Origin of the sequence: Halocynthiibacter namhaensis (assembly GCF_000812685.1) — a bacterium.
Classification (GTDB): Bacteria; Pseudomonadota; Alphaproteobacteria; order Rhodobacterales; family Rhodobacteraceae; genus Halocynthiibacter; species Halocynthiibacter namhaensis.
In genome coordinates this window covers 345,383-401,846 of record NZ_JWIF01000056.1, presented here as the reverse complement: position 1 = coordinate 401,846, position 56,464 = coordinate 345,383, and the positions used below count along the sequence as shown (strand labels likewise).

Genomic DNA, 56,464 nt, shown 5'->3' with positions numbered 1-56,464 from the left:
GCTTTTTTGCTGCGGCCATTGCAACCACCTTATCCGGCTGGGCCATGCTTTTGATGCTTTGGATCGGGTCGAAACGCTTGGGCGAGGTCGCACGTTTCGACGATCTGTTCCGCAAACGCTTGTGGCGCATCTGCCTTGCCAGCCTTCTGATGGGCGGATGGCTGTTTTTGACCCTAAACCTCGTCGGGCCGATGCTTGGGTATGGCGGATGGCGCTGGTTGGCCTTGCTGATCCTGGTTGTCTCGGGGATGCTGTCTTATGGTGTATTTGGCCAGTTGCTTGGTGCGTTTCGCCTGTCGGACCTCAAAGCTTCCTTCCGTCGCAGCAAAGGTTAACGCTTCCGAAGTCGGCGCAGAAGACTTGCCCAGCCCCCAGGAACCAAAACAATACTTAACGCAAAACCCATGATAAAACCGCCCCATTCGGCAGTCGTGGCCCAATGCCACCCAAAGACGGGCGCAAGAAGAACACGAAATGCCACCAGAAACCCGATCAGCGCAAACGGACTGGTTTCGCCCATCGGATGGCGCAAAACACCTGCCCACATCATCCAAGTGAACGCCCCGATCAGGCCATACGCACCAGGCATCCCCCCATATAATGCACCGTTGTGGCTAACTGCCCCGGCGATCAATGAATAAGCAACGGCCCCAACCACGGCAGGCACAAAGAACAGCACCAAAAAGCGCCAAGTGCCAAAGGCGCGTGCCACGATATTGCCCAAAGCGAGAGTGAAAACCAAGGTGAACACCGTGCCGGTAAAGCTGCCATCAACGAATATATAGGTCACGAAACGCTTTAACAGGGCACCATCAAAGCGGCCATTTTCTAACATCCATGACAATTGCCCCGCCGGCAGAAAAAAATCTTGCAACAGTGCGCTGCGCCCGTCTAACCCCGAAACACCGCCCAACAGCCCAAGTTTCTGAAGATATAAAAACGGCTCAGCGGCGCCCAGCGCGACCGCAAGCAAAATCAACACATGCGGCAAGGGATTCACGGGGGCTGCGTTTTGGTTTTGATACATCTGGGGCGTGCTCCGGTTGACGTGGTTGCCTGCCATGGGTAAGCCAGCAAGCAGAAGAAATCCAGCACCAGATCCGAGGCCACTGATGACCGACGCAGCGCAAACCCACCCGACCCGCATCTTTTCCGGCATTCAGCCATCCGGCAACCTTACACTTGGGAATTACCTTGGTGCACTGAAACGTTTTGTTGAAAAGCAAAACGAGGGCATCGAAAGCATCTATTGCATGGTTGATATGCACGCGATTTCTGTCTGGCAGGACCCGGCGGATCTGCGTCATGCGACACGCGAATTGGCTGCCGGTTTCATTGCTTCGGGCATTGATCCTGAGAAATCTGTTCTGTTCAACCAAAGCCAAGTGTCGGCCCACGCTGAACTGTCTTGGATCTTCAACTGTGTGGCGCGTATGGGCTGGATGCAGCGCATGACACAGTTCAAAGACAAAGCTGGTAAGAACGCCCAAAACGCGTCCCTTGGTCTTTTCGCCTATCCTGCTTTGATGGCCGCTGACATTCTGATTTATCACGCAACCCATGTGCCCGTGGGGGATGATCAGAAACAACACCTTGAACTGACGCGCGATATTGCCGCCAAGTTTAACCATGATTATGGCGTTGATTTCTTCCCCATGACCGAACCCGTGATTGAGGGTGCCGCAACGCGTGTGATGTCTTTGCGCGATGGGTCTAAGAAGATGTCAAAATCTGATCCCTCCGACATGAGCCGGATCAACATGACCGATTCAGCTGACGACATCGCCAAGAAAATCCGCAAAGCCAAATCTGATGCTGATGCCCTGCCCTCAGAAATTGCGGGTTTTGAAGACCGCCCAGAGGCGCGCAATCTGGTGAACATCTACGCGGGCCTTGCGGATATGACTGTGGACCAGGTTCTGGCCGATCACGGCGGATCGCAGTTCGGCACGTTCAAACCAGCACTTGCAGAATTGGCCGTTGCAAAGCTGTCCCCGATTTCGTCCGAGATGTCGCGCCTCATGCAAGACACAGCCGAGATCGACAAGATCCTTGGCCGAGGAGCTGAGCGCGCCGAGGCCATCGCCCGCCCAATCCTTGAGAAAACCTACGAAATTGTCGGATTTGTACGTTCACGCTAAGCTTCCCCGTATCCGCAGCAAATATAAAGTGTACCATCATGATTCAAGTTGACAATTTTCTACCGTTTTACGATGCAATCATGACCCGCAGTAAACATTTCGCCTATTTTACTGATGCTCAAGAACATGAAATGGATGGTCCGTCTTTTCAGTTTCGCGGCGTACGAACAACCAACCTTGTGCCGATGATGAATGTGCTTAGACACCATTTAGAAGTGCAGTTGCGAATCAATCTGGCCAACATGTATTTTCACAAACACACGCCAATGCCCGACGTTATGCCCAGACTGCATCGCGATGGGGGTTTCCAAACAGCCGGTGTCATTTACCTAACGGGCGGGCCTGGTTGTGGTACCTTTGTAGATGAGCAGCTTGTCGAGTTTAAAGAAAACAGGTTGACCTGTTATAGTTCACAAACACTACATCGTCCTGAAGGATTTCCCATGGATCGTATGGTCTTAACGTTTTTCTCTTACGACGAACCGCCCAGCTTAGCGAGTAACGTTTAATCGCCATGACCCCGAGCCTGGCATTGTGCAACAGCGGTGCTAAGCTTATAGATCAATGTCGCTGAGATCGAAAATCTTGGTCGCGTCACATTTGACGGTATTATTTGGCTCAGAATTTCAGCAATTTGAAGGTATTTTAATATGATCGTGGTTGACAATTTCCTGCCGTTCTTTGACCAGATCCTCGAGCGCAGCACTCAATTTCCATATTTCACATGTGATGAGGAAAATAAACGGGACGGGACAACCTATTCCTGGCGAGGACAACGGACACCAGATGTGATCGATGATATGCCGGTTCTGCGGCAATATATGGAAGAAACGCTTTGCATCAAATTAGACGTTTTTTCTTTTCACAAACACGAACCCCTACCCGATTTCATGCCCGTATTGCACCAAGATGGTGACTATAAATCAGCTGGCGTGATCTACCTAAAAGGTGGGCCTGGCTGTGGCACCATTGTTGATAACACAGTGGTAGATTTTAAAGAAAACCGTTTGGTCACATATGACGGGCAATTGCTCCATCGCCCTCAGGGGTTTATGACGGATCGGCTTATCTTAACCTTTTTCTCTCATGAAAGCCTGCCTGACCACCTCAATGGCTGGTTTACCAGAGAAAACCCGGCGCCGCAGGCTTGATGCAACTCTACAGTCTCAGATGCGCATTAGGGTCTGGACCTCTGACCTTTCCCGCCATATCGTTGCGTTAACAACAATATCGACCTTGGGGGATTGATCCGATGGCTGTCAGCAAAAACATCCGCACGTATTTCGACGGCACCTGGCATAAGGGCGATGTTCCCATCATTTCTGGCGCAGATCATGCGGCTTGGCTTGGCTCCACCGTGTTTGATGGAGCGCGTTTGTTTGACGGATTGACGCCAGATCTCGACAAGCATTGTGAACGCGTCAACCGATCTGCCAAGGCTCTCATGTTGACCCCGACTATGTCGACTGACGAGATTGTCGCCCTCACCCATGAAGGGCTCGCGATGTTTGAAAAGGGCGCGGCAGTCTACATCCGGCCTATGTATTGGGGCATTGACGGGGATCATTCTGCGATCGTCCCATCGGCCGACACAACCGGCTTTTCAATCTGCCTTGAGGAAGTCCCCATGGCCCCGACAGAGGCAACAACGACGTTGACGCGCACACGCTTCCGTCGCCCCACTTTGGAATCTGCGGTGGTCAACGCGAAGGCCGGCTGCCTTTACCCCAATAATGCGCGCATGCTGATGGAAGCCAAATCAAAGGGATTTGCCAACGCGCTGGCCTGTGATGTCACGGGAAATGTCGCCGAATCCGCCACATCCAACGCATTCATGGTCAAAGATGGTGAGGTCTTCACCCCCATCGCAAACGGCACTTTCCTATCTGGGATCACCCGGGCACGTCACATTGAGAACCTACGGGCCGATGGTGTGAAAGTGCATGAAGCCGTTTTGACCTATGATGATTTTGAAGGTGCCGATGAGGTTTTCCTCACTGGCAACATGTCGAAAATCACCCCGGTTTCCAAATTTGATGACGTGCATTACCAAACTGGCCCTATCACACGACGTGCACGCGAGCTTTATTGGGATTGGGCCCACTCTGGCAGTTGAGTTGACTGAATGTCAGGCTTGCACCCGTGCCCAACCCCGGTCATCATAGGTACACGCTAGGAGGATTTTAATGCGTAAATTTCTTGTTGTGCTGGATGACAGCCGTGAATGCCTGAATGCCATCCGTTTTGCTGCTATGCGTGCTGCCCATACTGGTGGCGGTGTTGAAATTCTATCCGTCATCCCACCGGATGAGTTCAATCATTGGGTCGGTGTTGGCAATTTGATGCGCGAAGAAGCCCGCGAACGTATCGTTGCGCATTTCGAGGTCTTCGCGAAATGGATGCGCGACAAGCAAGGCGTTGATCCTGAACTGGTGGTGCGTGAGGGTGAACCTGTGGAACAGATCTTGGCGCAAGTCCAAGATGACCCAGAAGTTGGCGTTCTTGTTCTTGGCGCAGGCACTGACAAGAAGGGGCCTGGTCCCTTGGTCACTCAGCTCACCAAGGCCTCTGGTACACTATCGATCCCTATCACAATTGTACCCGGAGAATTGTCCAAAGAACGCCTAGAGGCAATCACCTAAATCCAACTGATGTTCGCCAACATGCTTCAATCCTGTGTTTCGACCACAGGCAACACAGTCCAATAAGAAAAGCCGCCGTCTTCTTCCGCATTTCCGCAGACAACTTTTGCCACGATCGATAAAATGGCACCTTCGTTCGACGCGCTTGGAAGATAGACCGCATCGATTTCGCACGCCGCCTCAAGCGCCCAATCCCCGCTTGCGAGTAGATTGATGTTCGCGGTCAGGTGCCGGTCCCAATCATGCCTGTCAGAAGTCGAATTCAGGATCCGTCGGGTGCGCGTGGTGCTATCCTTAAGTGCTGTGAACATGGGGTCCATGTCTGCTTCGTACACAGTCGATGGAAGAGAGACACGAAACCCTTCTTCTAAAACGATCGCATCCATTTCGAGCCAATTTCTATCTGCCTCAATCTCTCGTGGTAAAACCCGCCATGCTTGTCGCCAAAGTAAGATGTCAAACGGGTTAACCCGTTCGCCAGCCCCAAGGTTCTCAACACGCTGTTCGTGGCCATTTTGGAAGTAATATGCCCCGTGGTCTATGGTTCTCATGACCGGCCAAATGCGTTCATCAATCCCCGTGAATAGGTTTCGTGAAATCAAGTACACATCTGACTTTGTGGTACTGTGATAGCCAAGGTTGTCTTCAATTTTGCGCAACACAAAGAAATGGGTTTCATTTTGCCCAATGATTTGTTCATCCATTGCCACCCAACGATCTGGCGCCCCCACAGCGGGTTGCGTCACCCCGAACCAAATTGCGGCCAATACCAACCAAATCTTCATTCCAACACCTTTCAAAAACTCGAACACTAGTCTGCATCGGTCACACTGCTCTTTCAAGAACCTGTTCTTCACGTACAACACAACAGCTTAGAACCGTTCTAAAACTTGACTATTGCCCTCATCGGGGCCATATCTGAACCAACAACGGAGCTTCCCATGTTTATTCAGACCGAATCCACGCCAAACCCTGCGACTTTGAAATTTCTGCCGGGTCAGACTGTTCTAGACAGCGGCACCGCAGATTTTCCGACAGCCTCATCTGCTGCACCTTCACCTCTGGCACAGCGTATTTATACGGTCCAAGGCGTTGATGGCGTATTCTTTGGGCATGAATTCATCACAGTAACCAAACTTGATAACGTGGACTGGAACCATATCAAGCCTGCAATCCTTGGCGCGATCATGGAACACTTCCAATCAGGTCAACCGGTTATGGCAGGCGACGGTCCATCTGCCACCGGTCATGCAGAACACACTGGGGAAGATTCTGATATCGTTGATCAAATCAAAGATCTGCTTGATACACGTGTGCGCCCAGCCGTTGCACAGGACGGGGGCGACATCACTTTCCATGGGTTTGATCGCGGCGTGGTTTATCTGCATATGCAAGGTGCTTGCGCCGGTTGCCCATCCGCATCTTTGACCTTGAAAATGGGCATCGAAAACCTGTTGCGCCACTATATCCCTGAGGTCACAGAGGTGCGCCCCGTTGCCGCCTAAGACCTTAACACTTGGCTTTGACACCTCGGCCGCGCATGTCGCGGCCGCTTTGCTTTGTGATGGCGAAATCATCGCAGTGCGTGGTGATATGATGTCAAAGGGCCAAGCCGAGCACCTGCTGCCCATGATCGAAGACATGCTGTCTGATCTTGATAAATCTTGGTCTGACATTACCCGTATTGGCGTGGGTGTCGGCCCTGGAAATTTCACCGGCATCCGCATCTCAGTCTCTGCCGCGCGCGGCCTCGCCTTGTCGCTGAACATCCCTGCAATTGGCATCAACGGGTTTGAGATCGCGTCACATGGCATAGACACGCCTTGGCGGGCCTTGGTAAACGCCCCCCGAGATCAAGTATATATGCTGGCAAATGATGGTGATAGCCCATCGTTGTTGCCACGCATTGATCTTCCTGCCAGCGATCTAACTTGCTGTGAATTCAGCGCGCTCTCAGCGACTGAGATCGCCATTCGGATCGCAAAGATCGCACAAAATGCCCCTGACAGTGCGCGCCCTGCGCCGCTTTATATCCGTGCCGCAGATGCCGCGCCGCCCAAAGATCCCCTGCCTCAGATCGTCGAATGAATGATGACACCGCAGGAAATGGCGCAACTGCATGCGCTTTGCTTTGAAACGCCCCGCCCTTGGTCGGCACAGGAATTTGCTGACCTACAAGATATGCCCGGTGTCATCTATGAGGGCACGACAACAGGTTTCATTCTTGGGCGCGTCGCAGGTCCAGAAGCCGAACTTCTGACCATTGCCGTCACTCCCACGACGCGCGGTGTGGGTTTAGGTCGCCAACTGGTACAGTCTTATCATGCCCAAGCCAAAGCCGCAGGTGCCATAGAATCATTCCTAGAAGTCGCCGCCGACAACACCCCAGCCATCTCACTTTACGCTGGGTCAGGATACATCCAAGCGGGGAAACGCCCCCGATATTATCGCGCCCAAGACGGGCAAACCATCGACGCCTTCGTGTTTTCCTGCAACCTGACTACATAAATCCCCACACAGGCCGCTGAATCCTGCCAATCAGGCAAAAAGCAGTTGACCCTCCCCCCTTGAAACGGCCTTAATTGCGGATGATCTTTTTGATCAGCTTAATCAGAACGCTGTTCGCAACAATGACGAACAGCAAGAATAATAAACCGGGAGAGACCTATGACCCTGATGCGGACATTCCTTGGCGCAGCTGCCACCCTTGCAATTTCTACTGCGGCCGCGCTTGCAGACCCCGCCGTTATTTTTGACCTTGGCGGCAAGTTCGACAAATCCTTCAACGAAGCGGCCTTCAACGGTGCGACACGTTGGGCAGAAGAAACTGGCGGCTCCTTCTTGGAAGTTGAGATCCAGTCCGAAGCACAGCGCGAGCAAGCTCTGCGTCGCTTTGCAGAACGCGGTGCGAATCCAATCGTTGTAACCGGTTTTGGTTATGCGGCGGCCTTGGATACTGTGTCTAAAGAATTCCCAGACACCAAATTCGCAATCATCGATGTGAACTGGTTGGAAGGCGAGAACATCCGCCAGATCGCTTTCGCGGAACATGAAGGTTCTTACCTTGTGGGTATGCTGGCTGCGATGGCATCCAAATCTGGCACTGTTGGCTTCATTGGCGGCATGGACATCCCACTGATTTCCAAATTCGCATGTGGTTACGCCCAAGGCGCGAAAGCGGCAAACCCTGACGCAACCGTCATCCAAAACATGACAGGCACAACACCTGCCGCATGGAATGACCCAGTAAAAGGCGGCGAACTCACACGCGCGCAAATCTCTCAAGGCGCTGACGTAATCTTCGCCGCTGCTGGTGGTACAGGTCTGGGCGTATTGCAAACCGCCGCTGACGAAGGCGTGCTTTCCATTGGTGTGGACAGCAACCAAAATCACCTGCACTCAGGTTCTGTTCTGACATCCATGTTGAAGCGCGTAGACAATGCTGTTTACGACGTCTTCTCTGCGGCTGAAGAACTTGAGACCGGTGTGACACTGTCAATGGGTCTTTCGAATGCCGGTGTTGGCTTCTCTCTGGACGAGCACAACGACGCGCTTATCACCGCGGAAATGCGCACTGCTGTAGAAGCAGCCAGCGCGAAAATCATCGCCGGTGAAATCACAGTGCATGACTACATGTCTGACGAATCCTGCCCGGTTAACTAAGGTTAATTCATGCAGAGTTCGGTAAATAAGGAGCGGCAGGCAACTGCCGCTCCAGCCTCACCCGCCACACCGCCCCCCGCAATTGAGCTTAAGGGTATTTCCAAAGCTTTCGGGCCGGTACAGGCGAATAAAGACATCACAATTTCCGTTGCCAAAGGCGCGATCCATGGGATCGTCGGCGAGAATGGCGCAGGGAAATCAACATTGATGTCAATCCTGTACGGTTTTTATAAAGCCGATACCGGAGAAGTCTGGATTGACGGAAAACTCACCGCGATTCCTGACAGCCAAGCCGCAATCCGCGCGGGGATTGGCATGGTGCACCAGCACTTTAAACTGGTCGAAAATTTCACTGTGTTGGAAAACGTTGTGCTGGGGGCCGAAGATGGACCGCGCCTAACGCCTTCCCTGTCCAAGGCGCGCAAAAGCCTGACACAGCTTGCGAAAGAATATGAACTGGATGTTGATCCAGATGCGCTGATCCAAGACCTTTCCGTTGGTCATCAGCAGCGCGTTGAGATCCTGAAAGCGCTTTATCGCAAGGCCGAGATCCTGATCTTGGACGAACCCACCGGCGTTCTGACCCCCGCAGAAGCAGACCACCTGTTTCGAATTCTGCGGAACTTGAAGAACGAAGGCAAAACCATCCTTGTGATCACCCATAAATTGCGGGAAATCATGGATGTCACAGATTCCGTTTCGGTTATGCGTCGGGGCGAGATGAAGGGCACGATCCCTACATCCACCACGTCCCCCGAAGACCTTGCAGAACGCATGGTTGGCCGCAAAGTTCTGTTGAAAGTTGACAAGACACCTGCCAACCCAGCCGATAATGTCCTTGAGATTCAAAACCTTGAAGTCATAGACAGCGCGGGCGTGCGGCGTCTCAAAGGTATTGACCTAAACATTCGCGCAGGCGAAATCCTTGGCATTGCCGGCGTTTCTGGTAACGGCCAATCTGAACTGATGGAAGTGCTTGGCGGATATTCCAACGCCACCGGGTCAGTGAAGCTAAATGGCCAAGAATTGGATCTAACCGGCAAGCATTCAGACGGGCAAAGCCGCCGCCATCGCGGCATTGCCCACGTCCCGGAAGATCGCCATCGTGAAGGCTTGATCCTTGAATTCTCGGCTTGGGAAAACACCGCGTTTGGGTATCACAATGAACCTGAATACAACGGTAAAATCTTGATGGATAACGCCGCAATTCACCAAACATGTGCCGAACATATGGAACAGTTTGATGTACGCCCACCCAATCCATCCCTACACGCGCGGAACTTTTCGGGTGGCAACCAACAGAAGATTGTCCTTGCTCGCGAGATCTCTCGCAACCCAGATCTTCTGCTGATCGGCCAACCAACCCGCGGCGTCGACGTGGGGGCAATTGAATTCATCCACCAGCAAATCATCGCACTACGTGACCAAGGTAAAGCAATCTTGTTGGTCTCTGTTGAGCTGGAAGAAATCCTATCGCTTTCTGACCGAATTGCCGTGATGTTTGACGGCCAAGTCATGGGCGAACGCCTGCCCGAAAGCACCAATGAAAAAGAACTTGGTCTGCTGATGGCCGGTATGGATACATCCGGGAACGGGGGGGCGATCTGATGGAAAAGTTACCAAAGTGGGCGGATGTCATCCTGATTCCACTGATCAATCTGGTGCTCGCCTTTCTTGTGTCTGGTTTGGTCATCTTGGCAATCGGCAAGGACCCGATTGTTGCCATCACAACCATGTTTGACGGTGCATTCGGAAGCACCACAGGCCTTGGCTACACGCTGTATTATGCCACGAACTTTATGTTCACAGGCCTCGCGGTTGCTGTCGCGTTTCATGCACGGATCTTCAACATCGGTGGTGAAGGCCAAGCGCTGTTGGGTGGTCTAGGCGTCGCACTTGTTTGCTTGGCAATCGATTGGCCGCATTGGTTGGTTGCTTTGCCAGCTGCCGCCATTGGGGGTGCCGTTTTCGGGGCCGCATGGGCATTTATTCCGGCATATCTTCAGGCCAAACGCGGCAGCCACATCGTGATTACAACGATCATGTTCAACTTCATCGCAGCCGCGCTTATTGGCTATCTGTTGGTCGAAGTATTGAAAGTGCCTGGCAGCATGGATCCCGCATCTTCCAACTTTCCTGCTGGTGCGCATTTGCCAACATTCAACGAGATCTTCGCCGTTTTCGGCCTGAACATCTTCAAACATGCACCGGCCAACGTTAGTTTTTTCGTGGCTTTGATCTGTGCTTTCTTGTTCTGGGTCTTGATGTGGCACACACGTCTTGGCTTCGCCATGCGGGCCTTTGGACAAGGTGAACGTGGCGCCGAATATGCTGGTATTTCACCGCTGAAAATCACCGTGATTGCCATGATGATCTCTGGCGGTCTTGCTGGGATGATGGCGATCAATAACGTGATGGGCGAAAGCGAACGGCTGATCCTAAATGCAACAGAAGGCGCTGGCTTCATTGGTATTGCGGTAGCTTTGATGGGGCGGTCGCATCCTGTTGGGGTCATCTTGGCCTCTATTCTATTTGGGTTCTTGTACCAAGGTGGCGGGGAACTTTCCCTGTGGGAAGGCATCCCACGCGATTTGGTTATTGTCATTCAAGGCTTGGTGATCCTATTCACAGGCGCACTTGACGGCATGATCCGGCGTCCGCTGGAAAACCTATTTCTAGTCCTGCGCAAGCCCACTCAGAATGGAGCAGTATGATGGAATTTTTCGATACAATCATACAGATTTCAGACAGCGCAGTTCGCTTGGCGATCCCTTTGCTTCTGGCCTGCCTTGCGGGTTTGTTTTCCGAACGCGGCGGGATTTTTGACATCGGGCTTGAAGGTAAAATGCTGGCCGCTGCATTTTTGTCTGCCGCTGTCGCTGCTGCCACTGGCAACGTTTGGCTTGGCCTAGCTTCCGGCATCGGGATTTCCGTCTTCTTGGGATTGATCCATGGCGTTGCCTCGATCACGTTTCGTGGCGACCAATTGATTTCAGGTGTTGCGATCAACTTCCTCGCGGCAGGCCTTACCGTTGTGATTGGCCAAGCTTGGTTTGGCTTAGGCGGCCGCACCCCCCCACTTAGCGGGTCTGGGCGATTTGCCAATTTGGAATGGCCTGTGGCGGACGCTCTGCAAGATGTGCCCGTGGTCGGCCCAATTTATGCCGAGCTGATCTCGGGTCACACCGTCTTAGTCTATGTCGCGCTTCTGATCGTACCCCTGTCTTGGTACGTACTGTTTCGCACGCGCTTTGGTTTGCGCCTGCGTGCTGTAGGTGAAAATCCCGGCGCGGTAGATACTGCTGGTATTTCGGTCGTGCGACTGCGTTATTCCGCCGTGATTATCTGTGGCGTGCTGTGTGGCCTTGCTGGGGCTTACCTGTCAACTGGACTTGCCGCTGGTTTCGTAAAAGACATGTCCGCTGGTCGTGGGTTTATCGCCCTTGCTGCGCTGATTTTTGCGAAATGGCGCCCGGTTCAAGCGCTGATTGCCTGTCTGTTGTTTGGGTTCCTAGAAGCCATCGCAAACCGGTATCAATCCATTGATACTGGCGCCTTTGAAATCCCAGTGCAGTTCATGCAGGCCCTACCGTATATCCTGACCGTGGTGATTCTTGCGGGCTTCATCGGCAAGGCTATTCCACCAAAAGCGGGTGGCGAAGCTTATGTTAAAGAACGTTAAGGCTTAGATTAGACAATTTCTGCAACACAGGAATGTCAAAATAGGACCAGGTACATAAAAATGATAAGGCCAGGGGGGAATTTCCCCCCTGTTTTTGCATCAATTCCCCACCTGAGGCGTTGAGTTTAGAATAACTTCCGGGCTATGGGTGGATATGCAGATTTATCTACCTATAGCCGAAGTTTCCGTTAATGCGTTCCTGCTCCTAGGTTTGGGCGGGCTTGTCGGCATTTTGTCAGGCATGTTTGGCGTTGGTGGCGGATTTTTAATGACACCGCTTCTGTTCTTCATTGGCATTCCGCCGGCTGTGGCCGTTGCGACCGAGGCCAATCAGATCGTGGCATCTTCGTTTTCTGGCGTCCTTGCGCATTTCAAGCGAAAGACCGTCGACTTAAAGATGGGAACGGTGCTGTTAATAGGCGGCTTGGTCGGGGCTGCCTTAGGCGTTCAGCTTTTCAACATGCTGAAAAGTGCGGGCCAGGTCGATCTCCTGGTTAAGCTATGTTACGTCGTGTTCCTTGGCCTGATCGGTGGCTTGATGTTCATTGAGAGCGCCAAGGCTATCCTAAATTCCAAAAAGCCAGGTGTTGTTCCAAAACGCAAAAAGCACAATTGGATCCATAACCTGCCATTCAAGATGAAGTTTCGGACTTCAGGGCTGTATATTTCGGTATTCCCCCCCTTGGTTATCGGCGTGTTCGTCGGTGTTCTTGCGGCGATCATGGGTGTGGGCGGTGGTTTCATCATGGTGCCTGCGATGATCTATCTGCTTGGCATGCCAACAAAAGTCGTTGTCGGGACCTCACTGTTTCAAATCATTTTTGTGACGGCCTTCACCACGCTTCTGCACGCGACGACCAATTATACTGTGGACATGGCTTTGGCCGTCTTGCTTTTGGTGGGTGGCGTTGTTGGCGCACAGATCGGCACACGCATCGGCGTAAAAATGAAAGCCGAACAGTTGCGCATTTTGCTGGCTTTGATGGTCCTTGCTGTGTGTGGAAAGCTTGCGCTTGATCTGCTACTGCAACCGTCCGAACTTTACTCTATCGGGTCCGGAGGCCACTAATGTTTCAACGCCTTCTGATCCTATTGTGCTTGTTCACGCTGCCTGTGCAGGCTGAAGAAGTTGTTGCAAGCCTGTCGCAAAACCGTGTGTCTATCACGGCGAACTTTGACGGGTCGGACATTTTGATCTTCGGAGCCGTGAAGCGCGACGCCCCTACACCTGAAGGCCCATTGGATGTTATTATCGCTGTTTCCGGCCCATCCGAAGCGGTAACTGTGCGCCGTAAAGATCGCCGCTATGGCATTTGGGTGAACGTCGATGACGTCATCATCGATAACGCACCAAGTTTTTACGCTGTATCCACAACCGGGCCGCTTGAAACGATCTTAAGTGACGCGGATGACCTAGAACATAGCATCTCGATTCCGCGTGCCATTCAATCGATCGGAACAGCCTTTTCGACCGATAACCCCAAAGATTTCACCGATGCCATCATTCGCATTCGCACTCAAAAACGGCTGTACCAAATGATGCCTGGCGGTGTTGAACTGTCAGAGGACACATTGTTCGCCACGTCGTTGTCCCTGCCTGCCAATCTTGTCGAAGGTGACTATACCGCGCGTATTTTCCTGACACGTGGTGGCACGGTCGTTGATCAATATGATACAATCATCGACGTTAGAAAAGTCGGGCTTGAACGCTGGATCTATAATCTCGCACATGAACGCCCATTGATCTACGGTCTATTGTCACTGTTTATTGCAATCGTTGCAGGATGGGCCGCGTCCGCTGTGTTTAGATATATACGCACCTAAGGTTATTCATCGCCCGACGTTAACGTAAGCGCTGCTGGTGCCGCTGCCTTCAGATCATCGACGACCAAATCATGGGATGGGCGGGCCAAGCGGTTACGAACCACCCAGAACAAACGTTCTTGCGCGCGGGTGATCGCGACGTAAGCCAGGCGTTTCCAAAGTGGCTGTCCGGCTTCTACCCGGCCCATGCGGGCGGCAACGAACAGGTCTGGGGCAAAGACTTGTACGTTTTCCCACTGAGACCCCTGCGCCTTGTGAATCGTCACCGCTGCGCCATGCAGGAAAGCTGCGCCCATGCGTGCTGCGAAGGGAATAAAGGGTTCTTCTTCGTCGGGGATTTCGATTTTCACAATGGATGCTGCGGACACTTGTGGATCTTCCGCCCCCATCACATGCAAACGCGAGAACCCCGGTTTGCGGCCAGGCCCAAGATAAACAACTTGCGCGCCTTTGATCAGACCGCGTGCCTCGAGATCAATGCGTTTTTTGCGGTGCTTTGCAGGCAACTCGATGCCATCACAGATCAAGGGTTCGCCCGCCAATAATTCGTCAGGTGGGGCACCATGGGCCGACCGGAAAGCTTGAATCAGCTTGATCCGCGTCGCGTTGCGCCAGACCAAAACCGGGCTGCGCGCCATCAGATCACTTTCCACACGCTGCGCCAGAACCACGCGATCATCTTTCTGCGCGGCTTCTGTAATCATCTGTTCGAATTTTTGGAACCCTATTTGTGGGTCAGCCAAAGCGTGGGCCAGATCCAAGATCGGGCTGTCCGCCTTTTGCCGGTGCACCCGCGAGAGCTCGATTTTCTGTTTCTCGGGTAGACGATCAAACACCATCTCTCCCGATTGGCCAACCGGGGCCAACTGGGCCGGATCGCCAAACAGAACAAGCGTTGGAAAAATCTCTTTCAGATCTTCGAACTGGCGCTCATCCAACATCGAACTTTCGTCAATAAACCCGATATCCAGCGGATCATCACGACGTTTCCATCCCGTGATGAAATCGGACCCGCGCAGGCCAGCTACCGCCAAGGCACCAGGAATGGATTTATTCGCTTGGTAAAACTCATACGCACGGTCAAGGGCTGTATCCGTCAGCCCCTCAATCTCAGGTTTTTCACCTTCTCCAGCCAACCATTCGGCGATTTTTTCATATTCGGGATCATAAACCGGGGTGTATAGAATGCGGTGGATGGTCGTGGCTGGCACACCACGATTGCGCAGCACACTTGCCGCTTTGTTCGTCGGCGCAAGAATGGCCAAAGTGCGCTGGTCTTTCTTACGCTTGCCCTCATAATCGCCTGAAACAACCTTCACGCCACCGTCTTCTAAGGCTTTGTAAAACTCGGCCAACAAAAGGGTTTTGCCAGATCCCGCCTTGCCCATGACAGCCATCACTTGGCTTTTGCCATCAGACATTGGCGTCAACAGCGAGTCAGTGAGGTTCACACCAGCCGCGCTTAGAAGGTCAGTCAAACTATCCCAAGCTTCGGCTTGGTCGTCTGACAAGATGATTTTGACGGGTACATTCATGAGGCGAACCTATAGGCGCGCCCCATGACATACCAGCCCCATAACCTTGCTTAAGCTGATTTTGAAACCGGGTTTCGATGGCCAAAGGCCCGGTCATACCATAGTTTTGACACCTCTCGGCCTATGCCGGTTCTTTGCAACAGCGTGGCGCGAATTTCCGGTGTAAACGCCCAAAGCCCCACACTGATCGCATCGCGCCCCTGCCCGGTGCTGCCCATCACCGTTGGCCCCCACCCAAGTCGCCGATAAACACGCACCATACGATGATCAAACACACCAACCGCATGGGTCAAATGATGCCCAAGCCCAAGTTCAAGCCCGCCCAACATCAAAGCGCCCGACACACTGGGGGCAGCACCAGCCCCAAGGCAAAACCGAGTACATTCCCATATAAGAGGGCTTTGAATTTTCGCCCCATCACTGAGATCGCGGAAATGATCGTTAACCATGGTGCGACCAGAGGTCGGCAGAAACCGCATTGATCCACCATGACGCCCGTCGGCTTGTTGCCAAATCACATAAAGCGGATTCATGAGATCGTATTCATCACGTTCTTCACCGGCGCGATTCACATGCACGTCCCAGCCCAAACGCCCCTTAAATTGGTCTGCACGATCACGAAACATCGTGTCGCGCAATTTGGGAAATGATGAAAGCTCGTCGGCATAAAAGTATCTGAGCATACTGCCCTCCGTGATTGCAAAACTGGCAATAATCAGAGGTAAGTGTCGGCAATATAGGGTAAATCTCTGGGTCGGAGGTTTAAAGTTCAGTTAACACTTCAAACGACAAGCAGGCCTTTCACAAGCGCACGCGCAACGGCATGGGTGGTGTTCAACGCACCCAACTTAAAACGCGCGCCTTCTATGTAGACCCGCAATGTATGTTCTGAAATAGAAAGACGTTCCGCAGCGCGCGCCCGGCTAAGCCCCAATGCAAGCATCGTCAGCGCATCAATTTCGCGCGGCGACAGGGCCTGCCCAGGAACGACATCGGTGCCACGTTCCAGTTCCAAAGCTTTTTGGTTTACATAGTGAGACACCAGCAACAGATCTTTCACAGAGTTCTGGCTGAACTTTTCCCATTCGAAGTCGGTACATCGATGATTCACTGTGAATAAGGCAAATTGGCCGCTTGGCCCTCGGATAGGAACGGACAGTCCCTGATTTCCGACACCAGCGCCTGCGGCTTCTTCCAGAAAATGGCGCGAAGACTTTGTCGACCAGTCCAATTGCTTCCAATCCACGGGATGGAAGCGTTGATAACATCCCTGCACGACCGGATCGATACGATCCAAACCGTCTGCCACATATCGCTCGACCCAACTGGGGTCATAGGTTAACGCCGCATATTGTTGACCAGTGCTGTTTACCGAATGATAGATAAGATGCTCGACCTCATAGAGATCCCTTAGGCTAATTATAAGAGCCTGTAGCTCCTCAAGCGTTTGTGCCTGATGAACTGAATCGATGAGCCCTTCCAGCCGCGTTGATGTTCCCGAAGGTTTGATTCCGCTCTCCTCCGCCCTGATTGGCGAGCTCAGAGGCTGCAATCAAAGTCGTGTCATCCAACTGTTCTGACAGCGAGGTGAAGCCATTTTGCTGAGCAAATGATTTCAAGTCGGTGAGAACATCCAGTATCCATTCATTTTTCATAATAGACTCTCCTTCAGTCGTTAACAAAACCTTAACACAACCCTAGCACGAGTAACATTTTTTGCGAAACTCACGACTTTCAACTCCCCCAAAATAGGGAGGACCTTGTTTCTAAGGTGTTATTATTTCTTGGTCGGGGCGAAAAATAATTTCATGCAGAAATGAAAACGGCGCCCGAAGGCGCCGAATCATCGATGTCGATGGCCTTACTCTGCCGCTTCGAGCACGTCTTCCAAGGTCCTCAACCCCGTACGAGGCGATTGAACCAACACGGCCATGTTGCCCGGCTTGTGTTCGTTCCGCAGCATCTTGATGTGCGCTGCTGGGATCTCGTCCCACGGAAATACTTCTGACATACAAGGATCGATGCGACGCTCGACCATCAAGCGGTTCGCAGACGCGGCCTGTTTCAGATGCGCAAAGTGGCTGCCCTGAACGCGCTTCTGATGCATCCAAAGATAGCGGACATCAAAGGTACAGTTGAACCCAGACGTCCCCGCACAGATCACGATCATACCGCCTTTTTTGCACACGAATGTTGAAACAGGGAATGTCGCCTCACCTGGGTGTTCAAAGACGATATCAACATTGTTGCCCTTACCGGTGATGTCCCAGATCGCTTTGCCGAACTTACGAACTTCTTTGAACCAGTCGTTATATTCAGGCGTGTTCACCGTCGGTAGCTGGCCCCAACAGTTGAAGTCTTTGCGATTCAGCACACCCTTGGCGCCCAGCCCCATAACGAAGTCACGTTTGTCTTCGTCGGAAATCACCCCAATCGCGTTGCCGCCAGCGGCATTAATCAATTGGATCGCGAAAGACCCAAGACCACCGGATGCACCCCAAACCAGAACATTCTGACCAGGCTTCAATTCATGTGGATGGTGACCAAACAACATGCGGTAAGCCGTTGCCAAAGTCAGCGTATAACAAGCGCTTTCTTCCCAAGTCAGGTGTTTCGGACGCGGCAAAAGCTGTTGCGCCTGAACATTGGTGAACTGCGCGAAAGATCCATCAGGCGTCTCATAGCCCCAAATGCGCTGGCTGGGCGAGAACATCGGATCACCACCGTTGCATTCTTCGTCATCACCATCGTCTTGGTTACAGTGAATGACAACCTCATCGCCCACCTTCCAGCTCTTCACCTTGTCACCAATCGCCCAAACAATGCCAGACGCATCAGAACCCGCAATGTGGTAATCTTGCTTATGCACATCAAATGGTGAGATCGGTTGACCAAGGCCCGCCCAAACACCGTTATAGTTAACGCCTGCAGCCATCACCAAAACCAAAACCTCATGGCTGTCCAAAATCGGCGTATCGACGACTTCAAGCTGAAAGCTTTTGTCAGGCTCACCATGACGTTCACGGCGAATAGCCCAAGCGTACATTTGTTTTGGTACATGACCCATCGGTGGAATTTCACCGACCTCATAGAGATCTTTCTTGGGAGCGTCATAATACAGGATATCACCAGGTGTGTCGAGCGCCATAGCGGGCCTCCTTTGCAAGCAGTTTGCCGCAACGCAGAATCAACGACCCCGCAGCGGTGTTCTTTTATGGAATAAGATTCACCGCGAAACTTTGCAACCCAAATTAGATCTATTTGGTAACTTTATTTCTCATCCAGATTCTGCGACGCAGCACCACCACCGGAATGCACAAGATGTGCGATAGAGTTCGCGTAGAACGATATCTCATCTTCATGGTCGGGTGCCATGATGAACCCAGCAGGTGTTTCAACAACCATTTTGCGCAACTTCAACATGCGCAGCCCCACTTTCGCCGCATAATCAGATGAGTTACGCGGCAAATGCACATGACCTTCGTCATGCGAGATCTGATCAATTAAGGTGGCGACACGGCTGGACAATACATCCTCGCTTAACGCTTCGCTGGTGGATAACAGCACCGTCGCAACCAAGGGCACGGGCAATACAGGCAATACATCGCGAATACGATCCATTAAGGCGTTGCCGACCGCTTCAGGCCCCTTGTTCCCGGCTAACATAAATTCTGACAATGACATCGGGTTGCCAAAGCTGACCCCTGCATACCCGAAACGATGGAAACGCCCGGTGAACGCAAATCTAATCTGCCTAAAAATGAACTTGAACACGCCCAGTATGGTAAAGCCAAATTTGCGATCACCACGTTTCTGCGCATCGATCAAAACACGATCTTCAAGCACCCGATCATAATTTATTGCGATAGGAACGAAGACAACATCGCGGTTTTTCCCTGGCTCAAAATCATTCACGATATAGGACAAAAGCCCCAATTTTGGGGGCTGGACAGACCCATCAAGAGACAAGCCACCTTCAGGGAAAACCGCCTGCGTCACTCCACCTTCGGTCGCCATCTGGACGTAACGCGCCAACACCCGCCGATACAATTTATTGCGACTCTTACGACGAATGAAATAGGCCCCCATTGAGCGGATCAAAGCACGCAAAGGCCAAATTCTCGCCCATTCACCAACGGCATAGGACAGGGCAGATCGCTCTGCTGCAAGCCATGTAACCAATACATAATCCATGTTTGAACGATGGTTCATCACAAAAATAACGGTAGCATTGGGGTCAATCGCTTTGATCGCCGCCTCATCGTAATGCCCTAATCTTACACGGTAAATTCGGTTAGACAGCCAGCGCGCGATACGGGTGCCAAAGCCAAAATACGCGGTCGCCGAAAACGATGGTACGATTTCACGTGCGTAGCGGCGCGCACTTTCAAAGGCAACATTTTCCGGAACACCTTCTTCCCGAGAATGGTCAACAATGGCCTGCGCAACCTTTGGGTCATAAATCAAGCGCTGGATCATATCGTGACGTTCCGCGAGTTTAAACGGCTCAATCGGGCGATCAAGGCGGGTGTTCACTTTCGCCACAACCCGTTCCATCCGACGACGGAAGAACCACCGAACAGAGGGAAACAGAAAATGACTGGCAAACGTCACCGCTGCGAACAACAGAATGAGAATTAGCGCCCAGAAAGGCAGTTCAACCGTACGAAACATAGCGTAACATAGCGTGAGATCATGGCGGAGAAAAGCAGTTACGCGACACAATACGCTGCCTTTTTGTGATAGTGCGCCACAAAATCTTTCCCCAGCGTATCAGTTCATTTAAATACGGCATCCCCACAGGGTGAGAAAATTAAGGGCTTACATCCCTATTGTCATGTGAGTTCGACTTCGTTTTGCCCACAATGCCGCATCGCAGCGAATTGACAGGGTTTCAAAATTTCCTATAGATAGGTGTTGACGAAATAAAATTGCTGGGCACGCCCCAGCGCAGAGTGAGGCCCCGATGTCGCAGACACCTTCGCAACCGCAGAAATTCACCCCAGAAAAAGCCCGCCCTTGGCTGTTCAGAACCTACGCCGGTCACTCTACGGCGACGGCTTCAAATGCGCTCTATAAAGAAAACCTGTCCAAAGGGCAGACTGGGCTTTCCGTAGCTTTCGATCTGCCCACGCAAACCGGATATGATAGTGATCATGTGTTGGCACGTGGCGAAGTCGGCAAAGTCGGCGTGCCGGTTGGACACCTTGGCGATATGCGCGCCCTGTTCGACCAGATCCCATTGGAACAGATGAACACCTCTATGACAATCAACGCGACCGCGCCTTGGTTGTTAGCACTTTACATCGCCGCGGCTGAGGAACAAGGCGCAGATGTATCAAAGCTGCAAGGCACAGTGCAAAACGACCTGATCAAGGAATACCTGTCGCGCGGCACCTATATTTGCGCGCCTGAACCAAGCCTGCGTATGATCACCGATGTTGCGGCATACACCCGCGAACACCTGCCCAAATGGAACCCGATGAACGTTTGTTCATACCACCTGCAAGAAGCGGGCGCGACACCAGAAGAAGAGCTTTCCTTCGCTTTGGCCACCGCAATAGCCGTGTTAGATGACCTCAAAGACAAAGTGCCCACAGACGCCTTCCCCGCCATGGTAGGCCGGATTTCATTCTTCGTGAACGCAGGCATCCGTTTCGTCACCGAAATGTGTAAAATGCGCGCATTTGTCGAACTTTGGGACGAAATCACCCACGAACGTTACGGTGTCGAAGACCCCAAGTTCCGCCGTTTCCGTTATGGCGTGCAGGTGAACAGCCTTGGCCTGACGGAACAACAACCCGAAAACAACGTATATCGCATCCTGATCGAAATGCTGGCGGTCACCTTGTCGAAAAACGCGCGCGCACGCGCCGTGCAGCTACCTGCTTGGAACGAGGCCCTGGGTCTGCCACGCCCTTGGGATCAGCAATGGTCTTTGCGGATGCAACAGATCCTCGCCTATGAGACGGACCTGCTGGAATATGATGACCTGTTCGACGAAAACCCTGCTGTCACACGCAAGGTTGAGGCGTTGAAAGCGGGCACGCGGGCAGAACTTGCCCAAATTGATGCCATGGGCGGCGCAGTTGGGGCGATCGAATATATGAAGTCTCGGCTCGTCGAAAGTAATGCGGCACGGATTGCACGCATTGAAACCGGTGAAACCACTGTTGTCGGTGTGAACCGTTGGACGGAGGGTGCAGAAAGCCCTCTGACTGCAGGGGATGGCGCCATCATGGTTGTCGATGCAGCCGCTGAGGCGGACCAAATCAGTCGACTGGATACTTGGCGTTCTGCGCGAGACAGTACAGCAGTTGATCGCGCCCTGTCCGACCTGCGGGCCGCCGCTGCATCCGGTGCGAACATCATGGGCCCCTCGATTGCCGCGGCCAAAGCCGGTGTCACGACAGGTGAGTGGGGCGACATGCTGCGCGACGCCTTCGGTCAATATCGCGGGCCAACTGGCGTCAGTAAGAACCCGTCAAATCGCACCGAAGGGTTGGATGAACTGCGCGAACAGGTCGATGTTGTCAGTGATAAGCTTGGCCGCCGCCTAAAGTTTCTGATGGCAAAGCCAGGCCTTGACGGCCACTCAAACGGCGCCGAACAAATCGCATCGCGCGCGCGGGATTGCGGCATGGATATCACCTATAATGGCATTCGCATGACCCCCGAAGAAATCGTAAAAAGCGCTCGTGACGAAAATGCAGATGTAATTGGCATTTCGATTCTTTCTGGATCCCATCTCCCTCTAGTTGAAGAATTGATGGTGCAACTGGCGCGAAATGACGACAATAATACCCCAGTGGTTGTCGGTGGAATTATTCCGGATATTGACGTCGATAGACTTCTCAAATTGGGCGTTTCAAAAGTATATACCCCCAAGGATTTCGAGTTAAACCTCATTATGAAAGACTTAATCACACTTGTCGCCGACAAGGTTTCATAACTCCCTGCGACACGCCCGTCGCTCGTTTTATACGCAGGGAACAGATAATCATTTGAAATTGAGCTGCATTTATGCCCTATTGCCCCCACGATAACGGGAGCAAAAAATGAATATCGATCTTTCAACCCTTAGTCGTAACGAGTTAAAGGTTTTACGTACAAATATTGATACGGCGTTGGCGCAAGCGGAAGCTCGTGATCGCCAAGCCGCTTTGGATGCAGCAAAAGCCGCAGCATCCGAATTTGGATTCTCATTGGATGAATTGTCCAATGCGAATCCAAATAAAAGGCGGGGGATGCGTGCAAACGGCTCACTTTCCGCCCCAAGATACGCAAACCCAGACAATCCAGAAATGACCTGGACCGGCAAAGGCCGCAAACCCAATTGGTTTACCGAGGCATTAAGCCGGGGTACAAACCCGTCAGAGATGGAAATTTCATAACGGGAGAGACCCATGACAATTCACATAGGCGCCAAAAATGGTGACATCGCAGAAACTGTTCTAATGCCGGGCGATCCTTATCGCGCAAAATGGGCGGCAGAAAATTTTCTGAAAGACGTGCGCCTTGTGAACGAAGTTCGTGGGATGCTAGGCTTTACCGGAACCTGGAACGGCCACAAAGTGTCTATTCAAGGGTCTGGTATGGGTATGCCAAGCCTGTCAATTTACGCCAATGAACTGATCCGCGATTTTGGGGCAAAGACCTTAATCCGGATCGGTTCATGTGGTGCCATGCAGGATCACGTGGCCATTCGTGATGTTATTATCGCGATGACAGCCACAAGCCTGTCGACCCCATCCAGCGGTATCTTCAAAGAAATCAACTTCGCACCTTGCGCCGATTGGTCATTGTTGCGTGGCGCGGTCGCCGCTGCGGAAACAAAAGGTACCCCTACACATGTGGGCGGGATCTACTCATCGGATGTGTTTTATGATGAACGCCCTGACCTCACCGAAGAAATGACACGACACGGTATCCTAGGTGTCGAGATGGAGGCGGCCGAGTTATACAATCTTGCTGCACGTCACAACATACGTGCACTGGCCATTCTAACCGTATCAGACCACCTAAGAACGGGCGAAGCATTGCCTTCCGATCAACGCGAAAAAAGCTTTGGTGATATGGTGGAAATCGCGCTCGAAGCCGCTTTCGCTAATCAATGCACCCAAAACATGGCCTGTCCGCTTAACTCACACGGGGTGAGGTCAAACCTTGACCAATCTTCGTGTGCATTGTAGCTGACGGGCTTCTCAGATGGATGGCAGGACATAAGATGGCGCGTAAACGTAAAGGTCGCGATATTTCCGGGTGGTTGGTGATCGACAAACCCGCAGGCATCACCTCAAATGCGGTGGTGAACAAGGTGCGATGGGCGATGGACGCCAAGAAAGCTGGTCACGCAGGCACGCTTGACCCAGATGCCACGGGTGTTTTGGCGGTTGCCCTTGGCGAAGCGACAAAAACTGTCCCCTTCATCACTGACGCGTTGAAAGCTTATCGCTTCACCGTGCGTTTGGGCCAAGCCACCAACACCGACGATCAAGAAGGTGAAGTGATTGCACAGAATGACGCGCGCCCAACGGATGAAGACATCATTGCTGCGCTGCCCAGCTTCACCGGTGACATCATGCAGGTGCCGCCTCAATTTTCTGCCGTAAAAATCGACGGCCAGCGCGCCTATAAACTGGCCCGCGCCGGTGAAGAAATCGAGATCGCAGCACGTCCTCTTTGGGTCGAAGAACTGACCATGGTATCGCGCCCCGACGCGGATCATGTTGAACTTGAAATGACCTGTGGCAAAGGCGGGTATGTCCGCGCAATTGCACGTGATCTGGGTGAACAACTTGGCTGTCTTGGTCATGTCCGCGAATTGCGACGTATCTGGTCTGGCCCATTTGAGGTTGTCGATGGCATCACCATGGACACCGTCGAAGAACTGGCGAAATCGGGTGAAATCGATCAATATATGCACCCTCTTGAGGTCGGTCTTGATGGCATCCCTGAGGTAAAGACCACCGTTGAGGGCGCGACTAAACTACGCAACGGCAACCCAGGAATGGTGTTGATGTCAGACGCCGAATACGGAGACGAAGCTTGGGCTTCACTCGACGGGAAAGCGATCGCCGTCGGTGTGTATAAAGCAGGCGAGCTGCATCCAAATCGTGTGTTCTTACATTGATTGAACGGTCGCATCAAAAGGGCGACGCAGCATCGGTCGCCCTTTATTCTGATTGCGAACGCTATCGCTACGCATTGACCCGCGTCTGGGATGAAACCGCCCCGCGCCTGACCTACGTTATGCTGAACCCCTCAACAGCAACCGAAGTCCAAAACGACCCGACAATTGAACGCTGCGAACGGCGCGCTCGGGCCTTGGGGTATGGTGGAATTAAAATCACCAATATATTCGCATGGCGAGACACCGACCCAAAGAACATGAAGCGTGCGCAACATCCTACTGGCCCCGAGAATGACCGATTGGTCACCGATGCCGCCCAGTGGGGCGATTTAACCCTATGCGGTTGGGGTGCACATGCAGATCATCTGGGGCGCGGCGTCGAAATGGCGGCTGTTTTGCGCGCAACAGGCAGGCCGTTGGCCACGCTTGGCACCTCCAAAGCTGGTCATCCACGCCATCCGCTCTATATATCATATAAGACGCGCCCCATATCATGGGATGGCGTCATACGGCCTGATATTTGCGCATAGGACTTTACGATGACCAACATCACAGACGCCCCGAAGCCCGAAACCGCCAAACCAGAAATGGAAGCGGAAGCGGTTTCTGCCATGCCTGATCAAGACTTCGAAAACGAGTTGGCTAAGCTGCGCAAAGAGGTGACTCGTCTGAATTCTCATCGCTTTGTGCGCATTCATAACTCAGTATTTTTGCTGCTTTTATTTCAACTTTTACGAGGCATGGCCTTCGGCCTTGGCACCTTACTTGGGGCAACATTGCTTGTTTCTATGATCGTATACTCTCTTTCCTCGATCGATTTCATTCCTGTGATCGGCGAATGGGCATCGGAAATCGTTGACATAATCACCAATAGAACCGCCGTCGACTGATGCGGATGCATCCTATTAACCTTTGAAAAAGATGAACCTGCTATCCAATAAAGCCTGCACATCCGCAATCGCCGAAGGCATGCGGTGTGCTGTAATCTTTGTTGGGATTGGTGGGTTGAATGTTAAGCTTATTTTCACTGCTTGGTGTGCTTGTTGTCGGGTCCGCCGTTGGCATGTCGGATTTCTCCTCTCTCTCAAATGACACTGAGGATGACGAAAAAGATAGCCCCGCATGTGACGGCCCCAAAGAATCCGATACAGCACCGAACCTTCTTGCAGGTGACGGGACGGCTGAAACCATATCGGGCACTGATAAGAACGACGACATTGATGGCGCTGGCGGAAATGACCTAATCAACGGTTATGATGGCGACGACGAAATTCACGGCGGTGCGGGCGATGACACAATCGACGGTGACGACGGAGACGATGACCTATCTGGCGATTTTGGAAATGATGAAATTCACGCCGGGGACGGTGAAGACACGATCACCGGCGATGACGGTAATGATCGTCTATTTGGTGAAAACGGCGACGACACAGTGCGCGGAGGCGACGGAGACGACTTTGTTGTCGGCGGCGACGGCGATGACATCCTAGAAGGCAACGATGGCAATGACACCTTAGCTGGGGGTTCCGGTGACGACGTCATTTCTGGTGGCGCTGGCGAAGATAATATCCAAGGTGGTCAAGGCGATGACATTCTGTCCGGTCTCGATGATGGTGGCGTCGATATCCGGGACTTTTTAAATGGTGGGAACGGGGACGACACCCTTATTGTGGGGGACGCCGACGTCGCCACCGGGGGGGAAGGCGCCGATAGCTTTCAACTAAATATCACCGACACGCTGCCCATCGGGGCACAAATCATGGATTTCGACAGCTCGGAAGATTCCATTGTGTTGCTCTTGGATCCATTCAGTGATGAACCTAATGAAGTCACCGTCGAACCGGATCCCGAAAATGCTGACACGCAGATGATTCTATTAGACGGCGAGGTTGTTGCAACGGTCAACAATGCGCCCGCCCTAACAGCGGATCAAATTTCACTTCAACTACGGTAAATACAGCTTGCATCGATGTCAGATACACACCCCGCTGGGTGGTCAGTTCAGCCCCAACACATCCAACATGTCATAGGCACCCGGTTTTTGATCCATCGCCCATAACACAGCCTTGATCGCGCCGCGCGCATAGATGCCCCGATCACTCGCTGCATGGCGTAACGTGATGCGTTCACCTGGTCCCGCGAACAGCACATCATGCTCGCCAATAATGTCGCCACCGCGAATATTCGAAAACCCGATATGCCCGCGTTCCCGCTTTCCCGTAATGCCATGACGTGCGTTGTCCGACACATCATGCAAGTCAACACCACGCCCATCCGCAGCCGCTTCGCCCAACATCAACGCAGTCCCAGATGGGGCGTCGACCTTTTGATTGTGGTGTGCTTCGATCACCTCGATGTCAAAATCCTCGTCCAACGCAGCGGCCACTTTTTTCGTCAATTGCATCAACAAGTTCACACCCAAACTCATGTTGCCCGCGCGCACGATCCGTGCATGCAACGCAGCAAAACCGAGACGTTCAATGTGATGATCTTCGAAACCCGTTGTACCAATCACATGCACTGCGCGGGCTTGGGCCGCGAGATCGGCAAACGCAACAGACGCATCTGGTGATGTAAAATCGATCACAGCTTGAGCCTTGGAAAACGCCTCAAGTGCATCATCGGTAACTTTGACGCCAATCGCCGGCCCGCCCATGGCTTCACCAACATCACGCCCAATCCAGTCATGCCCTGAGCGTTCAAGCACCGCCACCAAGCGCAACTTATCGCCGCTGGAAATCGTTTTAATCAGCATCTGCCCCATACGGCCGGACGCCCCTGTAATCACCACACCGGGAAGATCTGTCATCTTACGCACTCCATTATCGTTACCTCTGGCAATAGCGGGTGTTGGCCGTTGTGAAAACCCCTGCTTGCGTCAGGCGTGTTGCGCATTTACATGATGTATATGGCAAAGAACTCACATAGCTCCGGGCGCGGCCCGTCTCAGCGGCAACTTCGCGTTGGCGAATTGATCCGCCGCAATCTCTCCGAAATCCTGATGCGTGGTGATATCCACGATCCGGACCTAAACCGCATTTCTATAACTGTGGGCGAGGTGCGTTGCACCCCCGATCTGCATATCGCGACGGCATTCATCCTGCCTTTGGGGGGCGAAGGCGCTGACGAAGCCCTGTCGCTTTTGCGCAAAAATCGCCATGAGATTCGCAGAACAATCGGCAAGAAGATGGCGCTAAAGCACACGCCAGAACTGCGCTATGAAATAGACCATACCTTTGATCAAATGGATGCGACCCGTCGCTTGCTGGAAAATGAGACCGTGCAACGCGACGTCGCAATCACAGATGAGGACAGCACCAGTTGAGAGTTTTAATCACATTTTTCGCATGTTGGATTTGTGGCTCTGCCTTGGCGCAAGACATGAACCCGACATGCGGAGATGTGATTTGGTTGGATCAATCCTTCACCATCTGCGAAACCTCCGCGAGTGCAGATTTGCGCCTATTCCATACCGATTCCAATGGGGACGTGATGGGGCATTTTTCAACCATCAACAACGAGCTGCCTGATGATGAAACGCTTGGGTTCGCCATGAACGCCGGCATGTATCATGATGATTACAGCCCCGTCGGCCTATATGTTGAGGACGGCACCGTCAAAAGCCCTCTTGCCTCTGGTGGTGGATTTGGGAACTTTGGCCTGACGCCCAATGGCGTTTTCTGCATCAGTGACACATTGAATGTGATTGAAACCAATGACTTCCGCGAAAGCACCCCAAGCTGCGACTATGCCACGCAATCTGGCCCTATGCTGGTGATTGATGGCGCATTACATCCACGCCTTCTACCGAATGGCACATCAAGATATATTCGCAACGGCGTTGGCACCTCTGCCGATGGAATGCGCGCCGTCTTTGCTATTTCGAATGAGCGCGTTAACTTTCACGACTTCGCCACCCTATTTCGCGATCATCTTGAACTGCCGAATGCGCTGTATTTCGACGGCAAAGTTTCGCGCATGTATGACAGTGAACGCGGCCGATCAGATTTTGGATTTTCGGTTGGTGCGATCGTCGGCACGGTCATCGACAAATAAAAACGCGCACCTAAAATCAGGCGCGCGTTGATGTTTCAATATGTGCGTTTTGATCAGAAGTCGAGGTTCTCAACACTAAGCGCGTTGGTCTGAATGAACTCACGGCGGGGTTCAACAACGTCGCCCATGAGTTTTGTGAAGATATCATCGGCCTCAGCGAGGTCATCGATTTTCACCTGCAACAATGTGCGCGCGTCTGGGTCCAAAGTGGTCTCCCACAGCTGATCAGGGTTCATCTCGCCCAAACCTTTGTAACGCTGCAGAGACAGGCCTTTCTCGCCTTCTTGCAGGATCGCTTTCAAAAGCTCAGTCGGGCTGTTGATGACCGTGGTTTTATCCTTGCGTACAAGGCGCGCAGGCTGACCGTAGGTTTCCTTCAAGCTGTCGGTATATGTACCCAACTTCCGGGCTTCGCCGGACCGGATAACGTGCCCATCAAGCGTGCGAACCTCTTCGACGCCACGCAAAAGACGTGCCAGACGAATGCCTTTGTCTTGCGTCGGGCGCCCTTGCCAGCCTTGTTCATATTCCGTCGCAATCAGGTTCAACCGCGCAGCGATTGCATCCGCAACACCTTGCAAGTTTTGATCCGCGGCCCCTGGCACGAAGGCCGAAGCGATCGCGGCTTGTTCCAAAATATGCTGCGGATGGTGAGTCGCGAAAGCTTGCAGAATGCGGCGCACTTGGCGGGCTTCATCCACGACGCGGCGCAAATCTTGGCCTGCAATTTCTTCGCCAGTGGTCAATTTCAGGGTCGCGCCATCAATGCCTTGTTCGATCAAGTAATCGTCCATCGCGGCTTGATCTTTAAGGTAAACTTCTGACTTGCCGCGTGACACCTTATAAAGCGGCGGCTGCGCGATGTACAAATACCCACCTTCAATCAGTTCCGGCATTTGACGGAAGAAGAAGGTCAACAGCAACGTACGAATGTGGGCACCATCGACATCCGCATCCGTCATGATAACGATTTTATGGTAACGCAGCTTTTCGATGTTGAATTCATCCCGACCAATTCCGGTGCCAAGCGCCATCACGAGGTTACCGATCTCTTGGCTGGCCAACATGCGATCAAAACGAGCACGTTCAACGTTTAGAATCTTACCTTTTAGGGGCAAAATCGCCTGTGTCATCCGATCACGCCCGGTTTGTGCGGAACCGCCAGCGGAATCACCCTCCACCAGAAAGACTTCGGTTTTGGACGGGTCTTTTTCGGAACAATCTTTCAACTTACCGGCCAAGAAATTCACGTCCATCGCGGTTTTGCGGCGGGTCAAATCACGGGCTTTGCGGGCCGCTTCACGCGCATGGGCCGCTTCCACGATTTTGGAAACGATGATGCGGGCTTCGGTCGGATTTTCTTCAAACCATTCCGTTAGTTTTTCGTTCATCAGGCCTTCGACAGCCGGGCGCACTTCGGAACTCACCAATTTGTCTTTGGTCTGAGACGAGAACTTTGGGTCGGGCACTTTCACCGAAAGAACACAGGTCAGACCTTCACGTGCATCATCACCGGTAAAGCTGATCTTTTCCTTTTTCGCGATGCCAGATGACTGTGCATAAGCGTTGATCGTGCGGGTCAGAGCACCACGGAAGCCGGCCATATGGGTGCCGCCATCGCGTTGCGGGATGTTGTTGGTGAAGGGCAGCACATTTTCATGATAACTGTCGTTCCACCACATCGCGACCTCAACGCCAATATCGTCTTTTTCACCCGTCACAAAGATCGGTTCCGGCATGATAGAGGTCTTGGATCGGTCCAAGTATTTGACGAATTCTTTCACGCCGCCATCGTAATACAGTTCCGTTGTCAGTGGTTCAGCAGGGCGTTCGTCGGATAAAAGAATCCGCACACCTGAGTTCAGGAACGCCAATTCACGCAGGCGCTTTTCCAACGTTTCAAACGAATATTCGAGGTTCGAGAACGTATCGGTCGAAGCAAGGAAACGCACCTCAGTGCCTTTTTTACCATTCGCATCACCAACAACGCGCAAATGCTCAGTGGTGTCACCGTGACCGAATTTTGCAAAATGTTCCTTGCCGTCGCGCCAAACGCGCAGTTCCAGCCAGACAGAAAGAGCGTTCACAACAGACACACCCACGCCGTGCAGACCGCCGGAAACCTTATAGGAATTGCTATCGAATTTGCCGCCAGCGTGCAACTGCGTCATGATCACTTCGGCGGCGGAAACGCCTTCTTCTTCGTGCATCCCAACCGGAATACCGCGCCCGTTATCATAGACAGATACGCTGGAATCCGCGTGAATTGTGACGCTGACGTGGTCCGCATGATTGGCAAGCGCTTCATCGATGCCATTGTCCACGACTTCATAGACCATATGGTGCAGACCAGAGCCATCATCCGTGTCCCCGATGTACATCCCGGGGCGCTTGCGAACCGCCTCTAAACCCTTGAGAACTTTGATAGAATCTGCGCCATATTCTTCTGGCTTCGGATTGTCGTCAGACATACTGCGTTTCCTCGTAATTGGAGGTTTTGTATAGCTGATTTCGCAGAGAGTGTCACGCGAATCACGCCAGATTTATGTCAGGTGAATGGGATGATCAGGCCGACACAAACCAACAGGCTACCCGCGATGATATTCATGCGCCTGATCGCGCCTGGCGTTTTGATAAAACGGCGCATTTTGTCGACGAAAAGGGCAAAGAAAATGTTACCCACAAGCGGCACAATCATAGATGCCGCGCAGATGGCAATGATGTCTGGAGTGGTGATTTTCGTCAGATCGAAAAAGCCCGGCAGAATACCCATGTAAAAGATCACAGCCTTTGGGTTTGTCATAATAACAATCACGCCCGCAACAAAACCGGCCCACATTCCGGGTGCGGTCAGGCGACTATTGCTGCCAATTTCCTTGTCGGCATTTCGGATCAGACTGATCCCCATGAAGATGAAAAACGCCACAGCAACCCATCGCAAAATCAGCATAAACCCTGAGATTTCCTGCACCAGCCAACTGACCCCAAGCACAGCCACAAGCGGCCAAATCGCGTCACCGACCACGACCCCAAGCGCAAGGGGCCAAGCAGAATGAAAACCGCCTGCCATTGCGCGTGCAATGATCGCGACCCAAACCGGGCCCGGTGTCAGGAAAAGCACCCCAACGGCGCTGGCATAGAGGAACAATTCCCAAGCGGTTAACGTCATTGCGGTGCTACTTCGCTGATATTGTCTGTCTCTGACACATGCAGGCGCATGGCATCCGCTGACAGGCTGTCAAAAAGTTCTTCCCCCGTGCCCGTCATGAAGGCCTGAGCACCAAGGGCGGTGATCTCGTGATAAAGGGCGGCACGGCGGTTGCTGTCAAGATGGGCTGCGACCTCGTCCAGCAAAAGAATAGGCGGTGCGCCAAAAGATTGCGCAAGGGCGCGCCCATTGGCCAGAATGAGCGAAATCAACAACGCCTTTTGTTCACCTGTGGAACATTCCTTGGCATGCACACCCTTGGCTGTGAAAATCGCAGATAAATCCGCACGATGGGGCCCTGTTATGGTCCGCCCTGCTGCAAGATCACGGGGGCGAGATGCGGCGAAACTGTCAGCAAGCGCATCCTTTCCGATGGCGACCTCAAGGCCCTCAGGCATGATGATTTCAAGATCAGAGCGCGGGAATTCGGTTTCAGCGCCATCTTGGGCTTGCGCAAGCGCCGTAATGGCATGCGCCCGAGCGGTTTGAATGGCAGCGCCTGCTTCGGCCATTTGCGCTTCAAGGGCACGATACCAATGGGCATCACGGATTTGGTCTTTCAGCAGCCGATTGCGTTCGCGCATGGATTTTTCATAGGTCAGCGTGTTTTGCGCATGATTGGGATCAAAACTAAGAACCATGCGATCAAGGAAACGCCGCCGCCCATCCGCACCTTCGAGCCAAAGCCGATCCATGGATGGTACAAGCCAAAGCACGCGCGCGATGCGACCAAGGGCGACCTGACTGGCGGATTTGCCGTCAATGCGCACATTTCGTCCCTGCCCGCCTTCAAGCCAAGTTTCAATTTCATGGATCTGCGTCAGGCTTTGCAGCTCTGCGGCGATCTTCCAACCCAGCGCTTCTGGCTTGCGGATCATATCGTCAGCGGCGGCGCGGCGCAAACCGCGACCCGGGGAAAGCATTGAAATTGCTTCGATAATATTGGTTTTACCCGCGCCATTGGGCCCATAGATCGCCACAGGGCCCGGCGTGCAGTCAAGATTTAAGGTTCTATGGGAACGGAAATGCGAAAGCCTAAGCTTTCGCAGGGCCAGTCCTGTCACACGCGCATCGGCATAACGACATAGATCGCAGAGGTGTCATTGCCTTCGCGCATCAAAGTCGGATCACCGGCAGAGTTAAACATGAAAACAGCGTTTTCGCGGTCAACTTGGTTCGCAATTTCCAGCAGGTATTTCGCATTGAACCCAATTTCCAAGCGCTCGTCGCCATAAGCCACGGCCAGCTCTTCTTCCGCAGCACCGCTGTCAGGTGCGTTAACAGATAGAACCAAACGATCTTCATCAAGGGCCAATTTCACAGCGCGGGACCGTTCTGACGAAACAGTCGCCACACGGTCAACAGCCCTGGCGAAATCCTTGGCGTCGACTTCCAGCTTACGTGTATTTCCTTGCGGAATTACGCGCGTGTAATCTGGGAATGTACCGTCGATCACTTTGGATGTCAGCGTGATGTCAGGCGTTGCGAAACGTACTTTGGTTTCGGAAACGGACACAGCGATCTGCATGTCGTCGTCATCCAACAATTTGCGTAATTCACCCACAGTTTTGCGCGGTACGATTACGCCAGGCATGTCTTCTGCGCCTTCAGGCATCGCGCTGTCGATACGCGCCAAACGGTGACCATCGGTTGCAACGCACCGCAGCATCTTACCATCTTCGGCGTCCGCAATATGCATATAAACGCCGTTCAAATAGTAACGGGTTTCCTCGGTTGAGATCGCAAATTTGGACTTATCGAACAGACGGCGCAAATCAGATGCTTTTGCCGCGAAATTCGCGGAATATTCAGAATTTGCCATGACCGGGAAATCTTCACGCGGCAAAGTCGCCAGCGAGAAGTTCGAACGCCCAGCTTCGACTGTAATGCGTCCGGATGCACTGTCTTCGGTCAAAGTCACAAGCGCCCCATCGGGCAGTTTGCGTACGATTTCATGCAGGGTCACAGCCGAAACAGTGGTCGCGCCAGCGCGTTCAACCTGGGCAACGGTTTTGTCGACGACTTCGATATCAAGGTCGGTCGCCCGGAAACTGGCATGTTCACCTTCGGCTTCGATCAAAACATTGGCTAGGATCGGAATGGTGTTGCGGCGTTCAACAACTGACTGTGCCTGCGACACTGCTTTCAGAAGGGCTGCGCGCTCGATGCTGAGTTTCATTCCATTGCTCCTTGTTTGACGGGTTTTCCCCGCCGGGACGTCGAATGTAGCGCATTCTGGCGACCCGTGAAATCGTTTTTTCCGAATGTTCAATGGAATGGGCGGGGCGTCAAGGCCCCAGCCCATGATCTGTTGCAATTATATGCGAAAATTAGGCTTCGAGTGCCCGGCGCAACAGTTCAAGATCGTCCTCAAGCTGAGAATCCGTCACACGCAGTTCTTCAATGCGCTTCACACCATGCATAACCGTGGTGTGATCACGCCCGCCGAAACGTCGCCCAATGTCAGGCAAAGACCGCGTGGTCAGTTGTTTTGCCAGATACATCGCCACCTGACGCGGCCGCGCAATGTTGCGAACACGACGGGGACCGATCATCTCAGAAAGGCGGATATTGTAATGTTCAGACACCTTGCGTTGGATCTCATCCACCGTGATTTTACGATCAGACGATCGCAGAACATCCGCCAAACAATCCTGTGCCAGATCCAGTGTGATTTCACGACCAACGAGTGACCCAAAGGCAAAAAGGCGGGTCAAAGCGCCTTCAAGAACGCGCACATTGGTGGAAATTCGATGGGCAAGGAATTCAAGAACACCATCTGCAATCACCAAAGATGAATCCCGTATCAGGTGCTGTTCAACCTTGTGCTGAAGGATGCCCAGGCGCAGTTCATAATCAGTTGGATGAAGATCAACGACAAGACCACTTTGCATGCGCGAACGAATGCGATCTTCCAGTTCTTTGATCTCACCAGGGGCGCGATCAGCTGAAATAATGATCTGTTTGTTCTGATCCACAAGGGCATTGAATGTATGGAAAAATTCTTCCTGCGTTGAACCTTTGCCTGCGATGAACTGCACGTCGTCCACCATCAGAATGTCAACAGCTCGGAACAACTGCTTGAAATCCATCATCTTTTTATCACGCAAAGCTTGCACGAATTTATACATGAATTGTTCTGCGGACAGATAGACCACGTTTAGATCAGGTCGTTGTGTACGCAGCTGATTGGCAATCGCGTGCATCAGGTGCGTTTTGCCAAGGCCAACGCCACCATAAAGAAACAGTGGATTAAACGCGACTTCGCCGCCTTCAGCAACACGACGCGCCGCAGCATGTGCCAACTCATTGGGTTTACCCACAACGAAGCTGTCGAAAGTAAAACGCGCATCCAACGGCGCACCGGGCACCGCCTGCGCCGCAGATTTCTGCACTGCAGGCGAGGATACAGCTTTCGCCTCAGACGTTGGCAGTTTTGCTGCAACCGGCGCACGTTTCACAGAGCGCACGGCACCTACAGAAAATTCCAAACGGCTAACCGCTTCGCCACTGCTCTTGAGCAGTTGCACGATGTCATCGCCAAAATTGCGTGACACCCAATTGCCCATAAAGTTGGTCGGCACACGGAAAACAGCCACACCATTGTCGAGACCAGAGAGCTCAAGAGGCTCAATCCAGTTCACATAGTTATTCTTACCGACAGTGGCTTCTAGGTTTTCCCTGATTTGGACCCAGGATTGGTTCATCATTATTATTAACCCGCTTCGTCAAACATCCGCATTATGACTGGCGCCAGGCCAGCCCTCTCAACTTCCAGCCATTCAGCTGGCCCCTCTGTCCCTCGCTATTCAAGTCACCTTCAAACCCCTCGGCCACGTTGATGCATTGAACCGACTTCCCACAGTCAGACAACAATCGGGCCACCGCTTTCGCAGCATGAAGTGAACGCACTCCGGATCGGCAAATGAAAAGCAAACGGTCCGGGATATCCCCGTCGAGTGCTTCCAAAACCTCTTTCCCGAAGTGCGGGTTTGCGGACATTGAAGGATAGCTGGCCCATTCGACATAGATCGTCTCCTGGCTCAGCGCCCTAATGTCAGCCACGCCGACGAATCCCCATTCGGCGCGTGTTCTGACATCAATAAGTTTTGTGTTGCTTTCATTCTTTAAAATGTCCCACGCATCTTGTGGGGATACTTCTAAAATATCTGAAACCAACCCTAGGCTCATTGCTTGTCTCCTAAGGTAAACGTGAATCGCTCGGTTAAATTAGCAAGCTGTTGGCGACGCACGCAACAGAACTTCATCCTTGACTCACACTTTGTTCATTCGAATCTTCGGAGGCTCTGTTTAATCGTTCAAAATAAGGGGCCCTCTAAAAAATACGGGTGGCTAAAACGAAGAAGCGGCGCACCCTAATAGGGTACGCCGCTTTAGAATCAGTAATGTGTTGCAGTTCAGCCGAGTGCTTTTACACGTGCTGAAAGACGGGACATTTTGCGTGCTACTGTGTTTTTGTGCAGCAGGCCTTTTGAAACGCCACGCATCAATTCAGGCTGTGCTTCACGCAGTGCAGCAGCAGCAGCAGCTGTTTGATCACCAGATGCGATTGTTTCTTCAACTTTGCGCAGATATGTGCGGATGCGCGAACGGCGGGCTTTGTTTATAGCAAAGCGTGTTTCATTCTGACGTGCGCGTTTTTTAGCTTGAGGCGTATTTGCCATGATGTCTGTTCCTTATCGTCGGACGGGGCCGAGCATTGAATTCTATTGCGCGCGCAGGTCCAACCGGGTTCAGAACCGATGATTCTGGCCAAAGCGGGCCTCACACGCATGTATAACGGCAGCTATTAGGGTATTTTCACTCGAAGGGAAACCCCTAAACGCCAGTGAATGTGATCCGAAACACACGTTGCGGATCACATTTGTCTTTATTTATCCCGAAATTGCGCCTGACGCTTATCGAGAAAGGCAGCCATACCTTCTTTTTGATCTTCTGATGCGAAAAGCGAATGGAAGGCCCGACGCTCAAACAGCAAACCTTCCGATAGGGTGGTTTCCCAGGCCCGGTTCACGGTTTCTTTCACAACCATAGACGTCAGCATGGATTTTTCTGAAATCTTATGTGCCGCACTCATGGCTTCTTCCATAAGTTTTTTCACCGGCACAACACGCGACACAAGGCCAGAACGTTCTGCTTCCTCTGCATCCATAAAGCGGCCTGTCAAATGCATGTCCATGGATTTGGACTTGCCCACATAACGTGAAAGACGCTGCGTGCCGCCAATGCCTGCGACAACACCAAGATTGATTTCAGGCTGGCCGAATTTCGCAGTCTCAGAGGCAATAATGAAATCGCACATCATCGCAAGTTCACACCCACCGCCCAGCGCATAACCAGATACAGCTGCAATGATGGGCTTGCGCGCCTTCACCAGTTGATCCGTTTCGGGGCCGAACAAATCGTTCATGTAAACATCCACGAAAGATTTCTCAGACATCTCTTTGATGTCAGCGCCCGCAGCAAATGCTTTGTCAGAACCCGTGATAATGATGCAGCGCACTTTATCATTTTCATCTGCCGCTTTCACAGCATCCGCCAGTTCCGTCAGCAAGGTGCTGTTCAGAGCGTTCAAAGCATCGGGCCGATTCAGCCGAATGGTTTTGATGTGGTCTTCAATTTCGACGATTAGCGTCTCATAGGCCATGGAATTACCATCTGTTACCTCAGTTAATCGGCAGCCTTACCAAACCCGGGCCGTGGATCAAGCTATCTTTGGCATTGCGCACAAAAGAAAGATGAGCGTCCAGCCTGTGTGATTCGCCCGATTTCACCACGACAATCTGGGGTCTGACAGGCTTCACCTTCACGACCATAAACCTTGAAAGAGTGTTGAAAATAACCAAGTTCGCCGTCTGCTTGGCGATAATCTTTCAACGAAGATCCTCCCGCCTCGATTGCTTCCGAAAGCACCTCTCGGATTGCTGGTACAAGCAGGCCAATTTCCGTAGCGTTAATTTCCCCCACAGACCGCCGAGGCGAGATGCCGACCCGGTTCAACACTTCGCAAACGTAAATATTGCCAAGTCCCGCGACAATCTTTTGGTCCAACAATGCAGATTTCACCGGTGTTTTGCGCCCTTTGAACCGTTCACTCAAAAGATCCTCATGAAAATCATTACCCAAAGGTTCAGGCCCAAGCCCTACCAACATCTTATGCTGATCTACCGCGTCACTTGGTGCAAGATCCATCGCCCCAAACCGGCGCGCGTCGTTAAACGTAACGCGCCCGCCGCCCGACATGTGCAACACCACATGGTCATGTTTTTGTTCAGGTTGATGGTCATGATAGAAACCGCCTATTTTAACGCCTGATACTTGCATCCGGCCAGACATGCCCAGATGAATGATCAACGTCTCATCCGTATCAAGATCCGCCAAAATATACTTTGAACGTCGGCGCAAGGCCTTCACCCCAGCACCCGTCAGCCGATCCGCCATATTGTCTGGGAAGGGCCAGCGCAAACCTTCACGGCGCACCTCAGCCTGTTCAATCATCTCGCCTTCCATAGCGGGCAAAAGCCCCCGGCGCACGGTCTCGACTTCGGGCAATTCGGGCATATTTCATCCTGTGTAAAAGCAGCGCATTGTATGCGCGGGTCAGGCCTTATATGAGGGTGTGAACAGATGGACGACAAGCCCAGGATTATACTCATGACTGATAAAACCACACATTTCGGATTTCAAACCGTAAACGAAGCTGAAAAAGCTGGGATGGTGCATGGGGTGTTCAGCAATGTCGCCTCGAAATACGATGTCATGAATGACGCCATGTCTATGGGCATCCACCGCGTCTGGAAGGATGCGATGATGGATTGGCTCGCGCCCCGCCCTGGGCAACGCTTGATTGATGTTGCCGGAGGCACAGGCGACATTTCATTCCGCTTCCTGAAACGTGCAGGTCATGGCCATGCAACCGTATGTGATATGACGGAAAACATGTTGATCGAAGGCAGCCGCCGCGCCGAAGCGGGCACAATGGCCGACAGTCTTGATTGGGTGGTGGGCGACGCGATGGCCCTGCCTTTTGAAAGCAATACTTTCGACGTTTACACGATCTCCTTTGGAATTCGGAACGTCACCCGTATCCCTGATGCCCTGCGCGAAGCCTACCGTGTGTTGCGCCCCGGTGGTCGATTGATGGTACTGGAATTTAGCCAAATCCCGAATGAGTTGATGCAAAAGGCCTATGATCTATATTCCTTCAACGTCATTCCAAAAATGGGCCAAGTCATTGCGGGCGACGCAGACAGCTATCAATACCTTGTTGAATCCATTCGTAAATTCCCACAACAAGATGTCTTCGCAGATATGATCAGTGACGCCGGATTTGATCAGGTCAAATACCGCAATCTAACGATGGGCATCGCAGCCCTTCATTCTGGTTGGAAAATTTAGATGCGCGGTCCACATAATATCTGGCGTCTCATTCGTACCGGCGCAACGCTTGAACGTACCGGTGCCATGCCGGTCATCCTGGACGCGATGGATGCACCCGCCGCCCTTCGGGTCGTCGCGCGGGTCTTTGCTTGGCCCGTGCAATGGCTGGGCGTCAAAGGTGACACGGCTATGCCACCGATCACGCGTGCATTAACGGCGCTTGGCCCCGCCTACATCAAGTTTGGCCAAGTTTTGTCGACCCGCCCCGACGTTGTTGGGGAAGAACTAGCGACACAATTGCGTGTCTTACAAGATCAACTGCCACCGTTCCCAAGCGACATCGCACGTCAATGTATTGAAGATGAGCTTGGGCGCCCCGTTGACGAGATTTTCTCAGAATTCAGCGAACCAGTAGCAGCGGCTTCCATCGCCCAGGTTCACAAGGCAAAGCTGCGCGAAAACGGCGACGACGTGGCGGTCAAAGTACTGCGCCCTGACGTCGAACGCGCCTTCCGCAAAGACCTTGATGCATTCTATTTCGCGGCCTCAATTGTTGAAATGTTTTCGCCAGCATCCCGCCGGCTGCACCCCGAAGAAGTCATTCAACATTTTGAAGGCGTTGTCCTTGGGGAACTCGATCTGCGCCTTGAAAGCGCATCGGCGTCCGAATTTCTGGCGAATACTCAGAATGACGAAGGCTTTCATGTACCTGCGATACGGTGGAACGTTTCAAGCCGCCGGGTGATGACACTGGATTGGGTTGAAGGCAGCGCCATGGGCGACAATGACGCCATCGACGCTGCGGGGCACAACCGTTCCGCTTTGGCTGCGCGTGTTTTACAGCTCTTTTTGTCGCATGCTCTGCGTGACGGTTTTTTCCATGCCGATATGCACCAAGGCAACCTAAAGGTCGCGGCCAACGGGGATGTCGTGGCGTTTGACTTCGGGATTATGGGGCAAATCGACGAATACACACGCCGCGTTTATGCCGAGATCTTATATGGGTTCATCAAGCGTGATTACCGGCGCGTGGCTGAGGTCCACTTTGAAGCAGGATACGTTCCCGCAGATCAAGACGTAGATGAATTTGCACGCGCTTTGCGTGCCGTCGGCGAGCCCATTTTTGGTGTTGATTCCAGCGGGATCTCAATGGGTTCGCTTCTAAGTTATCTCTTTGAAGTGACCGAACGTTTCGGCATGGAAACCAGAACCGAGTTAATTCTATTGCAGCGTACGATGGTGGTTGTTGAAGGTGTTGCGCGATCCTTAGATCCACAGATGAACATCTGGGACGTCGCCAAACCTATCGTTGAAACCTACATCAAAGACAGCATCGGCCCGCGCGCCGTTATTGGCGATTTGATCCGAACCGCGAAAGTTCTAGGGCGATTTGGCCCGCGCTTACCCCAGCTCGCTGAAGCCGCCCTTATGCAATACAATCAAACACCTACCCCTATGCCAAAATCCAACGGCTTGCGTTGGGTGTTTATGGCCTTCTGTGCCGCAGGGTTGGTCGCTCTGGGCTATGGTTTGGCCATTTACCCTGGCTGACGCAACGCTGAAACTGCATCGATGCTCACCTGAGCACCGCCCTTTACAACTGCAACGGATTGACCGTTCACGCCACGTACTTCCACGACTTCGGCATAGACTTCGGCCGGGGTTTCGATCATGGATTCGCCATTCTGGAAGCTCTCTACCGAAAAGGAATAGACCTCATTGGGCAAGGGCGTTCCGTCTGTCGCGACACCAGCCCAGTCCAAGGTGTCACCTGATGTAGGGATAACTTCACGTTGCACAACATTGCCAGCCGAATCCCGTACGATCAACTCAACTTTATCCGCCCCCACAGCAGGGTTCGGCGACACTTCAATCGGACTTCCGTCGAACTGAACTGGGGCAGCAACACGCGCCTCCATTCCGACCCATCCAGCCATCTGGGACAACCCCATTGACCCAAATTGCGTCCCCAAGGCCTTCAGTAAATCATTCGTCTGAACTTGCTGTTCCACACTTGAAAACGTGGCCAGTTGCACCGCATAATCTTGGGATTCAATTGGGTTCAATGGATCTTGGTTTTGTATCTGCGCCGTCAACATCGTCAAAAACGTGTTGAAATCCGAAGAAATCGCAGCAGGTTCGATCGTTGGGTTTGCCGCAGATTGCGTGTTGGTGTTCGCCTGCGTCCCCGTTGATGTTTGTGTCACATCCATTTTCAGTTTCCTTTCTCAAATACGTAAATCAAGCCCAGAACCACCATTCATGCCCAGATCGAGGCGCGCGGTATTCAACGTATGTTCGATGTCGGCTGGTTGGGTGGTATGGTTTTGTTGTTCGTCCGCAGAGGGATTGTCGGTCGGTTGTCGATCGCCCGATCCCGTAAACTCCAAGTTCACTTCGGAATAGCCAACCCCATGAAAGTCTTGGATCAGCGCGTCTATATGACGGCGCATCAAGGCCATCGTTTCACTGCGCTCAGCTGCGACCATCACGGTAAGCGCGCCATCTTGAACAGTGAAATTCATGCGCACCCGGCCCAGTTCTTCCGGCGAGAGGGTAAGTTCTACGGGCCCGTCTGCGTGCCTGGCAGCGACCTCCATCAATTGCCTGGAAACATGCGTGAATTTCGCGGCATCTACAGATGATGCCACGGCCATCGTGCTTGTGGTTGCCCCTGACACATCAGGCCCGCGAGAAGAGGTAATGACATCAACACCAATCGGCGAAAACAACGGATTTGAAAGTTGTTTTTCAAGTACCAGCGTGGATACATCTGTCACCACAAAGGGCTGTTGCTGCCCTTTGATCTGGATTGCATCCCCATAAACTTGGCGAACCCTGGTTCCCGCAAGCAGATTGTTTATTGCGTTTGGCTCCCTCTGTGTGTTCGACAGCTTAGGCTGAGGAACATCCCCGGATTTGGCAAGCTTTACATCCAACGGCGAAAGCGTCTGCGACGGTGAACTGATCGCTGACGGCGTTGTCCCCAGCGGGGCGCCCCCTGTAACAGGCGCGTGTACGGCGGGGGATTTAGCATCTGATCGCTGAGGGTTGTCCACCGGTTCATCACCTTGCGACGGCTTGGTATGCGTGGACATTTTACCGGGCGAAATGACTTGCTTATCCATCATGGCATGACGCAGGGCATGCTGCGCAGCCGTGTCCGATTGCTTCGTGACCGACGTTAACTTCTCATCCATCGGCAACGCTTTCGTTACGCCTGCCCCTTGCATATCTGCATCAATCGGCTTTGCGCTGACTTCCCCACGCGTTGCATCGGCCATCCCATGTTCTGCGAGTCTTGATACGGCCTCTCGTTGGGGTGGTGTCGTGCCCGCCATGGGGCTTTTCATCATATTATCTGTGAGGTTTTTGGCGTCTGTAGGAACTGAGTGTGAGGCTGACTTCGTGTCACGTTGATGTGTCGGTGTCTCAGCTCCACCAGAAGCTTCACCGCGCTTAGTTGTCTCTACCTCAAGGGCCTGCCCTTTGGTGAGATCATCATTGGCGTTGCGAGGCAAAATTTCCTCAATTGCTGCTGGGACGCGCGCTTCATGCATCTCTCGCGAAGGAGATTGCTTAGTGCGTTCCACCGCATCAAGTTCTTGAGGATTAGATGCAGGGACGCGTTTATCCATAAGGGGCACAGCTTCGCCGCCATCACTCGAAACGGGGGGCATGTCGGAAATCACAGCAGCCGCGCCTGGAGACGTCGCCACATCCTTCGCGGTCAGTGGATTGTCAGAAATATCCCCGGCGATCTCTGAAGTTGGAACTTTCGCCTCCCCCAAAAGTCGCGAATGAGGTGGCAGTTGCATGATTGGAACAGCGGATGCTGCCTTCGCGGCTACGGGCTGATCCACGAGGTAACTTTCAAAGCTTGTATCGACATCCAAGCCTTCAACACCCCCAGCATCAGGCAGGATTACCTCTTGCCGCTCAGAAAGCGAACCCTGAGTCTGTGGTTGTATCATAATATCTGTCTTAATTGCGTTCTGCATAAATCACCCGGATTGCTTCCGTGGCAGCTTTATCACCCAAAGGCGGTTACCAATTTCTTTACCAAAACCAGATAAAACGACAAAACTACATCCAATTGGAAAGAATTTCTGATGACCGAGATCACATCAATACCACCACCAGGAATGCCCGGGATATCAACACAACCTGCCCCAGTGCCGGAGGCAAAAACACCTGACGACCAACGTCTTTGGGAGGTGGCGCAAGATCTTGAGGCGAGTTTTCTCTCTGAGATGTTAAAAAGCGCCGGCCTTGGCAAAGCCCGTGACAGCTTTGGTGGCGGCATCGGCGAGGACCAATTCAGTTCCTTTTTGCGCAATGCTCAAGCGGAAGAAATGGTGAAACGTGGCGGTATTGGCCTCGCGCAAAGTCTTTTTGAATCATTGAAGGATCGGCAGAATGTCGAATAATCCAACCGCATCTCTTGCACGCACCCGCCAAGTATTGTTGTCAGGCGCATTTACTGACCTCGCTGCATTGGTGACCGAAACCGAACAGCTGGTAAACAATTTGGGGGCAGCTAATCCATCCCCATCCCTATTGCTAGAAATCAAGCAACTCGCACAGCAAAATATGCCGATGCTTGTGGCCGCGCGCAAAGGGTTTGCCGATGCCAAAGAACGACAACGTCAAATCATCGAAGTCGCAAGCGGATTGAAGACCTATAACCAGTCCGGCAAGTTTCGCGCCACACCGCGACCGGGGCTGCTTGAGCAGAAATCATAACACCAGCCCCACAGCCTGCCATCGTTGACGCGGCCACCTTGCCCTTCGGTCACATAGCTCATAGAGATAGTGCAAACGACCGCAGGAAAATCTCATGAACACCTCGAAACCCGTTGTCCTTTGCATCCTCGATGGCTGGGGGCAGTCCTTGGAAACCGCATCAAACGCACCGGCACTCGCACGTACACCAAACTTTGATCGTTTGATGACAGAATGCCCGAATGCGAAGCTGCTGACACATGGCAACGATGCTGGCCTACCAACCGGGCAAATGGGAAACTCTGAAGTTGGACACACGAATATTGGCGCTGGCCGTGTCGTGGCGATGGACCTTGGCCAGATTGATCTGTCGATTGAAGACGGCTCGTTTTTTGACAACGCCGCCCTGCAAGACTTCATTGCAAAACTAAAAACGTCCAAAGGCACAGCCCATGTGATGGGATTGGCATCAGACGGCGGTGTACACGGACACGTCACACACATCAAAGCCGCGATAAAAGCGATCACCAATGCAGGCGTTCCTGTTGCATTCCACGCCATGACAGATGGCCGTGACGTCGCGCCAAAATCAGCCATGAAATATATGGCCGATCTTTGTGGAAACTTGCCTGATGGTGCACGCATTGCGACGGTCTCGGGGCGCTATTATGCTATGGATCGTGACAATCGCTGGGAACGTGTTGCGACCGCATACAACGCAATCGTTCATGCCGATGCACCCGAATCTGAAGATATTGGGTCTCTGATTTCAAAATCCTATCGCGATGGCATAACCGATGAATTCTTCCCCGCGACCATCCTAAACGGATACGATGGCATGAAAGACGGCGACGGGCTATTTTGTCTAAACTTCCGTTCTGACCGCGCCCGCGAAATCTTGCGCGCTATCGGTGAACCAAACTTTGAAGCATTTGACGTTGGCGATCGGCCAAATTTGACGACTTTGTTGGGCATGGTTGAATATTCCGACAATCACAGCACCTATATGACGACGGCCTTTCCCAAACGCGTGATCCCGAACACCTTGGGCGAGTGGGTCTCAAAGCATGGGAAAACACAATTTCGTTTGGCCGAAACTGAGAAATACCCACATGTCACGTTTTTCCTCAACGGAGGCGTCGAAACGCCATATCCATTGGAAGACCGCTTCATGCCCGCCTCTCCCAAAGTTGCGACCTATGATTTACAGCCCGAAATGAGCGCCCCCGAGGTCACAGAAAAATTCGTCGAGGCCGTGCACAAAGGATATGATCTGATCATCACCAACTTCGCCAACCCAGATATGGTCGGCCATACTGGTGATTTACACGCAGCAATTTTGGCGTGCGAAGCCGTTGATCAAGGGCTTGGTCAAGTTATGAAAGCCTTGGACGAGGTCGGGGGCACAATGATCGTGACCGCTGACCACGGCAATTGCGACCTGATGGTTGATCCTATTAGTGGCGGGCCACACACCGCACATACCACGAACCCTGTGCCCGTGGCCTTGTATGGCGGGGCAAAAAGCCAGCAGCTGCGCGATGGGCGCCTTGCGGATTTGGCACCCAGCTTACTTCAATTGATGGACCTTGAAAAACCGGAAGAAATGACCGGAGAGAGCCTTATTTTTTAATGCGATTGCTGTGTCATATACGAACATCGACCGTGATGCGCCTGTTGCTGTTGTGCTTGGTATTCTCTTCACAGGCCAATGCACAATCTGATCCCAAGATCACGGCCCAACGTGCAGCGTTGCAACTGGATGCGGCGGCAACATCGCTCATTCACGCAGCAAATGCCTCTGATCGTGTCGCCGCACTGACAGAAACAGTCAGCGCATATGAAGAAGGGCTGGTGGCCTTACGGCAAGGGTTGCGCCAAGTGGCGATCCGCGAAACAGCCCTGCGACAAATATTCGACGCCCGCAGCGCTGAGATCTCCCGCTTGTTGGCCGCGTTGCAAACAATGGAACGCAGCCCAACGCCATTATTGATGTTGCATCCATCTGGCCCCGCAGGCACGGCGCGGTCTTCTATGATGTTGGCGGAAGTTACCCCAGCATTGCAGCAAAAAGCGGAACAGTTGCGCGCACAATTAGAGGAACTGTCGCTGCTTCGTGAAATTCAAACCGGTGCGGCAAGTGAATTGCGCAAAGGCCTAGCCGGGGTACAGACCGCGCGCGCACGTCTTTCCGAAGCCCGCGCAGATCGTACAGATCTTCCCCTGCGTTTCAGTGCGGACCCCGTGGTCATGCAAGTTTTGCTGAACAGCAGCGAAACCCTGCGTGCCTTTGCCAGTGGTCTTTCTCTGCTTCCTGAAAGCCGTGGCAGCGCGTCTGGATACGGTGATTTCAACGATCTACTTGGCGCCCTTTCACTTCCTGTTAACGGCGTGATGTTACGTGGTTACAATGAACGTGACGCCGCCGGAATACTGCGCCCCGGCCTGGTCATCGCCACGCAACCCGAGGCCTTGGTCACCAGCCCATTTGCAGCGACCATTCGCTATTCGGGCCCTTTGCTTGACTATGGGAATGTGATTATCCTTGAACCCGACACGACCCATCTTATGGTTATCGCAGGGCTTGGCACACTATATGGTCGGGCTGGCGAAATCGTGAAGACAGGATCTGCCCTTGGTTTAATGGGGGGACAGGCTGATTTAGGCGCTGTTTCGCCATTTTCCACTGAGGGGGCTGGTGCCGGGCGTTCTGAAACGCTTTATATAGAACTAAGACAGGGTGAAGACCCGACAGATCCCTCGCCTTGGTTCGAATTGGCGAGCGGAAATTGATACAACCGATCCTCTGGCCCGCATGTGCAGGTCTGGCGAATGACAGGATGAGATGATGAAAAAATTTATTTTGGCCGCCTGTGCGGGCACCTTCGCCGGGGTCATCGCGACCACGCAAATCACGGGTCCGCTGCTGGCACAAGAGAGTGAACAACAAAGCAATGTTTACCAACAGCTTGATCTGTTTGGTGACATCTTTGAGCGTATTCGCAGCCAATATGTCGAAGAGGTCGACGAAGCCGAACTGATCGAAGCTGCGATTAACGGCATGTTGACGTCGTTGGATCCACATTCAAGCTTCCTGCCCCCCCAAGATTTCACCGACATGCGCGAACAGACCCGCGGAGAATTTGGTGGGTTGGGCATTGAAGTCACGCAAGAAGAAGGCTTTGTAAAAGTTGTTTCGCCCATGGATGGCACCCCAGCTGACGTCGCTGGTATGGAAGCCGGCGATTTCATCACCCATGTGGATGGCGAAAGCCTGCTGGGCCTCACCTTGAATGAAGCCGTTGAATTGATGCGCGGCCCAATCGGATCTGAGATCATCATTTCTGTAGTGCGCGAAGGGGTAGACGAGCCCTTTGATGTTTCCATCATTCGCGACACGATCAAGCTGACCGCCGTACGCACCCGTACAGAAGGCACCACTGTTGTGCTGCGCGTAACCACCTTCAACGATCAAACATTTGATAACCTTGAGGCTGGTCTTGCCAAATCCGTCGAGGAACTTGGCGGCATCGAAAACGTGAATGGCTTTGTGCTTGATCTGCGCAACAATCCAGGCGGCCTTCTGAACCAAGCAATCGCAGTGTCCGACGCCTTCCTCGACGCCGGTGAAATCGTATCGACCCGTGGCCGCGCCCCGGAAGATGGCGAACGCTGGAACGCACGTGAGGGCGGCCTCGCCCAAGGTTTGCCCATTGTGGTTTTGATCAATGGCGGTTCTGCCTCAGCGTCCGAAATCGTTGCTGGCGCTATGCAAGACCACCGTCGTGGAATTGTTGTTGGCACACGCAGCTTTGGTAAAGGCTCTGTTCAAACCATCATGCCCCTGCGTGGCGACGGTGCCATGCGCCTAACCACCGCCCGCTATTACACGCCATCAGGTCGATCCATTCAAGCGCTTGGCGTATCTCCTGACATCGTGGTCGAACAACCACGTCGCGACCCAACGGCTGAGGATGAAGCAGTTGAAACACGTCCAGGTCGCACCGAGGCGGATCTGCGTGGCAGCTTGAACAATGATTCCATCACCGAAGACGAACGTCGTCAGCTGGAAGAGGAACGCGCCAAGGTTGAAGAAGCAGCCAAGCTGCGTGAAGACGACTTCCAGCTTGCTTACGCAATTGACCTTTTGACGGGTCTGCGCGCGCTAGACACCACCAAGTAAACGCTTCGCATACATTAAACGGGCGGGGCTGATGCTCCGCCCTATTTATTTAAGGATCGGCCTATGACACCTGATGAAATCGCAGCTCTCCCTTATCGTAAAAACGCAGGCGTTGTGCTTGTGAACAAAGATGGTTTGATCTTCGGTGGCAAACGCATCGATAACCCAGGAAATGCTTGGCAAATGCCACAAGGCGGCATCGACAAGGGCGAAGACGCGCGTGAAGCTGGCCTGCGTGAGTTGGAAGAAGAAACAGGCGTATCTCGAAATTTGGTGACAGTTGAAGCTGAAACGGAAAACTGGCTGACCTACGATCTGCCCGATGATCTTATCCCTACCATTTGGAAGGGCAAATATCGGGGCCAAAAGCAACGTTGGTACTTAATGCGTTTTCATGGTCAAGATTCGGAGATTGATATAAGCAAAGAACATCCCGAGTTCTCGGAATGGCAATGGATGACCCCGGGCGCATTGATCGAAAACATCGTTCCGTTCAAGCGTGACATTTATACCAGAGTTTTCGGCGAATTTGCCACAGTGCTGCGCGGATAGCCGCTGGAATCTGAGCGACCCGTTCGCACGCTAGACCCGGCAAGGCAGATCACTATTCTGACCTAACATCTTCCGGAGTCATTGATGTTATCTTGCCGACTTTTTATGTCATGTATCTTAGCTGGTTCACTGATCTTGCCTTCGCAGGCCATGGCGCTTGACTGCCCCGCACCCGGGGTCGAAAAGTTCCTAAGTTCAGATCGGATTTCCGAATTCAGCGTTGTGTCAGGCGACCTTCATGTTGCATCTCAATATCGAATTCCACAGACCCGGTTTGGCCGTTTCATCTGGTATAATTTTCGTCGCGAACGCGTGCGCTTGCAAACATGGCAAGGGCGCATAACGGGGCAAATTCTACAACCCAACGGCCCACCCCAACCTTTTGACAATGTCGTATCTTTTAATCTGATTTGCGACGATCGTGGCACTTGTGATCATGACCTTGAGGTTCGGCGCAACTATGCATCCGGGCAAATCATGTTTCTTCAGGCGTCCAAGAATGGTGGCTATGAGGTCAACATCAGCTATTGCGATGCCCCGACATATGACACAAGCACCGAATCCTTAACACGAATTCAGCAATGCATGAATGTTGGGGGCTGTTGACCCCCAACATGTGCTTAACGATTGCGCAGACGATTTAGAACATCTTGTGACGCAAAACCGTCTGCCGTGACACCAATCGATTCTTGAAAGGCGCGGATCGCGGCTATTGTGTTCGGGCCGATAATGCCGTCTGTCCCGTCCGTATCAAAGCCAGCGCGCGTCAACCGACGTTGCAACTGCTGTTTTTGACGAAACGACAAGGGCGCATAGCCACGCGGCCAAGATGCCTGAATTGCCGGGCCACCCGCCAAGCGATCTGCAAGGTGCCCAACACCAATCACATAAGCATCAGCCGCATTGTACCGCTCAATCACGTGGAAATTATCGAAGATCATAAAGGCCGCCCCTTGGGCACCGCCAGGCAACAAAATAGACGCACGTCCATGATTGGCAACAGCACCACCATTGGCACCACGCACCCCTAATGACGCCCACTGCTGCGGGCTTTTCTTTGTTCCTGCACCTGCAAGCCCATAGTTAAACCCTTGCGGTAAAACAACTTCAACACCCCAAGGTTGCCCAAACGTCCAACCATGACGTTTCAAATATGACGCTGTTGATGCCAAAGCATCCGCCGGATTATCCGACCAGATGTCGCGCTTGCCATCCCCGGTAAAATCCTGCGCATATTCAAGATAACTGGTCGGGATAAACTGCGTATGCCCCATCGCACCAGCCCAACTGCCGGTCATGTCGCGCGGGCGCACATCCCCGTTTTGCAGGATCTTCAACGCTGCAATCAACTGTGCCTCAAAGAAGCGGCCACGGCGGCCATCATAAGACAATGTCGCCAAAGCCGAGATCAACGGAGTGCTACCTCGTGTCTCGCCATATGCGCTTTCCAGGCCCCAAACCGCCGCTACGATTTCTTTCTCAACGCGATAATGCGCTTCAACTTGGTCTAAGACGCGCGCATTGCGGCGCAAAGCACGTTGCCCATTTCGAATACGTGGCTCAGACACGGCGCCGTCAAGGTATTCCCAAATTTGCTTGGTAAATTCCGCTTGATTGCGATCACGGGCGATCACATCATCAAGGTATCGCGCATCACGAAACGCCGCTTGGAATGTACCCGATGAAATCCCAGCGCCACGCGCCCGGCTTTCAAATCCACGGATCCAACGTTGGAATCCCGCATCACTTGATCCGCTTACCAATGTCGGTGTCAATTCTTGCTCCATGATATCGTCTCCGGTCGCCAAATCAGCGGGTACAGGCCGCAAGACTGGCACAAGAGAAGTATGACCGCCTGCAGCGAACGATTGGCTGGGCATAACCCCCAACACAGCCGCTGCTAGAATATTTAAAATACGCACGTTTTCCACCTGATTTTTTGCCTCTATAGCAAAGCTTACCCGTCATTCACCGTGGCGGGAAGTCGACAAAGAGACATTCTTAGTTTCAGGCTATTTCTTGCGCTTGCGCATGACTTTGCGACTGGTTTTGCGTTCAGGGCGGGTTCCAGGTGTTTTTCCGCTTTTGGTCTTTGGTTTTTTGCCCGACCGTTTTGATGAAAAACTTCTGCTGCCTCGACCACCACGTCCGCGTGGAATTTCTTTGCCATCCACGGCAAGCAGTTCAACCCGCAGACCACCCGTCACGGGAACCGCTTCGGCCAAGCGCACGGTAACAGGCAATCCTATCGTCAAACGAAAACCACTGCTTTCACCGATCAAACTTTGCTCGTCGGCGTCAAATCGAAAATACTCGCGCCCCAAAGTTGACACAGGAACAAGCCCATCCGCGCCGGTTTCTGTCAACCGAACGAAGGCTCCAAACCGTGCAATACCGGAAATCCGACCTTCCAGTTCATTGCCCACACGTTCCGATAAAAACGCCGCCAGATAACGATCTGTCGTGTCACGTTCCGCAGTCATAGAACGGCGTTCTGTCTCTGAAATTTGGGTGCCCGTTTCAATCAACTGCGCTTCGTCTTGTGGCGACAATCCATCAAAGCCAGCCGCCGCACCTTTCCAACCATGACCAGACACCAAAGCCCGATGTACGATCAAATCCGCGTATCGGCGAATGGGGGATGTGAAATGTGCATAAGACCGAAGCGCCAACCCAAAATGCCCGAAATTATCAGGGCCGTAATAAGCCTGCGTCATACTGCGCAACGTCGAAATATTGATCAATTCCGCATGATCGGTATCCTGTGCTTGCGTCAACAAACGGTTCAGATGCGCGGTTTTCAACACCTGCCCCTTTGCCATCGTCAACCCGGACGCAATTGCGGTTTCGCGCAAGGCTTCCAACTTCACTGCACTGGGTTCTTCATGAACTCGGAACAGCAAGGGTTGCTTACGTTCAATCAGCTCTTCGGCCGCCGCGACATTCGCCAACACCATAAATTCTTCGATAAGCTTATGCGCATCCAAACGCTCGGTGAAAGCAACCGATTTCACCTTGCCGTCATCGCCCAGAACGATCTTTCGCTCGGGCAGGTCAAGTTCAAGCGGTTGACGTTCGGCCCGGGCCTTCAATGTACACCGCCAAGCGGCAAAAAGAGGCTCTAACACAGTGGAAAGCAGTGGTTTGCACTTGTCATTCACATCGCCATCAATTGCGGCTTGCGCCTCTTGATAGTTCAGGGATGCATGCGAATTCATCAGGCCACGCGTGAAACGATGTCCGATTTTCTGCCCATCGGAATTGATCTGCATACGCACCGCGATACAAGCACGGTCCACACCTTCGTGCAGTGAGCAAAGGTCACCAGACAAGCGATCTGGCAGCATAGGGACAACACGGTCAGGAAAATACGAGGAATTGCCGCGTTTGCGGGCTTCGTGGTCCAATTCTGACCCTGGCGTCACATAATGCGCGACATCAGCGATCGCGACCCAAACAACATAACCATCCGGGTTATTGGGATCGTCATCAACATGGGCGAAACAAGCATCGTCATGGTCACGCGCATCATGCGGATCGATGGTCACCAAAGCCATATCACGCAGATCTTCGCGCCCTTCTAGGCCAGCCGCAACCGCCACATCCGCTTCGGCGACGACCTCGTCTGGGAAGGCGTCAGGAATACCATGTTGGTGGATCGCGATCAGCGAAACCGCCTTGGGGGCACTTGGGTCGCCCAGGCGATCAACAACACGCGCCGAGGGCAGGCCCATACGCGTGTTTGCACTGCTGCGTTCGGCCTCAACCAGTTCACCATCGCGCGCGCCATTTACCGCATCAGGCGCGATTTTCCATTCTTTATCAGAACCTTTTTCAACGGGGAAAAGACGCCCACCTTCATGGGTTTTACGGAAAATTCCCAATATTCGCTGCGGGTTAGATCCTATTTGGCGAATAAGAACCCCATTATAGCCGTGATCTTCGCCTTGCACTTCTTGCACGCGTGCCAAGATATTCGCACCTTTGGCAAGCGCTGGCGCCCCCGGCTTTTCCAACATCAAAACACGTGGCGCTGCACCTTCGCCCTGCCAATCCTGCGGGTAGGCGAACAGATCGCCATCCGCGTCTGGTCCCGCAACTTTCAGCACTGACACGGGGGACAGCTTGCCTGGATCGCGATAGGTCTTTTTGCGCTTTTGCAAATGCCCCTCGGATTCCAGCTCACGTAAAATTCGTTTCAGATCAATTCTAGCAGCGCCTTTGATACCGAAGGCGCGCGAAATATCACGTTTAGAAGTTTGGGTCGGGTTGTCGGAAATCCACGCGAGGATTTCGTCCTTAGATGGGATACGCATTGTCATGCGCCTGCCCTATCACGCCTTTGTAGAATTGGCGAGAGCACGCAAATCAGTAACAGTATCGACATCACGCAGAGTTTGAACCTTGGCGACGCGATGATTGGGCAAGGTTTTGATTGTATCGCACAGGGCATATTGCGTCGACCAGCGCACATCCGAAAACAGCTTTGGTGGCACCGGGCGTGTGCGTTTCAGTCCAATCAGCCAATATCCACCATCATCCGCAGGGCCAAACACCGCATCATGGTCGCCCAACGCCTTGAATGCCTGCGCGATGCGATGCCGATTAATCCCGGGAATATCCGCACCAATGACGCAGATTGACCCCTTAGTTGGCATGCGAAATTGCACCCCCATTCGTGCACCAAGATCACCGCGTCCTTGTGGCACGCGACGCAAGTCCATAGGCCAGACGCGGCTTTGCAGACCTTCGTGATCGGGGGCAACGGCAAGGGTGATATCCCAACGCGGGTCACGCAGTCGCCGCAATAGTGACGTGGATTGGTGGCGAAACCACCAGGCAGATCGTGTCATACCAATGTCACGTCCAAGGCGCGTTTTCACACGCCCCGGGCGTGGTTCTTTTAGCATCACGACAACGCGTTGCCTCACCACAAGGTAAGTTCCATATCGCGATGTTCAATTCCTGCGTCATCATAGACAGGGCCAAAGGCTGTGAACCCAAGGGCTTCATAAAAAGGGATTGCGTGGCATTGAGACCCTAACACGGCCTTTTTCACGTCTTTTTGGCCCTGAAGGTGACCGACACAAGCTTTGATCAAGGCAGCGCCAACACCTTTTCCACGCCCGGTTTGCAAGACACAAACGCGGCCGATTTTGCCTAGATCACCCTTCATAAGAATGCGGGCGCACCCAATGGGCAGGCCATCCTGTTCGGCCAAAAAATGTATAGCAGTGCTATCGAGACCATCCACTTCTTCGGCTTCTGGAACGCTTTGTTCCTCAATGAAGACTTTGCGACGCAATTGTAGGCAAGTGGCGATGTCGCCCGTTTCCGACACAAGCATGGTCATGCGAAATAATCCTTCAGAACCCGGCCATAAATCAATTTCAGCTGTTCGATTTGTTCTATCTCAACGCGTTCATCCACCTGGTGCATAGTTTTGCCAACAAGGCCAAATTCCACCACCGGACAATGGCTGCGCATGAAACGCGCATCAGAAGTGCCACCCGATGTTGACAACACAGGCGTCACATTGGTTTCAGATTGTACCGCACCGGAAACCAAATTTGACAAGCTACCCGGAGGGGTGATGAAAGCCTCGCCCGAAACCTTGGTTTTCAGATCAAATTCAACGCCAGTTTCTTGCGCGACCAGATCCATTTCGCGGGTCAGCCATTCGATAATAACGGTTGATGATTGAACATCAGAAAACCGAATATCAACAGCGCTGGTGCAGGTCGCGGAAATCACATTCCCGGCGTCATTACCCGTCTCGATCGCGGTCACAACAAGTGTGGATGGGTCGAAATGTTCACTGCCGGTGTCCAGCTGATGACGCGACAGGCGATCAACCAAACGTGCCATGGCGGGCACCGGGTTCAGCGCACGATGAGGATAAGCAGAGTGGCCCTGTTTACCCCGAGCCGTAAAATGCGCCTTAAGGGATCCGCGACGCCCAATTTTGATCATCTCGCCCATTACATCTGGGCAGGTGGGTTCCCCCACAAGGCAATCAGTCATCGCCTCGTTGTTCTCGGTCATCCAATTCAAGATCTCGGTGGTGCCATGAATGGAGGGGCCTTCTTCATCGCCCGTGATTGTGATGATAACAGCACCATCCGGCGGCGTCTGTTGGACAAAATCGATGGCAGCCGCGACAAACGCGGCCACACCAGATTTCATATCCGTCGCCCCGCGCCCTTGCATAATGCCATCAACAACTTCGCCACTAAATGGATCAAAGCTCCAAGCGTCGGCGTCACCGATGGGGACAACATCTGTATGCCCATTAAAGCCAAAGGAACGGTTCGCACCGCGTGTGCCCCAACGGGCAAACAGGTTGCAAACATCATTCACATCAATGCGCGTGCAGGAAAACCCTGCCTCTGTCAGCATCGCTTCCAGCAACACAAGCGCGCCACCTTCGATTGGGGTAACCGATGGGCATTTGATAAGATCGCCGGTCAATTTTACCGGATCAACGGGGGCGTATGTCATAGAAATTCCCTGCAATTAATGCGCTGGCTTGCCTTCAAAAAATGGCGTCATCTGCGCGACTATCACTGAATTCTCATCCAATGCGCGCTGCATCAGTTCGCGTTCTTCTTCAGGAATTTCATGGCCTTCAGCGATCCGATCTTCCAAAGTGCCATAACCTGTAACATCCAGCGGCGACAGATCAGCTTGCTTCAAAATGGCAACTGTTTCGCGCACAGCTTCCGCCTCATCAACGCCGGACGCATAGCACATCAAAGCTGCGCCGGATGCCTCAGCAGGTAAGCCGTCGCCATCTTTGCGGCCGACTTCCACAAGCAAAGTAAACGCTTGCTGAGGTTTCTTTTCTTTCTTTTCTTTCTGGGTCATCGCCAGTCCTTTCTGCGTCACAGGACAATTCCCAATAGCTATGCCCAATTCCCGCCGAAATAACCAGAGCACCCGCTACATTTCCTTTTGCAATACCAGAAACTGTGATGGTAAGTAGCCCCCACCTTTTTCAGAGGAATCGGCATGTGTAAGTTGACGAGGACCAGAGCGTTTTTCTGGTAGAAACTCTTTCGGAAATTGGTAGTGAGTGTTTTGTTATGTATAAGCTTTCCGGTATTCGCCCAAGACTTGGGCAACGCGTCCATAGATGACGTACCACTGCGTTTTGCCACGGTAGAACGCCCACCTTTTGCAATGAATATCGATACTGACCCACAGGGGTTTTCAATTGACCTTATGCGCGACATCGCAAGCGAAATGGGACAAGAAGTAGAATTCATACCCTTCAATAGTTTTCCTGAGGTCTTTGAGGCCATCGAAACCGGTGATGTGGACGGGGCGATTGCGAATATCTCGATCACCGCCGCACGGGAAAAAACCATGGATTTTTCCCAACCCATCATTGCGTCCAGCCTGCAAGTCATGCTGCGCCAAGATAAACAGGCCAATCCAATCATCGATGCCGTATTTAGTCTGGATATTCTCTATGCGATCCTTGCCGCCTTTGGTTTGTTGTCCGTAGGTGGCTTTATGATGTGGTTCTTTGAACGCAACAGTCAGCCCTATTTCGATCGCCCCATGTTGGCCGCGGCCTTTCCTTCCTTTTGGTGGGCCTTGAACCTTGTCGTGAACGGTGGCTTTGAAGAACGCGTACCACAGTCAAAACCTGGCCGTGTTTTTGCGGTTCTTCTTGTGATCTCATCGCTGTTCATCGTGTCCATTTTTGTGGCG

60 protein-coding genes (2 of these 60 cut by a window edge) are annotated in these 56,464 nt (G+C 52.7%); 34 read left to right on the top strand and 26 right to left on the bottom strand.

Annotated features, from left to right (window positions below):
- A protein-coding gene (gene murJ, locus RJ38_RS09970; protein WP_039018670.1) for a murein biosynthesis integral membrane protein MurJ crosses the window boundary here: on the top strand, positions 1 to 335 show its 3' end. The gene continues 1,204 nt to the left of window position 1, outside the view; only the last 335 of its 1,539 coding nucleotides appear in the window; its start codon lies beyond the left edge, outside the window; the stop codon is at positions 333 to 335.
- Here murJ and RJ38_RS09965 read toward each other — a convergent pair.
- A complete protein-coding gene (locus RJ38_RS09965; protein ID WP_082005698.1) occupies positions 332 to 1,159 on the bottom strand; it encodes a rhomboid family intramembrane serine protease in 828 nt (275 codons plus the stop codon). The genes murJ and RJ38_RS09965 overlap by 4 nt on opposite strands.
- Between RJ38_RS09965 and trpS the strand changes: the two genes are divergently transcribed.
- From trpS to RJ38_RS09940, 5 genes are all read left to right on the top strand, one after another.
- Positions 1,113 to 2,141, top strand: coding sequence for a tryptophan--tRNA ligase (trpS, locus tag RJ38_RS09960; RefSeq protein WP_039018668.1), 1,029 nt, complete (start codon positions 1,113 to 1,115; stop codon positions 2,139 to 2,141). The genes RJ38_RS09965 and trpS overlap by 47 nt on opposite strands.
- A gap of 38 nt (positions 2,142 to 2,179) precedes the next feature.
- Positions 2,180 to 2,650 carry a hypothetical protein gene (locus RJ38_RS09955; protein ID WP_039018667.1) on the top strand — a complete coding sequence of 157 codons (471 nt, stop codon included), beginning with the start codon at positions 2,180 to 2,182 and terminating at the stop codon, positions 2,648 to 2,650.
- Positions 2,651 to 2,791: 141 nt separating this feature from the next.
- Entirely contained in the window at positions 2,792 to 3,292 is a 501-nt protein-coding gene (locus tag RJ38_RS09950) for a hypothetical protein (protein WP_039018666.1), read from the top strand.
- A gap of 101 nt (positions 3,293 to 3,393) precedes the next feature.
- On the top strand, positions 3,394 to 4,257 hold the full coding sequence (locus tag RJ38_RS09945; RefSeq protein WP_039018665.1) for a branched-chain amino acid aminotransferase: 864 nt from the start codon (positions 3,394 to 3,396) through the stop codon (positions 4,255 to 4,257).
- Positions 4,258 to 4,327: 70 nt separating this feature from the next.
- Complete coding sequence (locus RJ38_RS09940; protein ID WP_039018664.1) at positions 4,328 to 4,783, top strand: universal stress protein; 456 nt, start codon at positions 4,328 to 4,330, stop codon at positions 4,781 to 4,783.
- Between the two features lie 26 nt (positions 4,784 to 4,809).
- Here RJ38_RS09940 and RJ38_RS09935 read toward each other — a convergent pair whose 3' ends face one another.
- Positions 4,810 to 5,568 (bottom strand): hypothetical protein, encoded by a 759-nt coding sequence (locus RJ38_RS09935; protein WP_039018663.1) that lies wholly within the window; start codon positions 5,566 to 5,568, stop codon positions 4,810 to 4,812.
- Between the two features lie 156 nt (positions 5,569 to 5,724).
- Between RJ38_RS09935 and RJ38_RS09930 the strand changes: the two genes are divergently transcribed.
- The 9 genes from RJ38_RS09930 (at position 5,725) to RJ38_RS09890 (ending at position 13,952) form a co-directional block, all read left to right on the top strand.
- A complete protein-coding gene (locus RJ38_RS09930; RefSeq protein WP_039018662.1) occupies positions 5,725 to 6,288 on the top strand; it encodes a NifU family protein in 564 nt (187 codons plus the stop codon).
- On the top strand, positions 6,278 to 6,871 hold the full coding sequence (gene tsaB / locus RJ38_RS09925) for a tRNA (adenosine(37)-N6)-threonylcarbamoyltransferase complex dimerization subunit type 1 TsaB (protein WP_039018661.1): 594 nt from the start codon (positions 6,278 to 6,280) through the stop codon (positions 6,869 to 6,871). The genes RJ38_RS09930 and tsaB overlap by 11 nt, the downstream gene beginning before the upstream one ends.
- Entirely contained in the window at positions 6,872 to 7,291 is a 420-nt protein-coding gene (locus RJ38_RS09920; protein WP_238321674.1) for a GNAT family N-acetyltransferase, read from the top strand.
- Between the two features lie 159 nt (positions 7,292 to 7,450).
- Positions 7,451 to 8,446: a BMP family lipoprotein gene (locus RJ38_RS09915; protein ID WP_039018659.1), complete on the top strand. Its 996-nt coding sequence runs from the start codon at positions 7,451 to 7,453 to the stop codon at positions 8,444 to 8,446.
- Between the two features lie 9 nt (positions 8,447 to 8,455).
- On the top strand, positions 8,456 to 10,054 hold the full coding sequence (locus RJ38_RS09910; RefSeq protein ID WP_082005697.1) for an ABC transporter ATP-binding protein: 1,599 nt from the start codon (positions 8,456 to 8,458) through the stop codon (positions 10,052 to 10,054).
- Entirely contained in the window at positions 10,054 to 11,160 is a 1,107-nt protein-coding gene (locus RJ38_RS09905) for an ABC transporter permease (RefSeq protein WP_039018658.1), read from the top strand. The genes RJ38_RS09910 and RJ38_RS09905 overlap by 1 nt, the downstream gene beginning before the upstream one ends.
- Positions 11,160 to 12,128, top strand: a complete 969-nt coding sequence (locus RJ38_RS09900; protein WP_039018657.1) for an ABC transporter permease — start codon at positions 11,160 to 11,162, stop codon at positions 12,126 to 12,128. The genes RJ38_RS09905 and RJ38_RS09900 overlap by 1 nt, the downstream gene beginning before the upstream one ends.
- A gap of 154 nt (positions 12,129 to 12,282) precedes the next feature.
- Positions 12,283 to 13,197 carry a sulfite exporter TauE/SafE family protein gene (locus RJ38_RS09895; RefSeq protein WP_039018656.1) on the top strand — a complete coding sequence of 305 codons (915 nt, stop codon included), beginning with the start codon at positions 12,283 to 12,285 and terminating at the stop codon, positions 13,195 to 13,197.
- The gene (locus tag RJ38_RS09890; RefSeq protein ID WP_039018655.1) at positions 13,197 to 13,952 is read left to right on the top strand and encodes a TIGR02186 family protein; all 756 of its coding nucleotides are present in this window, start codon (positions 13,197 to 13,199) and stop codon (positions 13,950 to 13,952) included. The genes RJ38_RS09895 and RJ38_RS09890 overlap by 1 nt, the downstream gene beginning before the upstream one ends.
- 2 nt (positions 13,953 to 13,954) lie before the next feature.
- On the opposite strand, the gene RJ38_RS09885 is transcribed toward RJ38_RS09890, so the two are convergent.
- The 6 genes from RJ38_RS09885 to RJ38_RS09860 form a co-directional block, all read right to left on the bottom strand.
- Positions 13,955 to 15,487 (bottom strand): ATP-dependent DNA helicase, encoded by a 1,533-nt coding sequence (locus RJ38_RS09885; protein ID WP_039018654.1) that lies wholly within the window; start codon positions 15,485 to 15,487, stop codon positions 13,955 to 13,957.
- Between the two features lie 50 nt (positions 15,488 to 15,537).
- Positions 15,538 to 16,170 (bottom strand): acyl-homoserine-lactone synthase, encoded by a 633-nt coding sequence (locus RJ38_RS09880; protein WP_039018653.1) that lies wholly within the window; start codon positions 16,168 to 16,170, stop codon positions 15,538 to 15,540.
- A gap of 98 nt (positions 16,171 to 16,268) precedes the next feature.
- Positions 16,269 to 16,871 (bottom strand): helix-turn-helix transcriptional regulator, encoded by a 603-nt coding sequence (locus tag RJ38_RS09875; protein ID WP_337588974.1) that lies wholly within the window; start codon positions 16,869 to 16,871, stop codon positions 16,269 to 16,271.
- A 55-nt stretch (positions 16,872 to 16,926) separates the two neighbouring features.
- Complete coding sequence (locus RJ38_RS19050; RefSeq protein ID WP_039018652.1) at positions 16,927 to 17,142, bottom strand: hypothetical protein; 216 nt, start codon at positions 17,140 to 17,142, stop codon at positions 16,927 to 16,929.
- A 206-nt stretch (positions 17,143 to 17,348) separates the two neighbouring features.
- On the bottom strand, positions 17,349 to 18,635 hold the full coding sequence (ccrA, locus tag RJ38_RS09865; RefSeq protein WP_039018651.1) for a crotonyl-CoA carboxylase/reductase: 1,287 nt from the start codon (positions 18,633 to 18,635) through the stop codon (positions 17,349 to 17,351).
- A gap of 122 nt (positions 18,636 to 18,757) precedes the next feature.
- Positions 18,758 to 20,161 (bottom strand): 1-acyl-sn-glycerol-3-phosphate acyltransferase, encoded by a 1,404-nt coding sequence (locus RJ38_RS09860; protein ID WP_052245314.1) that lies wholly within the window; start codon positions 20,159 to 20,161, stop codon positions 18,758 to 18,760.
- A 292-nt stretch (positions 20,162 to 20,453) separates the two neighbouring features.
- Here RJ38_RS09860 and RJ38_RS09855 point away from each other — a divergent pair, with 292 nt between their 5' ends.
- The 7 genes from RJ38_RS09855 (at position 20,454) to RJ38_RS09825 (ending at position 26,574) form a co-directional block, all read left to right on the top strand.
- Positions 20,454 to 22,439, top strand: coding sequence for a protein meaA (locus RJ38_RS09855; protein WP_039018650.1), 1,986 nt, complete (start codon positions 20,454 to 20,456; stop codon positions 22,437 to 22,439).
- A gap of 106 nt (positions 22,440 to 22,545) precedes the next feature.
- Positions 22,546 to 22,881 carry an H-NS histone family protein gene (locus RJ38_RS09850; RefSeq protein WP_039018649.1) on the top strand — a complete coding sequence of 112 codons (336 nt, stop codon included), beginning with the start codon at positions 22,546 to 22,548 and terminating at the stop codon, positions 22,879 to 22,881.
- Positions 22,882 to 22,893: 12 nt separating this feature from the next.
- Positions 22,894 to 23,679, top strand: coding sequence for a purine-nucleoside phosphorylase (gene deoD / locus RJ38_RS09845; protein ID WP_082005696.1), 786 nt, complete (start codon positions 22,894 to 22,896; stop codon positions 23,677 to 23,679).
- A 35-nt stretch (positions 23,680 to 23,714) separates the two neighbouring features.
- Positions 23,715 to 24,620 (top strand): tRNA pseudouridine(55) synthase TruB, encoded by a 906-nt coding sequence (truB, locus tag RJ38_RS09840; RefSeq protein WP_039018648.1) that lies wholly within the window; start codon positions 23,715 to 23,717, stop codon positions 24,618 to 24,620.
- Complete coding sequence (locus RJ38_RS09835; protein ID WP_039018647.1) at positions 24,617 to 25,150, top strand: DUF1643 domain-containing protein; 534 nt, start codon at positions 24,617 to 24,619, stop codon at positions 25,148 to 25,150. Before truB ends, RJ38_RS09835 begins: the two co-directional genes overlap by 4 nt.
- 9 nt (positions 25,151 to 25,159) lie before the next feature.
- Positions 25,160 to 25,510, top strand: a complete 351-nt coding sequence (locus tag RJ38_RS09830; RefSeq protein WP_238321673.1) for a DUF5665 domain-containing protein — start codon at positions 25,160 to 25,162, stop codon at positions 25,508 to 25,510.
- 119 nt (positions 25,511 to 25,629) lie between these two features.
- On the top strand, positions 25,630 to 26,574 hold the full coding sequence (locus tag RJ38_RS09825; protein WP_039018646.1) for a calcium-binding protein: 945 nt from the start codon (positions 25,630 to 25,632) through the stop codon (positions 26,572 to 26,574).
- Positions 26,575 to 26,616: 42 nt separating this feature from the next.
- Here RJ38_RS09825 and dapB read toward each other — a convergent pair whose 3' ends face one another.
- The gene (gene dapB, locus RJ38_RS09820; protein WP_039018645.1) at positions 26,617 to 27,429 is read right to left on the bottom strand and encodes a 4-hydroxy-tetrahydrodipicolinate reductase; all 813 of its coding nucleotides are present in this window, start codon (positions 27,427 to 27,429) and stop codon (positions 26,617 to 26,619) included.
- Positions 27,430 to 27,528: 99 nt separating this feature from the next.
- On the opposite strand from dapB, the gene rbfA reads away from it, so the two are divergent.
- Positions 27,529 to 27,945, top strand: coding sequence for a 30S ribosome-binding factor RbfA (gene rbfA / locus RJ38_RS09815; RefSeq protein WP_039018901.1), 417 nt, complete (start codon positions 27,529 to 27,531; stop codon positions 27,943 to 27,945).
- 56 nt (positions 27,946 to 28,001) lie between these two features.
- Positions 28,002 to 28,676: a phosphodiester glycosidase family protein gene (locus RJ38_RS09810; RefSeq protein ID WP_039018900.1), complete on the top strand. Its 675-nt coding sequence runs from the start codon at positions 28,002 to 28,004 to the stop codon at positions 28,674 to 28,676.
- Between the two features lie 53 nt (positions 28,677 to 28,729).
- Here RJ38_RS09810 and gyrB read toward each other — a convergent pair whose 3' ends face one another.
- The 9 genes from gyrB to mutM form a co-directional block, all read right to left on the bottom strand.
- Positions 28,730 to 31,147 (bottom strand): DNA topoisomerase (ATP-hydrolyzing) subunit B, encoded by a 2,418-nt coding sequence (gene gyrB / locus RJ38_RS09805; protein ID WP_039018644.1) that lies wholly within the window; start codon positions 31,145 to 31,147, stop codon positions 28,730 to 28,732.
- Positions 31,148 to 31,224: 77 nt separating this feature from the next.
- A complete protein-coding gene (locus RJ38_RS09800; protein WP_039018643.1) occupies positions 31,225 to 31,845 on the bottom strand; it encodes a LysE family translocator in 621 nt (206 codons plus the stop codon).
- A complete protein-coding gene (gene recF / locus RJ38_RS09795; RefSeq protein WP_039018642.1) occupies positions 31,842 to 32,948 on the bottom strand; it encodes a DNA replication/repair protein RecF in 1,107 nt (368 codons plus the stop codon). Before recF ends, RJ38_RS09800 begins: the two co-directional genes overlap by 4 nt.
- Positions 32,945 to 34,063, bottom strand: coding sequence for a DNA polymerase III subunit beta (gene dnaN / locus RJ38_RS09790; protein WP_039018641.1), 1,119 nt, complete (start codon positions 34,061 to 34,063; stop codon positions 32,945 to 32,947). The genes recF and dnaN overlap by 4 nt, the downstream gene beginning before the upstream one ends.
- A 151-nt stretch (positions 34,064 to 34,214) precedes the next feature.
- Positions 34,215 to 35,594 carry a chromosomal replication initiator protein DnaA gene (gene dnaA / locus RJ38_RS09785; RefSeq protein WP_039018640.1) on the bottom strand — a complete coding sequence of 460 codons (1,380 nt, stop codon included), beginning with the start codon at positions 35,592 to 35,594 and terminating at the stop codon, positions 34,215 to 34,217.
- 31 nt (positions 35,595 to 35,625) lie between these two features.
- Positions 35,626 to 36,075 (bottom strand): rhodanese-like domain-containing protein, encoded by a 450-nt coding sequence (locus tag RJ38_RS09780; protein WP_039018639.1) that lies wholly within the window; start codon positions 36,073 to 36,075, stop codon positions 35,626 to 35,628.
- A gap of 227 nt (positions 36,076 to 36,302) precedes the next feature.
- Positions 36,303 to 36,569 (bottom strand): 30S ribosomal protein S20, encoded by a 267-nt coding sequence (rpsT, locus tag RJ38_RS09775; protein WP_039018638.1) that lies wholly within the window; start codon positions 36,567 to 36,569, stop codon positions 36,303 to 36,305.
- 206 nt (positions 36,570 to 36,775) lie between these two features.
- Positions 36,776 to 37,552, bottom strand: coding sequence for an enoyl-CoA hydratase (locus RJ38_RS09770; RefSeq protein WP_039018637.1), 777 nt, complete (start codon positions 37,550 to 37,552; stop codon positions 36,776 to 36,778).
- A gap of 62 nt (positions 37,553 to 37,614) precedes the next feature.
- Complete coding sequence (gene mutM, locus RJ38_RS09765) at positions 37,615 to 38,466, bottom strand: bifunctional DNA-formamidopyrimidine glycosylase/DNA-(apurinic or apyrimidinic site) lyase (RefSeq protein WP_039018636.1); 852 nt, start codon at positions 38,464 to 38,466, stop codon at positions 37,615 to 37,617.
- Positions 38,467 to 38,559: 93 nt separating this feature from the next.
- On the opposite strand from mutM, the gene ubiE reads away from it, so the two are divergent.
- The gene (gene ubiE / locus RJ38_RS09760) at positions 38,560 to 39,303 is read left to right on the top strand and encodes a bifunctional demethylmenaquinone methyltransferase/2-methoxy-6-polyprenyl-1,4-benzoquinol methylase UbiE (RefSeq protein WP_039018635.1); all 744 of its coding nucleotides are present in this window, start codon (positions 38,560 to 38,562) and stop codon (positions 39,301 to 39,303) included.
- Complete coding sequence (ubiB, locus tag RJ38_RS09755) at positions 39,304 to 40,836, top strand: 2-polyprenylphenol 6-hydroxylase (protein WP_039018634.1); 1,533 nt, start codon at positions 39,304 to 39,306, stop codon at positions 40,834 to 40,836. It abuts the gene before it with no gap.
- On the opposite strand, the gene RJ38_RS09750 is transcribed toward ubiB, so the two are convergent.
- Both RJ38_RS09750 and fliK read right to left on the bottom strand, forming a co-directional pair.
- Positions 40,824 to 41,498 (bottom strand): flagellar hook capping FlgD N-terminal domain-containing protein, encoded by a 675-nt coding sequence (locus tag RJ38_RS09750; RefSeq protein ID WP_039018633.1) that lies wholly within the window; start codon positions 41,496 to 41,498, stop codon positions 40,824 to 40,826. The two genes, ubiB and RJ38_RS09750, sit on opposite strands and share 13 nt — an antisense overlap.
- Positions 41,499 to 41,513: 15 nt before the next feature.
- Complete coding sequence (gene fliK, locus RJ38_RS09745; RefSeq protein WP_162183564.1) at positions 41,514 to 43,259, bottom strand: flagellar hook-length control protein FliK; 1,746 nt, start codon at positions 43,257 to 43,259, stop codon at positions 41,514 to 41,516.
- Between the two features lie 138 nt (positions 43,260 to 43,397).
- Between fliK and RJ38_RS09740 the strand changes: the two genes are divergently transcribed.
- The 7 genes from RJ38_RS09740 (at position 43,398) to RJ38_RS09710 (ending at position 49,351) form a co-directional block, all read left to right on the top strand.
- A complete protein-coding gene (locus RJ38_RS09740) occupies positions 43,398 to 43,715 on the top strand; it encodes a rod-binding protein (RefSeq protein WP_420319414.1) in 318 nt (105 codons plus the stop codon).
- Entirely contained in the window at positions 43,705 to 44,031 is a 327-nt protein-coding gene (locus RJ38_RS09735) for a hypothetical protein (RefSeq protein WP_039018631.1), read from the top strand. Before RJ38_RS09740 ends, RJ38_RS09735 begins: the two co-directional genes overlap by 11 nt.
- Before the next feature lie 94 nt (positions 44,032 to 44,125).
- Complete coding sequence (gene gpmI, locus RJ38_RS09730; RefSeq protein ID WP_039018630.1) at positions 44,126 to 45,643, top strand: 2,3-bisphosphoglycerate-independent phosphoglycerate mutase; 1,518 nt, start codon at positions 44,126 to 44,128, stop codon at positions 45,641 to 45,643.
- A gap of 35 nt (positions 45,644 to 45,678) precedes the next feature.
- Complete coding sequence (locus RJ38_RS09725; RefSeq protein WP_039018898.1) at positions 45,679 to 46,803, top strand: murein hydrolase activator EnvC family protein; 1,125 nt, start codon at positions 45,679 to 45,681, stop codon at positions 46,801 to 46,803.
- A gap of 55 nt (positions 46,804 to 46,858) precedes the next feature.
- A complete protein-coding gene (locus RJ38_RS09720; RefSeq protein ID WP_039018897.1) occupies positions 46,859 to 48,193 on the top strand; it encodes a S41 family peptidase in 1,335 nt (444 codons plus the stop codon).
- A 63-nt stretch (positions 48,194 to 48,256) separates the two neighbouring features.
- Positions 48,257 to 48,745: an RNA pyrophosphohydrolase gene (locus tag RJ38_RS09715; protein ID WP_039018629.1), complete on the top strand. Its 489-nt coding sequence runs from the start codon at positions 48,257 to 48,259 to the stop codon at positions 48,743 to 48,745.
- A 105-nt stretch (positions 48,746 to 48,850) separates the two neighbouring features.
- Positions 48,851 to 49,351, top strand: a complete 501-nt coding sequence (locus RJ38_RS09710; protein ID WP_039018628.1) for a hypothetical protein — start codon at positions 48,851 to 48,853, stop codon at positions 49,349 to 49,351.
- Positions 49,352 to 49,365: 14 nt separating this feature from the next.
- On the opposite strand, the gene RJ38_RS09705 is transcribed toward RJ38_RS09710, so the two are convergent.
- The 6 genes from RJ38_RS09705 to RJ38_RS09680 form a co-directional block, all read right to left on the bottom strand.
- The gene (locus RJ38_RS09705; protein ID WP_052245336.1) at positions 49,366 to 50,625 is read right to left on the bottom strand and encodes a lytic murein transglycosylase; all 1,260 of its coding nucleotides are present in this window, start codon (positions 50,623 to 50,625) and stop codon (positions 49,366 to 49,368) included.
- 132 nt (positions 50,626 to 50,757) lie between these two features.
- Positions 50,758 to 53,067, bottom strand: a complete 2,310-nt coding sequence (gene rnr, locus RJ38_RS09700; protein WP_039018627.1) for a ribonuclease R — start codon at positions 53,065 to 53,067, stop codon at positions 50,758 to 50,760.
- A 12-nt stretch (positions 53,068 to 53,079) separates the two neighbouring features.
- On the bottom strand, positions 53,080 to 53,655 hold the full coding sequence (locus RJ38_RS09695; protein WP_420319413.1) for a TIGR04282 family arsenosugar biosynthesis glycosyltransferase: 576 nt from the start codon (positions 53,653 to 53,655) through the stop codon (positions 53,080 to 53,082).
- A 17-nt stretch (positions 53,656 to 53,672) separates the two neighbouring features.
- Positions 53,673 to 54,092: a GNAT family N-acetyltransferase gene (locus tag RJ38_RS09690; protein WP_039018894.1), complete on the bottom strand. Its 420-nt coding sequence runs from the start codon at positions 54,090 to 54,092 to the stop codon at positions 53,673 to 53,675.
- 2 nt (positions 54,093 to 54,094) lie between these two features.
- Positions 54,095 to 55,246, bottom strand: a complete 1,152-nt coding sequence (gene dapE / locus RJ38_RS09685) for a succinyl-diaminopimelate desuccinylase (protein ID WP_039018626.1) — start codon at positions 55,244 to 55,246, stop codon at positions 54,095 to 54,097.
- A gap of 15 nt (positions 55,247 to 55,261) precedes the next feature.
- On the bottom strand, positions 55,262 to 55,612 hold the full coding sequence (locus tag RJ38_RS09680) for a hypothetical protein (RefSeq protein WP_039018893.1): 351 nt from the start codon (positions 55,610 to 55,612) through the stop codon (positions 55,262 to 55,264).
- Between the two features lie 204 nt (positions 55,613 to 55,816).
- Between RJ38_RS09680 and RJ38_RS09675 the strand changes: the two genes are divergently transcribed.
- Positions 55,817 to 56,464, top strand: the 5' portion of a protein-coding gene (locus RJ38_RS09675; RefSeq protein WP_082005695.1) for a transporter substrate-binding domain-containing protein. It continues 408 nt past the right edge of the window; the window shows 648 of its 1,056 coding nt (coding positions 1–648); the start codon lies at positions 55,817 to 55,819; the stop codon falls past the right edge of the window.

Excerpts from the sequence above, each read along its gene's own strand:
- RJ38_RS09950 (WP_039018666.1), top strand. The coding sequence starts at position 2,792 with ATGATCGTGGTTGACAATTTCCTGCCGTTCTTTGACCAGATCCTCGAG.
- RJ38_RS09780 (WP_039018639.1), bottom strand. The coding sequence starts at position 36,075 with ATGAGCCTAGGGTTGGTTTCAGATATTTTAGAAGTATCCCCACAAGAT.
- fliK (WP_162183564.1), bottom strand. The coding sequence starts at position 43,259 with ATGATACAACCACAGACTCAGGGTTCGCTTTCTGAGCGGCAAGAGGTA.
- dnaN (WP_039018641.1), bottom strand. The coding sequence starts at position 34,063 with ATGAAACTCAGCATCGAGCGCGCAGCCCTTCTGAAAGCAGTGTCGCAG.
- RJ38_RS09740 (WP_420319414.1), top strand. The coding sequence starts at position 43,398 with ATGACCGAGATCACATCAATACCACCACCAGGAATGCCCGGGATATCA.
- RJ38_RS09830 (WP_238321673.1), top strand. The coding sequence starts at position 25,160 with ATGACCAACATCACAGACGCCCCGAAGCCCGAAACCGCCAAACCAGAA.
- truB (WP_039018648.1), top strand. The coding sequence starts at position 23,715 with ATGGCGCGTAAACGTAAAGGTCGCGATATTTCCGGGTGGTTGGTGATC.
- RJ38_RS09860 (WP_052245314.1), bottom strand. The coding sequence starts at position 20,161 with ATGTTTCGTACGGTTGAACTGCCTTTCTGGGCGCTAATTCTCATTCTG.
- RJ38_RS09705 (WP_052245336.1), bottom strand. The coding sequence starts at position 50,625 with ATGCCCAGCCAATCGTTCGCTGCAGGCGGTCATACTTCTCTTGTGCCA.
- RJ38_RS09940 (WP_039018664.1), top strand. The coding sequence starts at position 4,328 with ATGCGTAAATTTCTTGTTGTGCTGGATGACAGCCGTGAATGCCTGAAT.
- RJ38_RS09725 (WP_039018898.1), top strand. The coding sequence starts at position 45,679 with ATGCGCCTGTTGCTGTTGTGCTTGGTATTCTCTTCACAGGCCAATGCA.
- RJ38_RS09720 (WP_039018897.1), top strand. The coding sequence starts at position 46,859 with ATGAAAAAATTTATTTTGGCCGCCTGTGCGGGCACCTTCGCCGGGGTC.
- rnr (WP_039018627.1), bottom strand. The coding sequence starts at position 53,067 with ATGACAATGCGTATCCCATCTAAGGACGAAATCCTCGCGTGGATTTCC.
- RJ38_RS09680 (WP_039018893.1), bottom strand. The coding sequence starts at position 55,612 with ATGACCCAGAAAGAAAAGAAAGAAAAGAAACCTCAGCAAGCGTTTACT.
- RJ38_RS09825 (WP_039018646.1), top strand. The coding sequence starts at position 25,630 with ATGTTAAGCTTATTTTCACTGCTTGGTGTGCTTGTTGTCGGGTCCGCC.
- RJ38_RS09915 (WP_039018659.1), top strand. The coding sequence starts at position 7,451 with ATGACCCTGATGCGGACATTCCTTGGCGCAGCTGCCACCCTTGCAATT.
- RJ38_RS09930 (WP_039018662.1), top strand. The coding sequence starts at position 5,725 with ATGTTTATTCAGACCGAATCCACGCCAAACCCTGCGACTTTGAAATTT.
- RJ38_RS09710 (WP_039018628.1), top strand. The coding sequence starts at position 48,851 with ATGTCATGTATCTTAGCTGGTTCACTGATCTTGCCTTCGCAGGCCATG.
- RJ38_RS09690 (WP_039018894.1), bottom strand. The coding sequence starts at position 54,092 with ATGCTTGTGTCGGAAACGGGCGACATCGCCACTTGCCTACAATTGCGT.
- RJ38_RS09715 (WP_039018629.1), top strand. The coding sequence starts at position 48,257 with ATGACACCTGATGAAATCGCAGCTCTCCCTTATCGTAAAAACGCAGGC.
- ccrA (WP_039018651.1), bottom strand. The coding sequence starts at position 18,635 with ATGGCGCTCGACACACCTGGTGATATCCTGTATTATGACGCTCCCAAG.
- gpmI (WP_039018630.1), top strand. The coding sequence starts at position 44,126 with ATGAACACCTCGAAACCCGTTGTCCTTTGCATCCTCGATGGCTGGGGG.
- RJ38_RS09965 (WP_082005698.1), bottom strand. The coding sequence starts at position 1,159 with ATGCCGGAAAAGATGCGGGTCGGGTGGGTTTGCGCTGCGTCGGTCATC.
- RJ38_RS09935 (WP_039018663.1), bottom strand. The coding sequence starts at position 5,568 with ATGAAGATTTGGTTGGTATTGGCCGCAATTTGGTTCGGGGTGACGCAA.
- rpsT (WP_039018638.1), bottom strand. The coding sequence starts at position 36,569 with ATGGCAAATACGCCTCAAGCTAAAAAACGCGCACGTCAGAATGAAACA.
- RJ38_RS19050 (WP_039018652.1), bottom strand. The coding sequence starts at position 17,142 with ATGAAAAATGAATGGATACTGGATGTTCTCACCGACTTGAAATCATTT.
- RJ38_RS09810 (WP_039018900.1), top strand. The coding sequence starts at position 28,002 with ATGAACCCGACATGCGGAGATGTGATTTGGTTGGATCAATCCTTCACC.
- dapE (WP_039018626.1), bottom strand. The coding sequence starts at position 55,246 with ATGACATACGCCCCCGTTGATCCGGTAAAATTGACCGGCGATCTTATC.
- RJ38_RS09895 (WP_039018656.1), top strand. The coding sequence starts at position 12,283 with ATGCAGATTTATCTACCTATAGCCGAAGTTTCCGTTAATGCGTTCCTG.
- RJ38_RS09885 (WP_039018654.1), bottom strand. The coding sequence starts at position 15,487 with ATGAATGTACCCGTCAAAATCATCTTGTCAGACGACCAAGCCGAAGCT.
- RJ38_RS09890 (WP_039018655.1), top strand. The coding sequence starts at position 13,197 with ATGTTTCAACGCCTTCTGATCCTATTGTGCTTGTTCACGCTGCCTGTG.
- ubiE (WP_039018635.1), top strand. The coding sequence starts at position 38,560 with ATGACTGATAAAACCACACATTTCGGATTTCAAACCGTAAACGAAGCT.
- RJ38_RS09850 (WP_039018649.1), top strand. The coding sequence starts at position 22,546 with ATGAATATCGATCTTTCAACCCTTAGTCGTAACGAGTTAAAGGTTTTA.
- RJ38_RS09920 (WP_238321674.1), top strand. The coding sequence starts at position 6,872 with ATGATGACACCGCAGGAAATGGCGCAACTGCATGCGCTTTGCTTTGAA.
- dnaA (WP_039018640.1), bottom strand. The coding sequence starts at position 35,594 with ATGATGAACCAATCCTGGGTCCAAATCAGGGAAAACCTAGAAGCCACT.
- trpS (WP_039018668.1), top strand. The coding sequence starts at position 1,113 with ATGACCGACGCAGCGCAAACCCACCCGACCCGCATCTTTTCCGGCATT.
- mutM (WP_039018636.1), bottom strand. The coding sequence starts at position 38,466 with ATGCCCGAATTGCCCGAAGTCGAGACCGTGCGCCGGGGGCTTTTGCCC.
- RJ38_RS09905 (WP_039018658.1), top strand. The coding sequence starts at position 10,054 with ATGGAAAAGTTACCAAAGTGGGCGGATGTCATCCTGATTCCACTGATC.
- RJ38_RS09955 (WP_039018667.1), top strand. The coding sequence starts at position 2,180 with ATGATTCAAGTTGACAATTTTCTACCGTTTTACGATGCAATCATGACC.
- RJ38_RS09735 (WP_039018631.1), top strand. The coding sequence starts at position 43,705 with ATGTCGAATAATCCAACCGCATCTCTTGCACGCACCCGCCAAGTATTG.
- rbfA (WP_039018901.1), top strand. The coding sequence starts at position 27,529 with ATGGCAAAGAACTCACATAGCTCCGGGCGCGGCCCGTCTCAGCGGCAA.
- dapB (WP_039018645.1), bottom strand. The coding sequence starts at position 27,429 with ATGACAGATCTTCCCGGTGTGGTGATTACAGGGGCGTCCGGCCGTATG.
- RJ38_RS09945 (WP_039018665.1), top strand. The coding sequence starts at position 3,394 with ATGGCTGTCAGCAAAAACATCCGCACGTATTTCGACGGCACCTGGCAT.
- RJ38_RS09750 (WP_039018633.1), bottom strand. The coding sequence starts at position 41,498 with ATGGATGTGACACAAACATCAACGGGGACGCAGGCGAACACCAACACG.
- RJ38_RS09880 (WP_039018653.1), bottom strand. The coding sequence starts at position 16,170 with ATGCTCAGATACTTTTATGCCGACGAGCTTTCATCATTTCCCAAATTG.
- gyrB (WP_039018644.1), bottom strand. The coding sequence starts at position 31,147 with ATGTCTGACGACAATCCGAAGCCAGAAGAATATGGCGCAGATTCTATC.
- RJ38_RS09910 (WP_082005697.1), top strand. The coding sequence starts at position 8,456 with ATGCAGAGTTCGGTAAATAAGGAGCGGCAGGCAACTGCCGCTCCAGCC.
- RJ38_RS09770 (WP_039018637.1), bottom strand. The coding sequence starts at position 37,552 with ATGGCCTATGAGACGCTAATCGTCGAAATTGAAGACCACATCAAAACC.
- ubiB (WP_039018634.1), top strand. The coding sequence starts at position 39,304 with ATGCGCGGTCCACATAATATCTGGCGTCTCATTCGTACCGGCGCAACG.
- RJ38_RS09695 (WP_420319413.1), bottom strand. The coding sequence starts at position 53,655 with ATGCTAAAAGAACCACGCCCGGGGCGTGTGAAAACGCGCCTTGGACGT.
- RJ38_RS09855 (WP_039018650.1), top strand. The coding sequence starts at position 20,454 with ATGTCGCAGACACCTTCGCAACCGCAGAAATTCACCCCAGAAAAAGCC.
- RJ38_RS09900 (WP_039018657.1), top strand. The coding sequence starts at position 11,160 with ATGGAATTTTTCGATACAATCATACAGATTTCAGACAGCGCAGTTCGC.
- deoD (WP_082005696.1), top strand. The coding sequence starts at position 22,894 with ATGACAATTCACATAGGCGCCAAAAATGGTGACATCGCAGAAACTGTT.
- RJ38_RS09800 (WP_039018643.1), bottom strand. The coding sequence starts at position 31,845 with ATGACGTTAACCGCTTGGGAATTGTTCCTCTATGCCAGCGCCGTTGGG.